The 56835-nt window shown below is 72.6% G+C and carries 52 protein-coding genes (1 of these 52 only partly in view); 34 read left to right on the top strand and 18 right to left on the bottom strand.

Translation table 11 applies throughout. The features are described 5' to 3' along the window. The 3 genes in view from Plo01_RS25200 to Plo01_RS25190 are tightly spaced (at most 49 nt apart) and all read left to right on the top strand, a layout consistent with a single transcriptional unit that may run on beyond the window. Window positions 1–104 carry the 3' end of an NAD(P)H-dependent glycerol-3-phosphate dehydrogenase gene (locus Plo01_RS25200; RefSeq protein WP_203893160.1) on the top strand. 904 nt of this gene lie to the left of the window's left edge, so the window shows 104 of its 1008 coding nt (coding positions 905–1008); its start codon lies beyond the left edge, outside the window; its stop codon occupies window positions 102–104. Beyond that, window positions 101–1318: a trans-sulfuration enzyme family protein gene (locus Plo01_RS25195; RefSeq protein WP_203893159.1), complete on the top strand. Its 1218-nt coding sequence runs from the start codon at window positions 101–103 to the stop codon at window positions 1316–1318. Before Plo01_RS25200 ends, Plo01_RS25195 begins: the two co-directional genes overlap by 4 nt. Window positions 1319–1367: 49 nt before the next feature. Next, window positions 1368–2477, top strand: coding sequence for a D-alanine--D-alanine ligase family protein (locus Plo01_RS25190; RefSeq protein ID WP_203893158.1), 1110 nt, complete (start codon window positions 1368–1370; stop codon window positions 2475–2477). A 55-nt stretch (window positions 2478–2532) separates the two neighbouring features. Here the strand turns inward: Plo01_RS25190 and Plo01_RS25185 are convergent, their stop codons facing one another. Next, window positions 2533–2979 (bottom strand): DUF3515 domain-containing protein, encoded by a 447-nt coding sequence (locus tag Plo01_RS25185; protein ID WP_203893157.1) that lies wholly within the window; start codon window positions 2977–2979, stop codon window positions 2533–2535. A gap of 15 nt (window positions 2980–2994) precedes the next feature. Further along, on the bottom strand, window positions 2995–3228 hold the full coding sequence (locus Plo01_RS25180) for an Lrp/AsnC family transcriptional regulator (RefSeq protein WP_203893156.1): 234 nt from the start codon (window positions 3226–3228) through the stop codon (window positions 2995–2997). Between the two features lie 51 nt (window positions 3229–3279). Between Plo01_RS25180 and Plo01_RS25175 the strand changes: the two genes are divergently transcribed. The 3 genes from Plo01_RS25175 to thiD all read left to right on the top strand — a co-directional run bounded on the left by Plo01_RS25175 (window position 3280) and on the right by thiD (window position 6434). Continuing rightward, complete coding sequence (locus Plo01_RS25175; protein ID WP_203893155.1) at window positions 3280–4236, top strand: thiamine-phosphate kinase; 957 nt, start codon at window positions 3280–3282, stop codon at window positions 4234–4236. A 98-nt stretch (window positions 4237–4334) separates the two neighbouring features. Further along, window positions 4335–5450 (top strand): hypothetical protein, encoded by a 1116-nt coding sequence (locus tag Plo01_RS25170; RefSeq protein WP_203893154.1) that lies wholly within the window; start codon window positions 4335–4337, stop codon window positions 5448–5450. Window positions 5451–5633: 183 nt separating this feature from the next. Then, complete coding sequence (gene thiD / locus Plo01_RS25165) at window positions 5634–6434, top strand: bifunctional hydroxymethylpyrimidine kinase/phosphomethylpyrimidine kinase (RefSeq protein ID WP_203893153.1); 801 nt, start codon at window positions 5634–5636, stop codon at window positions 6432–6434. A gap of 247 nt (window positions 6435–6681) precedes the next feature. On the opposite strand, the gene rpmB is transcribed toward thiD, so the two are convergent. Beyond that, a complete protein-coding gene (gene rpmB, locus Plo01_RS25160; RefSeq protein WP_068926498.1) occupies window positions 6682–6867 on the bottom strand; it encodes a 50S ribosomal protein L28 in 186 nt (61 codons plus the stop codon). 218 nt (window positions 6868–7085) lie between these two features. On the opposite strand from rpmB, the gene fakA reads away from it, so the two are divergent. From fakA to Plo01_RS25110, 10 genes are all read left to right on the top strand, one after another. Continuing rightward, window positions 7086–8651: a DAK2 domain-containing protein gene (gene fakA / locus Plo01_RS25155; protein WP_203893152.1), complete on the top strand. Its 1566-nt coding sequence runs from the start codon at window positions 7086–7088 to the stop codon at window positions 8649–8651. Between the two features lie 146 nt (window positions 8652–8797). Further along, window positions 8798–10975: an ATP-dependent DNA helicase RecG gene (gene recG / locus Plo01_RS25150; protein ID WP_203893151.1), complete on the top strand. Its 2178-nt coding sequence runs from the start codon at window positions 8798–8800 to the stop codon at window positions 10973–10975. Between the two features lie 323 nt (window positions 10976–11298). Further along, on the top strand, window positions 11299–11868 hold the full coding sequence (rsmD, locus tag Plo01_RS25145) for a 16S rRNA (guanine(966)-N(2))-methyltransferase RsmD (protein WP_203893150.1): 570 nt from the start codon (window positions 11299–11301) through the stop codon (window positions 11866–11868). 15 nt (window positions 11869–11883) lie between these two features. Continuing rightward, window positions 11884–12360: a pantetheine-phosphate adenylyltransferase gene (coaD, locus tag Plo01_RS25140; protein WP_203893149.1), complete on the top strand. Its 477-nt coding sequence runs from the start codon at window positions 11884–11886 to the stop codon at window positions 12358–12360. A 173-nt stretch (window positions 12361–12533) separates the two neighbouring features. Continuing rightward, on the top strand, window positions 12534–13085 hold the full coding sequence (locus tag Plo01_RS25135) for a YceD family protein (protein WP_203893148.1): 552 nt from the start codon (window positions 12534–12536) through the stop codon (window positions 13083–13085). Between the two features lies 1 nt (window position 13086). Continuing rightward, a complete protein-coding gene (gene rpmF, locus Plo01_RS25130) occupies window positions 13087–13266 on the top strand; it encodes a 50S ribosomal protein L32 (protein WP_068926486.1) in 180 nt (59 codons plus the stop codon). A gap of 255 nt (window positions 13267–13521) precedes the next feature. Continuing rightward, on the top strand, window positions 13522–14277 hold the full coding sequence (rnc, locus tag Plo01_RS25125) for a ribonuclease III (RefSeq protein WP_239317043.1): 756 nt from the start codon (window positions 13522–13524) through the stop codon (window positions 14275–14277). Between the two features lie 61 nt (window positions 14278–14338). Then, window positions 14339–15250 carry a bifunctional DNA-formamidopyrimidine glycosylase/DNA-(apurinic or apyrimidinic site) lyase gene (gene mutM, locus Plo01_RS25120; protein ID WP_203893147.1) on the top strand — a complete coding sequence of 304 codons (912 nt, stop codon included), beginning with the start codon at window positions 14339–14341 and terminating at the stop codon, window positions 15248–15250. After that, window positions 15247–15522 (top strand): acylphosphatase, encoded by a 276-nt coding sequence (locus tag Plo01_RS25115; protein WP_203893146.1) that lies wholly within the window; start codon window positions 15247–15249, stop codon window positions 15520–15522. Before mutM ends, Plo01_RS25115 begins: the two co-directional genes overlap by 4 nt. Window positions 15523–15709: 187 nt before the next feature. After that, the gene (locus tag Plo01_RS25110) at window positions 15710–15901 is read left to right on the top strand and encodes a hypothetical protein (RefSeq protein WP_203893145.1); all 192 of its coding nucleotides are present in this window, start codon (window positions 15710–15712) and stop codon (window positions 15899–15901) included. 230 nt (window positions 15902–16131) lie between these two features. Here the strand turns inward: Plo01_RS25110 and Plo01_RS25105 are convergent, their stop codons facing one another. Next, window positions 16132–16851 (bottom strand): hypothetical protein, encoded by a 720-nt coding sequence (locus Plo01_RS25105; protein ID WP_203893144.1) that lies wholly within the window; start codon window positions 16849–16851, stop codon window positions 16132–16134. Window positions 16852–17130: 279 nt separating this feature from the next. On the opposite strand from Plo01_RS25105, the gene smc reads away from it, so the two are divergent. After that, a complete protein-coding gene (gene smc / locus Plo01_RS25100) occupies window positions 17131–20817 on the top strand; it encodes a chromosome segregation protein SMC (protein WP_203893143.1) in 3687 nt (1228 codons plus the stop codon). Between the two features lie 68 nt (window positions 20818–20885). Beyond that, window positions 20886–22067 carry a signal recognition particle-docking protein FtsY gene (ftsY, locus tag Plo01_RS25095; protein ID WP_373871715.1) on the top strand — a complete coding sequence of 394 codons (1182 nt, stop codon included), beginning with the start codon at window positions 20886–20888 and terminating at the stop codon, window positions 22065–22067. 429 nt (window positions 22068–22496) lie between these two features. On the opposite strand, the gene Plo01_RS25090 is transcribed toward ftsY, so the two are convergent. The 5 genes from Plo01_RS25090 to Plo01_RS25070 all read right to left on the bottom strand — a co-directional run bounded on the left by Plo01_RS25090 (window position 22497) and on the right by Plo01_RS25070 (window position 27291). Then, window positions 22497–23750 (bottom strand): RNA polymerase sigma factor, encoded by a 1254-nt coding sequence (locus Plo01_RS25090; RefSeq protein WP_203893142.1) that lies wholly within the window; start codon window positions 23748–23750, stop codon window positions 22497–22499. Window positions 23751–23759: 9 nt separating this feature from the next. Next, complete coding sequence (locus tag Plo01_RS25085; protein ID WP_239317041.1) at window positions 23760–24173, bottom strand: YciI family protein; 414 nt, start codon at window positions 24171–24173, stop codon at window positions 23760–23762. Between the two features lie 198 nt (window positions 24174–24371). Further along, the gene (locus Plo01_RS25080) at window positions 24372–25154 is read right to left on the bottom strand and encodes an ABC transporter ATP-binding protein (protein WP_203893140.1); all 783 of its coding nucleotides are present in this window, start codon (window positions 25152–25154) and stop codon (window positions 24372–24374) included. Beyond that, complete coding sequence (locus Plo01_RS25075) at window positions 25151–26242, bottom strand: FecCD family ABC transporter permease (RefSeq protein WP_239317016.1); 1092 nt, start codon at window positions 26240–26242, stop codon at window positions 25151–25153. Before Plo01_RS25075 ends, Plo01_RS25080 begins: the two co-directional genes overlap by 4 nt. Continuing rightward, on the bottom strand, window positions 26239–27291 hold the full coding sequence (locus tag Plo01_RS25070) for a FecCD family ABC transporter permease (protein ID WP_239317013.1): 1053 nt from the start codon (window positions 27289–27291) through the stop codon (window positions 26239–26241). The genes Plo01_RS25075 and Plo01_RS25070 overlap by 4 nt, the downstream gene beginning before the upstream one ends. Before the next feature lie 96 nt (window positions 27292–27387). Between Plo01_RS25070 and Plo01_RS25065 the strand changes: the two genes are divergently transcribed. Then, on the top strand, window positions 27388–28410 hold the full coding sequence (locus Plo01_RS25065; protein ID WP_203893139.1) for an ABC transporter substrate-binding protein: 1023 nt from the start codon (window positions 27388–27390) through the stop codon (window positions 28408–28410). 59 nt (window positions 28411–28469) lie between these two features. Here the strand turns inward: Plo01_RS25065 and cds1 are convergent, their stop codons facing one another. Continuing rightward, complete coding sequence (cds1, locus tag Plo01_RS25060; protein WP_203893138.1) at window positions 28470–29546, bottom strand: L-cysteine desulfhydrase Cds1; 1077 nt, start codon at window positions 29544–29546, stop codon at window positions 28470–28472. Between the two features lie 265 nt (window positions 29547–29811). Between cds1 and Plo01_RS25055 the strand changes: the two genes are divergently transcribed. Further along, complete coding sequence (locus Plo01_RS25055) at window positions 29812–30408, top strand: sigma-70 family RNA polymerase sigma factor (protein ID WP_203893137.1); 597 nt, start codon at window positions 29812–29814, stop codon at window positions 30406–30408. Between the two features lie 170 nt (window positions 30409–30578). On the opposite strand, the gene Plo01_RS25050 is transcribed toward Plo01_RS25055, so the two are convergent. Continuing rightward, window positions 30579–31514, bottom strand: a complete 936-nt coding sequence (locus Plo01_RS25050) for an anti-sigma factor RsbA family regulatory protein (protein WP_203893136.1) — start codon at window positions 31512–31514, stop codon at window positions 30579–30581. A 142-nt stretch (window positions 31515–31656) separates the two neighbouring features. Then, window positions 31657–32493 carry an EamA family transporter gene (locus tag Plo01_RS25045; protein WP_203893135.1) on the bottom strand — a complete coding sequence of 279 codons (837 nt, stop codon included), beginning with the start codon at window positions 32491–32493 and terminating at the stop codon, window positions 31657–31659. 85 nt (window positions 32494–32578) lie between these two features. On the opposite strand from Plo01_RS25045, the gene Plo01_RS25040 reads away from it, so the two are divergent. The 3 genes from Plo01_RS25040 (at window position 32579) to Plo01_RS25030 (ending at window position 34961) form a co-directional block, all read left to right on the top strand. Continuing rightward, a complete protein-coding gene (locus Plo01_RS25040; protein ID WP_203893134.1) occupies window positions 32579–33154 on the top strand; it encodes a helix-turn-helix domain-containing protein in 576 nt (191 codons plus the stop codon). A gap of 325 nt (window positions 33155–33479) precedes the next feature. Next, entirely contained in the window at window positions 33480–34199 is a 720-nt protein-coding gene (locus Plo01_RS25035) for a polysaccharide deacetylase family protein (RefSeq protein WP_239317011.1), read from the top strand. A gap of 126 nt (window positions 34200–34325) precedes the next feature. Beyond that, entirely contained in the window at window positions 34326–34961 is a 636-nt protein-coding gene (locus Plo01_RS25030; RefSeq protein WP_203893132.1) for a DUF2461 domain-containing protein, read from the top strand. A gap of 95 nt (window positions 34962–35056) precedes the next feature. Here Plo01_RS25030 and Plo01_RS25025 read toward each other — a convergent pair whose 3' ends face one another. Next, window positions 35057–35779: a superoxide dismutase family protein gene (locus Plo01_RS25025; RefSeq protein WP_203893131.1), complete on the bottom strand. Its 723-nt coding sequence runs from the start codon at window positions 35777–35779 to the stop codon at window positions 35057–35059. Between the two features lie 230 nt (window positions 35780–36009). Next, window positions 36010–37863, bottom strand: coding sequence for a translational GTPase TypA (typA, locus tag Plo01_RS25020; protein WP_203893130.1), 1854 nt, complete (start codon window positions 37861–37863; stop codon window positions 36010–36012). A gap of 209 nt (window positions 37864–38072) precedes the next feature. Here typA and Plo01_RS25015 point away from each other — a divergent pair, with 209 nt between their 5' ends. Genes Plo01_RS25015 through Plo01_RS25005 form a run of 3 tightly spaced genes read left to right on the top strand, consistent with a single transcriptional unit; the run spans window position 38073 to window position 42119 of the window. Further along, on the top strand, window positions 38073–38879 hold the full coding sequence (locus Plo01_RS25015) for an alpha/beta hydrolase (RefSeq protein WP_203893129.1): 807 nt from the start codon (window positions 38073–38075) through the stop codon (window positions 38877–38879). Window positions 38880–38922: 43 nt separating this feature from the next. Continuing rightward, entirely contained in the window at window positions 38923–40962 is a 2040-nt protein-coding gene (pta, locus tag Plo01_RS25010) for a phosphate acetyltransferase (RefSeq protein WP_203893128.1), read from the top strand. Further along, window positions 40959–42119, top strand: coding sequence for an acetate/propionate family kinase (locus Plo01_RS25005; protein ID WP_203893127.1), 1161 nt, complete (start codon window positions 40959–40961; stop codon window positions 42117–42119). The genes pta and Plo01_RS25005 overlap by 4 nt, the downstream gene beginning before the upstream one ends. A gap of 302 nt (window positions 42120–42421) precedes the next feature. Here the strand turns inward: Plo01_RS25005 and Plo01_RS25000 are convergent, their stop codons facing one another. Next, window positions 42422–43855, bottom strand: a complete 1434-nt coding sequence (locus Plo01_RS25000; protein ID WP_203893126.1) for an aldehyde dehydrogenase — start codon at window positions 43853–43855, stop codon at window positions 42422–42424. Between the two features lie 317 nt (window positions 43856–44172). On the opposite strand from Plo01_RS25000, the gene Plo01_RS24995 reads away from it, so the two are divergent. The 3 genes from Plo01_RS24995 (at window position 44173) to Plo01_RS24985 (ending at window position 48018) form a co-directional block, all read left to right on the top strand. Next, window positions 44173–45084: a VldE C-terminal domain-containing protein gene (locus tag Plo01_RS24995; protein WP_203893125.1), complete on the top strand. Its 912-nt coding sequence runs from the start codon at window positions 44173–44175 to the stop codon at window positions 45082–45084. Between the two features lie 30 nt (window positions 45085–45114). After that, window positions 45115–46449 carry an MFS transporter gene (locus Plo01_RS24990; protein ID WP_203893124.1) on the top strand — a complete coding sequence of 445 codons (1335 nt, stop codon included), beginning with the start codon at window positions 45115–45117 and terminating at the stop codon, window positions 46447–46449. Window positions 46450–46521: 72 nt separating this feature from the next. Continuing rightward, window positions 46522–48018 carry a glycosyltransferase family 39 protein gene (locus Plo01_RS24985; RefSeq protein WP_203893123.1) on the top strand — a complete coding sequence of 499 codons (1497 nt, stop codon included), beginning with the start codon at window positions 46522–46524 and terminating at the stop codon, window positions 48016–48018. 40 nt (window positions 48019–48058) lie between these two features. Here Plo01_RS24985 and Plo01_RS24980 read toward each other — a convergent pair whose 3' ends face one another. Continuing rightward, complete coding sequence (locus tag Plo01_RS24980; RefSeq protein WP_203893122.1) at window positions 48059–49360, bottom strand: GH1 family beta-glucosidase; 1302 nt, start codon at window positions 49358–49360, stop codon at window positions 48059–48061. A 71-nt stretch (window positions 49361–49431) separates the two neighbouring features. Here Plo01_RS24980 and Plo01_RS24975 point away from each other — a divergent pair, with 71 nt between their 5' ends. Then, window positions 49432–50082: a TetR/AcrR family transcriptional regulator gene (locus tag Plo01_RS24975; RefSeq protein ID WP_203893121.1), complete on the top strand. Its 651-nt coding sequence runs from the start codon at window positions 49432–49434 to the stop codon at window positions 50080–50082. 13 nt (window positions 50083–50095) lie between these two features. Here Plo01_RS24975 and Plo01_RS24970 read toward each other — a convergent pair whose 3' ends face one another. Continuing rightward, entirely contained in the window at window positions 50096–51034 is a 939-nt protein-coding gene (locus tag Plo01_RS24970; RefSeq protein ID WP_203893120.1) for an aldo/keto reductase, read from the bottom strand. 153 nt (window positions 51035–51187) lie between these two features. On the opposite strand from Plo01_RS24970, the gene Plo01_RS24965 reads away from it, so the two are divergent. Next, window positions 51188–51550: a MerR family transcriptional regulator gene (locus Plo01_RS24965; RefSeq protein ID WP_239317009.1), complete on the top strand. Its 363-nt coding sequence runs from the start codon at window positions 51188–51190 to the stop codon at window positions 51548–51550. Between the two features lie 111 nt (window positions 51551–51661). Then, a complete protein-coding gene (locus Plo01_RS24960) occupies window positions 51662–53113 on the top strand; it encodes a peptidoglycan D,D-transpeptidase FtsI family protein (RefSeq protein WP_203893118.1) in 1452 nt (483 codons plus the stop codon). A 79-nt stretch (window positions 53114–53192) separates the two neighbouring features. Here the strand turns inward: Plo01_RS24960 and Plo01_RS24955 are convergent, their stop codons facing one another. Then, the gene (locus Plo01_RS24955) at window positions 53193–54644 is read right to left on the bottom strand and encodes a purine-cytosine permease family protein (RefSeq protein ID WP_203893117.1); all 1452 of its coding nucleotides are present in this window, start codon (window positions 54642–54644) and stop codon (window positions 53193–53195) included. 92 nt (window positions 54645–54736) lie between these two features. Between Plo01_RS24955 and Plo01_RS24950 the strand changes: the two genes are divergently transcribed. Together Plo01_RS24950 and Plo01_RS24945 are read left to right on the top strand one after the other, a co-directional pair. After that, on the top strand, window positions 54737–55441 hold the full coding sequence (locus Plo01_RS24950) for a TetR/AcrR family transcriptional regulator (protein ID WP_203893116.1): 705 nt from the start codon (window positions 54737–54739) through the stop codon (window positions 55439–55441). Between the two features lie 21 nt (window positions 55442–55462). After that, a partial coding sequence (locus Plo01_RS24945) for an amidohydrolase (protein ID WP_203893115.1) occupies window positions 55463–56835 on the top strand: 1373 nt, incomplete at its 3' end.

Raw genomic sequence — 56835 nt, 5'->3', positions numbered from 1 at the left:
TCACCGAGGTGGTGGTGGCCGTGGTCCACGACGGCATGCCGCCCGGCGAGGCCGCGGCGCTGCTGATGTCGCGGACCCCCAAGCCGGAACGGTACGGCGTGTGAACCGGCGCGCGCGCAGACGGCAGGGGGAGAACACCCGATCGGTGCGCCTGCCGCCCGTCACGGCGCCCCGGCCCGGCCCGCTCGGCCTGCCCGTGTGGCGCAGCTCGGCGTGGAGCTTCGCCGGCACCGCCGAGCAGGCGGAGGCGTTCGGGGAGAAGGGGCCGGGCGCGGTGGAGAACCCCACCGTCGCGGCGTTCGCGGCGGCCGTGGCCTCCCTGGAGGGCGCGGCCGCCCCCGAGGACGTCGCGGGACAGGCGTTCGCCTCCGGGATGGCCGCGGTCAGCACCGTGCTGATGACCTTCCTCGGCGCGGGGACGCACGTCGTCGCCCCGGCCCCGCTGTACGGCGGCACCTACTCGCTGATCACCAACGTGCTGTCCCGGTTCGGGGTGAGCGCGGACTTCGTCGACTACGCGGACCTGCACCGGGTGCAGGAGGCGGTCCGGCCCAGCACCAAGATCATATACGCGGAGACGCTGTCGAACCCGACGATGGTCGTCGCCGACATCCGGAGCCTCTACCGGATCGCCCGCGCGGCCGGCGCCCTGCTGGTGGTCGACTCGACCTTCGCCACCCCCGTCGTGTGCCGCCCGCTGGAGCACGGCGCGGACCTCGTGGTCCACGCCGCGACCACCTATCTCGGCGGGCACGACGACTGCGCCGGCGGGGTCGTCGTCGGCCGCCCGGGTCTGGTCGCCCGGCTCCGCGAGGTCGCCGCAGACGTCGGGGGCGAGCTCTCCCCGGACGACGCCTTCCTGCTCCGCCGGGGCCTGGAGACGCTCCCGCTGCGGGTGCGCCGCATGTGCGCCACCGCGATGGTGTTCGCCGCGGCGGTGGCCAAGCACCCCGCCGTGCGCCGGGTCCACTATCCGGGCCTGCCCGGACACTCCGGTCACGAGCTCGGCAGGCACCTGTTCGACTCCGGTCCCGAGGGCACCCGGTACGGCGCGTGCGTCACGGTCATCCCGCACGGCGGCTACGACGCGGGCGTACGGCTGGTCGACGCGCTCCGCCTGGTCTCCGTCGCCGCCACGGCGGGCGGCACCCGCACGAAGGCCACCCACGCGGCCTCCACCGGCCCCCGCCAGCTCGGCGACGGGTCGTCCGGCGTCGACGCCGCGGCGGTCCGCTTCTCCATCGGGCTGGAGGACGCCGAGGACCTCATCGCGGACGTGACCGCGGCGCTCGACTCACTTCCGGGATCACGGGTATAGCGGGCCTGACAACCGGATCGGCGTCGCGGAGAAGGTAGATTCGGTCATCATGAGCGAGCAGTCCACGTCCCGGCCCCGAGTCGCGATCGTCTTCGGCGGCCGTAACTCCGAGCACGCCGTCTCCATCCTCGGAGCCGGCAGCGTGCTCAACGTCATCGACCAGTCCAGATACGAGGTGATCCCCATCGGGATCGCCCAGGACGGGCGGTGGGTGCTCGCCTCCGGCGACCAGCGCTACGCGATCGAGGACGGCGAGCTGCCGGCCATCGACGTCCAGGGCTCCGAGCTGGCGCTGCCGTCCGGCGGCGGCTCCCTGGTGGCCTACGACTCCGCCCGGATCCCCGTCGAGCTCGGCGAGGTCGACGTGGTCTTCCCGGTGATGCACGGCCCGTTCGCCGAGGACGGCACCATCCAGGGCCTGCTGGAGATGGCCGGGGTCCGCTACGTCGGCTCCGGCGTGCTGGCCAGCGCGGTCGGCATGGACAAGGCCTACATGAAGCTGGTGCTGGCCGCCTCCGGCCTGCCCGTCGGCCCGTACGTCACGGTCCGCGACCGCGACTGGCGCACCGACCGCGACCGGGTGCTGAAGGAGATCCAGGAGCTCGGCTGGCCGGTCTTCGTCAAGCCCGCCCGGGCCGGCTCCAGCCAGGGCATCTCCAAGGCGCACGACCTGCGGGAGCTGGAGCGGGCGATCGAGTTCGCCCGCGAGCACGACCCCAAGGTGCTGGTCGAGGCCGCGATCGTCGGGCGCGAGATCGAGTGCGCGGTGCTGCAGTCCCTGGGCGACGAGCCCCCGCGGGCGAGCGTCCCCGGCGAGGTCCTGGTCCACGGCGACCACGAGTTCTTCGACTTCGAGGCCAAGTACATCGGCGACGACATGTCCCTGGCGGTGCCCGCCGACATCCCCGGCGACGTGGCCGAGGACCTGCGGGCGATGGCCGTGCGGGCGTTCGAGGCGCTGGGCTGCGAAGGCCTGTCCCGGGTGGACTTCTTCTACACCTCCGACGGGCGGCTGATCCTCAACGAGATCAACACCATGCCGGGCTTCACCGCGATGTCGGTGGCTCCGCAGCTGTGGGCCGCCAGCGGAATGCCCTACGCCGAGCTGGTGGACCGGCTGATCCAGCTGGCGCTGGAGCGCTCGCCCGGCCTGCGCTGAGTGCCGGGCGGGGTCGCCCGGTCTCCGCTGAGGGGGCGGGCGGGGCGCCCGGTCGTCAGCCGGTCTGGGGGAGGGCCGCCTTGATCGGGGCCGCCAGATCGACGAGGACGGTCTCCGGGGTGTGCGAACGGGAGATCGTCACCTCCACGTAGGCCTGGCGGCCGACGGAGGTGAACAGCGTCGGCAGGGAAGGGGCGCTGAACCACGCGACGTCGTTGATCACCGGCACCTCGTCGGTGGCGGCCATGTTCACCGGGCGCGGCACCCCGCAACGCAGTGCGATCTCGCCTTCACCCCACACCGCGACGTACGGCGACGCGGGAGCGGACTCCACCCGCTCCGCGCCGTCCAGCGTCTCCGGCAGCCCCTCGACGAGCGCCTCGCACGCGGCGGCGGACGCGGGATCCGGGACGGGGGGATCCACCCGGATCGCGCCGCCGCACCCCGTGAGAATCGACAGGGAGCAGGCGCAGGCCGCCCAGCGGGCGAACCGGTATGCCATTTTTCATCCAGTGGCTCAGATGTGGACGATGGGACACGTAAGCGTACGCGTGATCCCCTCCACCGCCTGAATCTGGGCCACCACGAGTTTGCCGAGCTCATCCACGTTACGGGCCTCGGCGCGCACGATCACGTCGTAGGGACCGGTCACGTCCTCGGCCTGCGTGACGCCGGCGATCGCCGAGATCTCTCTCGCCACGCTGGCGGCCTTGCCGACCTCGGTCTGGATAAGGATGTAGGCCTGCACCATCACGTCCTCCCGGGCGATTGGATCAGTGCCGAAGGGCCACCGTACCCTGAGATGAACGGGAGGTGCGTCATCACAGTCGGAGATCTCGGCGAATTCGGAATCGTTGCACGGATTGCCGGACGCCTGTCACAGGGTGAGACCGTCTTGCTCGGTCCCGGAGACGACGCCGCGGTGGTGAGTGCGTCCGACGGGCGGGTCGTCGTGACAACGGACTTACTACTTGAGGGTAGACATTTCCGGCGCGATTGGTCCAGCGGGTACGACATCGGCCGGAAGGCCGCCGCGCAGAACCTGGCCGACGTGGTGGCCATGGGAGCCGACCCCACCGGGATCGTGGTCGGCCTGGGCATGCCCGCCGACACCGGCGCCGGCTGGCTGGACGACCTCGCCGACGGCTTCCGCGACGAGTGCGACCTGGTCGGCGCGAGCGTCGTGGGCGGCGACACCACCCGCTGCGACCTGGTCGTGATCGGCGTCACCGCCCTCGGCGACCTGGGCGGGCGCGCGCCGGTCACCCGCTCCGGGGCCAGGCCGGGCGACGTCGTCGCGGTGGCGGGCCGGCTCGGCCACGCCGCCGCGGGTCTCGCGCTGCTCCAGGCCGGGCTGGACGACCCGGGCGGGCTGGTGGACGCCCACCGCCGCCCCCGGCCCCCCTACGCCTGCGGTCCCCGGGCCGCGATCCTGGGCGCGACCTCGATGCTGGACGTCAGCGACGGCCTCCTGCAGGATCTCGGCCACGTCGCGAAGGCCAGCGGAGCCGGTGTCCTGCTCGACCCCGCGGCCTTCACCGTGACCCCGGAGATGGAGAAGGCCGCCCGCCTGCTCGGCGCCGACCCGCTGGAATGGGCGCTCTCCGGAGGCGAGGACCACGCGCTCGCCGCCACCTTCCCCCGCGAGGTACGGCTGCCGGCCGAGTGGACCGTGGTGGGCCGGGTGACCGAGGGGGCCGGTGTCCAGGTCAGGGGGCGTACGCCCGAGCGGGGCGGATGGGATCACTTCCGTGAGTGATGTCTCTTATCTCCGGGGACATCAGTGAAATTTGTGACAAAGACGTGTTGATGGTGTTATGAAGATGGGCGGCCATCGTTCCCGGAGAAAGAGGTGACATGGGCCGCCACGGAGCACGTGGAGACGACACCCCCCACGGCGGGGGGAACGGAGGGCCGGAGTTCTCCGCCCCCGGGCCGGACTCCCGTGTCGAACCGGCCGGGCGACGGCTCCGCCCAGAGGAGTCGGCGACGATCGAGATGCGGGCCGATCTCCGGAGCCCCGCGGGTCCCGGCCGGAGGGCCGAGACCTGGCGGGAGGAGCTGGACGATCCCGGCCGGGAGCGCCGCTCCGGCGGATGGCTGAAGATGACGCTGCTGGCCGTCACCGCCGTGGCCGCGGTCGCCGGCGGCACCGTCGCCGGCGTCCAGGCGTGGAAGAGCTCGACGACGCCGGTCACCGACTGCACGCTCGGCGGCTGTCTGGCCGCGGGCCCGGGCGGGCCGCCGTCCGAGCCGGACGTCGCGGACACCGCCGGGCCCACCGGGGAACCCGATCCCGGCCGGGAGGCCGAGCCCGGCGAGGAACCCGCGCCGCGGCAGGCCGAGACCTCTCCCGCGCCGACGCCGGTGGTCGCCCGCCGGGACCGCGACGACGACCCGCAGGCGTCCCCCCGCACGCCGCGAGCGGCCGAGAGCGATCCCCCCGCCGACGACCCGCTTCCCACCGAGGAGTCCCGGCCCTCCGAGGAGCGGCCGCCCCCGCCGGAGGACGACGACCCCTTCTCCTCCGGCGACCGGCAGGACTCCGCTCCCGAGCAGACGTCCGGCCCGACTCCCCCGGGGCAGGAGTCCCCGCCCTCCGAGTCCCCGCGGGCGACCGGCTCCCCGGAGGCCCCGCAGTCGCCCGAGCCGTCCTCCCTGGCCGGCCGCGCGGCGGTCACCGTCTCCTTCAGCGCCGACCGGAGCGAGAGGCGGCGGTCCCGCACCTACGACGCGCGCGTCGTGGTCACCGCCGACAGGGACCTGCCCTCCGTACGGCTGAGCCTCCCGGTCGGCGGCGAGGTGATCTCGCTGCACGGGGCGCAGTGGCGGCAGGAGGGCGGCACGCTGGTCATAGAGTCCTCCAGGGACCTGCCGGCGGGCGCGAAGCTGGTGGTCTCCTTCACCGCGCGCGGCGAGGCGCGGGCCCCGCAGAGCTGCCAGAGCGCCTCGGGGGAGTGCACGGTCTCCTAGTCGGGGCCCCCGGCTCTTCGGCGACCACCCGGACGGTGCCGGTCAGGCAGGCGGACAGCCGCCTGCGCGGCCGGGCGGGTGAGCGGGCCCCCCGGGTGGCCGGGAGGGTGAGCGGGCTCAGGGCGGCCGGGCGGGTGAACCGGCCGGTTGGATGGCTCCCGCGCGGGCTGGTTGGATGGGGTCATGACCGTTTCGTCCCCTCCCCGCGTGCTGACCGTCGCCGGTTCCGACTCCGGCGGCGGCGCGGGCATCCAAGCTGACCTGAAGACCATGCTGGCCCTCGGCGTGCACGGCATGAGCGTGATCGCCGCGGTGACCGCGCAGAACTCGGTGGGTGTGCAGGGTTACTGGGAGCTCCCGCCGGAGGCGGTGCGCGCCCAGCTCGACTCGGTGCTGGGCGACATCGGCGCCCAGGCGATCAAAACGGGGATGCTGGCCTCGCCCGTGCTCGTGGAGACCGTCGCGGAGGTGCTGGCCGGGGCGGGCGCGCCGGTCGTGGTGGACCCGGTCGGGGTCTCCAAGCACGGCGACGCGCTGCTCGCCCCCGAGGCCGTGGAGACGGTGAAGTCGCGGCTGCTGCCCGTGGCCACCGTCGTCACCCCCAACCTGTGGGAGGTCGCCCAGCTCACCGGGGTCAAGGTCGAAAGCGAGGCGGACCTGCGCGCGGCCGCGGATGCGATCTTGGAGCTGGGGCCGTCCTGGGCGCTGATCAAGGGCGGTCACCTGCCCGGCCCCCCGGTCGACCTGCTGACCGACGGCACCCGGGAGTTCCGCTTCACCGCCGAGCGGCACGACAACCGCCACACCCACGGCACCGGCTGCACCCTGGCCTCGGCCATCGCCTCCCACCTGGCCCGCGGCGAGGACGTGCCGTCCGCCGTGGAGAAGGCCAAGGAGTACGTCACCGGCGCGATCGTCCGGGGTTTCCCCCTGGGCGCGGGCATCGGCCCGGTCGACCACGCCTGGCGCTGGCGCGATCGCTAGCCGCTCTCCGGCTCCGGAACGGCGGTCGTCGGCTCTCCGGGCGGGCGCCGTCCGAGCCCCCGGCCCCTCGCCGAGGGGAAACGGATCCCCACCGGGTGTGAGACGGATCCCCACCGGGTGTGAGACGGATTCCCGCCGGGGTGTGAGACAGCTCCTTGCCCGGGCGGGAAACAGATCATCGGCGGGGTGGGGAACGCCGACGGCCCGCCTGCCCCTCGTCGGGGCGGCGGGCCGTCGGGAAGTCTGGCTAGCGGGTGACCTTGCCGGCCTTGATGCAGGAGGTGCACACGTTCAGCCGCTTCGGCGTGCCGTTCACGACCGCGCGCACGGGCTGGATGTTCGGCTTCCAGTTGCGCCGGGTGCGGCGGTGCGAGTGGGAGATGTTGTTGCCGAAGATCGGCTTCTTAGCGCAGACGTCGCAGACGGAAGCCACGGTTCGCTCCTTTTATCAGTCGATAGACCCGATCCGCTTGGCGGTCATCGGGCATGCCGGGACAACCGGCTGGCCAAACGAGGATATCCGATGCCTGACCTTGCATGCCAACGCGAGCTGCCACGACCGGCCGAACGGGGATAATCTCCGAGGCAACCGTAGCGCATCCGGGGACTGACAGGCGGCGGGTCGCGCGCGACCACAGGCACGGAGGCAGGATGCTGGAGGTTCTCGATCCGCCGGCGGTACGGCGGTGGTCCCGGCTCGCGGCGGAGAACCTCGGCCGGGCGCGGGAGGAGATCGACGCGCTCAACGTCTTCCCGGTGCCCGACGGCGACACCGGGACGAATCTCCACCTGACCATGCTCTCGGCGGCGGAGGCGCTGGAGGGGCTGCCCGGCGACGCCGACGCGGCGACCACCTGGCGGACGCTCGCGCAGGGCGCCCTGCTCGGCGCGCGGGGCAACTCCGGGGTCATCGTCAGCCAGGCGCTCCGCGGGTTGGCCGAGGTGTTCGGGACCGCCGAGGGACGGGGCGCCGATCTGGGGCGCGGGCTGGCCCGGGCCGCCGAGCTGGCCCGGGCCGCGGTGGAGAGACCCGTCGAGGGCACGCTGCTGAGCGTGCTCGGCTCGGTCGCCGTCGCGGTGCGGGACCTGTCCGGGGATCTCGCCTCGGTGGTCAGGCGGGCGGCCGAGGAGGCCCGGGCGGCGCTCCGGCGGACCACCGGCCAGCTCGACGTGCTCGCCCGCAACGGAGTGGTGGACGCGGGCGGCGCGGGGCTGGCCCTGATCCTGGAGAGCCTCGCCGCGGTGGTGACCGACTCCTACACCGAACGGCTGGACATCCCGGCGCCCGCGCACCGGCTCACCCCGGAGCCGGAGGCGGGGCCCTCCTACGAGGTCATGTACCTGCTGGAGGCCGACACGGCGGCGGTGGGCGCGCTGCGCGGGGAGCTCGACGCGCTCGGCGACTCGCTGGTGGTCGTGGGGGGCGAGGGGCTCTGGAACGTCCACGTCCACGTGGACGACGCGGGCGCGGCGATCGAGGCGGGCATCCGGCACGGCAGGCCGTACCGGATCAAGGTGACCCACCTGGCCGCGGCCGGCCGGACGCACCGGGCCGCACGCGGGCGGGGCGTGGTGGCCGTGGCGGCGGGGGAGGCGCTGGGCGCGGTGTTCGAGCGGTCCGGCGCCGTGGTGGTGCGCCGGGACCCCGGGGCCAGCCCGTCGGCGGCCGCGGTGCTGGCCGCGATCCGCCAGGCGGGCAGCGAGGTCGTGGTCCTGCCCAACGACAGCGGGACGCGCGAGGTCGCGGCGGCCGCCGCGGAGATCGCCCGCGAGGAGGGGACCGTGGTGAGCGTGCTGCCCACCAGGGCCTCGGTGCAGGGCCTGGCGGCGCTGGCGGTGCACGATCCGCTCCGGCGCTTCGACGACGACGTGGTGGCGATGACCGAGGCCGCGGCGCACACCCGGTACGGGCACGTCTGGGTGGCCGACCGCGTGGTCATGACGAGCGCCGGGCTCGTCCGGCCGGGAGACGTGCTGGGTGTGATCGACGGGGACGCCGCGATCGTCGGCGCGGACCTGGTGGAGACCGCGCTCGAGGTCGTCGGCCGCATGGTGTCGGCCAGCAGCGAGCTGGTCACCCTGCTGGAGGGCAGCGGCGCCCCCGGCGGGCTGATGCGGGCCGTACAGGACCGGCTGGCCGGTGAGCGGCCCGACATCGAGGTGATCCGCTACGAGGGGGGTCAGGGCGGTTATCCGCTGCTGATCGGTGTCGAATGACCGGCGCCGCGGCGGGCCGTACGGCCGGCGCCGCCCCGGTGCCGGCCGGCGGGCGGCGGATCCGGCCGGTCACGGCGGGTGACGGGTCGACCCCCGGTGTGACGGAAAGCCACGGGAATGTCGGTGGGGAGAGGTAGAAATTTGCGGTGACGAGCTTCGACGAGCCACTGGCCAAGGCGCTGGACCCGAAGACGGCCCGGCTGCTGGAGAGCGTGCTCGGCCTGCGCACGGCCGGTGACCTGCTCCGGCACTATCCGCGGCGCTACGCCCAGCGGGGTGAGCTGACCGACCTCGACGACCTGCGGGTCGACGAGCACGTCACGGTGATCGGCGAGGTCACCAGGACGATGCGCAAGCCGATGCGCAACAAGGGCGGCACCTGGCTTGAGGCCGAGGTCGTCGACGGCCGGCGGAGCAAGATCTACCTGTCGTTCTTCGGCAAGGCGTCCCACATCGCCGAGACCCGGCTGCGCCCCGGGGCCCGGGGCATGTTCGCGGGCAAGGTCAGCGCCTTCGGCCAGGGCGAGCGGCGCAAGTGGCAGCTCTCCCACCCCGAGTTCGAGATGATCGACGAGACCGAGACGAGCGCGGGGGAGTTCGCCAACGCGCTGGTGCCGATCTATCCCGCGGGCAAGGACGTGACGCCCTGGGCGATCCGGCGGGCGCTGGGCGTGATCCTGGACACCATGGGGCAGCTGGACGACCCGCTCCCCGACGAGCTCCGCGCCCGGCTCTCGCTCCCCGGCCTGGCCGAGGCGCTGACCGCGATCCACCGGCCGCGCGACCACGGCGACGTGACCAGGGCGCGCAAGCGGCTCAAGTTCGACGAGGCGTTCCTGCTGCAGGCCGTGCTGATGCAGCGGCGGATGGCCGCCGAGTCCTGGCCCGCCACGCCCCGGCCCCGGCGCGACGACGGGCTGCTGGCCGACTTCGACGAGCGGCTGCCGTTCCAGCTCACCGAGGGGCAGCGGGAGGTCGGCGAGGAGATCGCGGCCGACCTGGCCCGGCCCCACCCGATGCACCGGCTGCTCCAGGGCGAGGTCGGCGCGGGCAAGACCGTGGTGGCGCTGCGGGCGATGCTCCAGGTGGTCGACGCCGGAGGCCAGGCCGTGCTGCTGGCGCCCACCGAGGTGCTCGCCCAGCAGCACCACCGGTCGATCTCCGCCATGCTCGGCGACCTGGCCGCCGGCGGCATGTTCGGCGGCACCGCGGTCGCCCTGCTGACCGGCTCGCTGGGCGCGGCGGCGCGCCGTACGGCGCTGCTCGACGCCGCCTCGGGCGCGGCCGGGATCGTGGTCGGCACCCACGCGGTGCTCCAGGAGAAGGTCCAGTTCGCCGATCTGGGGCTGGTCGTGGTCGACGAGCAGCACCGCTTCGGCGTGGAGCAGCGCGACGCGCTGCGCGAGAAGGCCGGGGGCGGGCGCCCGCACGTCCTGGTCATGACCGCCACGCCGATCCCGCGCACGGTGGCCATGACCGTCTTCGGCGACCTCACGGTCTCCACGCTCTCCCAGCTCCCCTCCGGCCGCGCCCCGATCACCACGCACGTGGTCCCGGTCTCCGAGAAGCCGCACTTCCTGGACCGCGCGTGGGTCCGCCTCCGGGAGGAGATCGAGCTGGGCAGGCAGGCCTACGTGGTGTGCCCGCGCATCGGCGATCTGGAGGGCGACGAGGGCGACCTGGTGAAGGTGAAGGACGACGACGACCGGAGGCCGCCGCTGGCGGTTCTGGACGTGGCGGAGATGCTCTCGCAGGGGCCGCTGCTCGGGCTGCGCACGGCGGTGCTCCACGGCAAGCTGCCGCCGGAGGAGAAAGACGCCGTGATGCGCTCCTTCGCCCGGGGCGAGGTGGACGTCCTGGTGGCGACCACGGTCATCGAGGTCGGCGTGGACGTCCCCAACTCCTCGGTCATGGTCATCATGGACGCCGACCGCTTCGGCGTCTCCCAGCTCCACCAGCTCCGCGGCCGGGTGGGCCGGGGCGGCCTGCCCGGGCTGTGCCTGCTGGTGAGCGAGTCCCCCGCGGGCACCCCGGCCCGCGAGCGGCTCGACGCGGTCGCGGAGACGCTGGACGGCTTCGAGCTCTCCCGGGTCGACCTGGAGCAGCGCCGGGAGGGCGACGTGCTGGGCGTGGCGCAGTCGGGCCGCAGGTCGTCGTTGAAGATGCTTCGCCTGCTGCGCGACGAGGACGTCATCCAGACCGCCCGGCAGGAGGCGGAGACGATGCTGACGGCCGACCCCGACCTGGTCGGCCACCCGGTCCTGCGGACGGAGATCGAGCGCCTGCTCGCCGACGACCGCGCCGAGTACCTGGAGAAGACCTGATCCCTCCGGGAGCATGGAGGCGGAAAGCCCAGTAGCGGGGACGGCCTCCCCCCGAATGCCGTCCCCGCCTGGGCCCACTCTCGGGTCAGGTGCCGAGAGCACCGACGTGCGGAAGGGCTCACGACCACGTCGGTCGGCCTCCCCCTGGGTCACTTGAAGGCCGCAGCACTCATCATGCAAGGTGTCGGGGCCCGGGGGAACGACCCTTGCGCTTTCCTCGCCACTCCTTGCCCACTCTTGACCGAGATCACCGTAACGAGCCCGCCTGACCTGCGGTTATGCGGTCGTCCCCGGTGCGGGACGCGACACGGGACAATGGGGAGGTGAGTCGAGTCATCGCGGGGATCGCAGGAGGAAGGCGGCTGGCCGTGCCACCGGGGAACCGGACGCGGCCCACCAGCGACCGGGCGAGGGAGGCGATCTTCTCCACGGTGGGGTCGCTGCTCGGCTCGCTGGACGGGGCCCGGGTGCTGGACCTCTACGCCGGGTCGGGCGCCGTCGGGCTGGAGGCCCTGTCCCGGGGCGCGGCCCACGCGCTGCTGGTGGAGTGCGACGCCAAGGCCGTCAGGACGATCAGGGCCAACGTCGCCGCCCTCGGCCTGCCGGGAGCCGAGCTCGCCGCGGACAAGGTGGAGCGGGTGCTCGCCCGGGGCGCCGCGGAGCCGTACGACTTCGTGTTCGCCGATCCTCCCTACGCGGTGACCGCCGAGGAGGTCGACGCCGTGCTGGGGCAGCTGCGCGACCACGGCTGGCTGGCGGAGGACGCGCTGATCGCGGTGGAGCGGGAGAGCCGCGGAAAAGACCTGGTCTGGCCCCCGGGGTTCGAAGAGGAGAGGGTCCGTCGTTACGGGGAAGCGGCCGTTTGGTACGGTCGCGCCGCCGGGAATCCGTAAACCTGGGGGTTCGCCTTGCGACGCGTTGTCTGCCCGGGGTCCTTCGACCCCGTCACCAACGGCCATCTGGACATCATCGGCCGGGCTTCCCGGCAGTACGACGAGGTTGTCGTAGCCGTCCTGATCAACATCGAGAAGAAAAGCCTGTTCACGGTGGAGGAGCGCATCGACATGCTCCAGGCCGTGACCAAGGAGTACGGCAACGTCCGCGTGGACAAGTTCCACGGCCTGCTCGTGGACTACTGCAAGCAGCAGGAGATCCCTGCGATCGTCAAGGGTCTGCGCGCGATCAGCGACTTCGACTACGAGCTGCAGATGGCGCAGCTCAACTACCGGATGTCCGGGGTCGAGACGCTGTTCATGGCGACCGGTCCGGAAGTGTCGTTCCTCTCCTCCAGCCGGATCAAGGAGATCGTCCGGTACGGCGGGAGCGTGGCCGGCCTGGTCCCCGACCTCGTCCTGGAACGCCTGGTCGACAGGCTCCACGGTTAGGTCCGTCTCCCGGATCCCGGGCCGTCGCGCGGCGGGCCGGAGATCCGGGAGGCGTCTCCGGGGCCGTCTCCCCGCCGCTCGGCGGAGAGGTCGCAGGATAACCTCCAGGCCCTGGTATTCTCTTATTTCGGCCTTGCACGACGGCGGTGTTCGCCATGCCTGATGAGAGCGGAATGACTCTGCACCTTGATCCCCGAGCCCCATGGGTGGTCTCCACCCATGACCTGGGCCGACGACCGGGATCGATGCGTGAGATGCGTCTCACTCTCCCGGCACCGGCGGACATCGGCGTCGACATGATCGGCGTCCCCAAAGACGCCGACGTGAAGCTGGACCTCCGGCTTGAGGCGGTCATGGAAGGCGTGCTCGTCACGGGCACGGCGCTCACCCCGCTGCGGGGGGAGTGCGCACGGTGCCTGGAACCGGTCACCTCGGAGACCGAGGTGTCGTTCCAGGAGCTGTTCTTCTACTCGGCTGAGGATGCGGCCGAGGACGACTCGCTTCTCGACGGTGAATTGCTCGATCTCGAGCCCGTTCTCCGTGACGCGGTGGTGCTCACACTGCCGCTGAGCCCGCTCTGCAGTGAAGACTGCGCCGGGCTCTGCACGGATTGCGGGATCAGGCTGGCTGACGCCGAGCCCGGTCACAAGCACGAGGTCATCGACGCCCGCTGGGCCAAGCTGCAGGGTTTGGTACCGGAACATAACAACGATCAGGAGAGCTGACGTGGCTGTCCCCAAGCGCAAGATGTCGCGGAGCAACACTCGCTCCCGCCGGTCGCAGTGGAAGGCCGCCGCGGTCTCGCTCGTGAGCTGCCCCCAGTGCCGCTCGCCGAAGCGTCCGCACATGGCGTGCCCCACCTGCGGCACCTACAACCGCCGTCAGGTGATCGAGCCCTCCGCCTGATCGCAGTCTGACTGACGGATGCCGGTCGGGGGCCTTCCGCCCCCGGCCGGCGTCACCGTCTCCACCCGATGCGATGGCGGTCCGTCCGCGGTCGTGGTGGACGCCGGGGTTCGCGGCTGCGCGTGCCCTCCCGGCGCCCACCACGTCTTCGGAGTATCGGGCGTTTCCTCTTCCTCTTCCTCGCCATCGCGGATTCCATCGATCGCTGTGCGAGGAGAAGATGTGGCAACGACCGTGAAGCCCGTGGCCGTCGAGATCGCGAGGGACGAGCTGGAGCGGCTGCTGGCCGTACAGCTGGACCTGGGGATCCTGGAGCGGGCGCTGACCCACCGCTCCTACGCCTACGAGAACGGCGGCCTGCCGACCAACGAGCGCCTGGAGTTCCTCGGCGACTCGGTGCTCGGCCTGGTGGTCACCGACACGCTCTACCGCAACCACCCCGACCTGCCCGAGGGCCAGCTGGCCAAGCTGCGGGCCGCGGTGGTCAACATGCGTGCCCTCGCCGACGTGGCCCGCAACCTGGGCCTGGGGCGCTTCCTGCGGCTCGGCCGGGGCGAGGAGGGCACCGGGGGGCGTGACAAGTCCTCGATCCTGGCCGACACCCTCGAGGCCCTGATCGGCTCGGTCTACGTCGACAAGGGCCTGGACGAGTCCTTCCGCGTCGTCCACCTGCTCTTCGACGCGCTCATCACCCGCTCGGCCTCGCTGGGCGCGGGGCTCGACTGGAAGACCTCCCTGCAGGAGCTGACCGCCTCCGAGTCGCTCGGCGTGCCGGAGTACCACGTCGAGGAGAGCGGCCCCGACCACGCCAAGTCCTTCACCGCCGTGGTCCGCCTCGGCGGCGAGGAGTACGGCTCGGGCTCCGGCCGTTCGAAGAAGGAAGCCGAGCAGCAGGCCGCCGAGGCGGCGTGGAACCGCATCAGGAACGCCCAGAACGAGCGGGCCGCCCAGGACGGGCACCGGACCGCGAACGGCCGTGAGACGGCTCAGGACGGGCGCGAGGCCGGCTGACCCTCCGGGGAGGAGAACCGGTCGCCCGCCCCGGAGAGGCGAGCCGGAGAGGAGAGGACGCATGCCTGAGCTGCCCGAGGTCGAGGTCGTCAGGCGGGGGCTGGAGCGCTGGGTGTCCGGGCGGACCGTCGCCCGCGCCGAGGTGCTGCACCCCCGGGCGATCCGGCGGCACGTCCCCGGCGCGGAGGAGTTCGCCTCCCGCCTCCGGGGCCGCGTGATCGGTCCCGCCGAGCGGCGGGGGAAATATCTCTGGCTCCCGCTGGACGGCGCCGAGGCGATCCTGGCGCACCTGGGGATGAGCGGCCAGCTGCTGGTGGTCGAGCCGGACTCCCCCCTGGAGAGGCACCTGCGGGTCCGGCTGAGCTTCACCGACGGCGGCCCCGAGCTGCGCTTCGTCGATCAGCGGACCTTCGGCCACGTGCTGGTCACCCCGCTGGCGCACGCCGTCGGCCGGCCGGTGCCCGAGCCGATCACCCATATCGCGGCCGATCCGTTCGAGGAGCACTTCGACGCCGAGGCGTTCGCCCGGCGGCTGCGGGCCCGGCAGACCGAGGTCAAGCGGGCGCTGCTGGACCAGTCGCTGATCAGCGGGGTGGGCAACATCTACGCCGACGAGGCGCTCTGGCGGGCCCGGCTGCACGGTGCGCGGTCCACGGCGGCGCTGACCCGGCCGAAGGTCGCCGAGCTGCTGGACGCCGCCCGGGAGGTGATGACCGCGGCCCTGGCGGAGGGCGGCACATCTTTCGACAGTCTCTACGTGAATGTCAATGGGGAGAGCGGTTACTTCGAGCGGTCGCTCTCCGTGTACGGCAGGCGCGACCGGCCCTGCTCGCGGTGCGGATCCCCGATCGTCCGGGAGTCGTTCATGAACCGCTCCTCCTACAGCTGCCCGGGCTGCCAGCCCCGGCCGCGAGCTCCGCGAGCTCCGCGGGCTCCGCGAGCCCTCCGGGCCCCAAGGGAGGCCGGTCCATGACGGACGTGCGGCTGACCGCCTGGGTCAGGGGGCGGGTCCAGGGGGTGGGTTTCCGCTGGTGGACGCGGGCGCGGGCGCTGGAGCTCGGCCTGGTCGGCTGGGCGCGGAACACCGCCGACGGCCGGGTGGAAGTGGTGGCCGAAGGCCCCAGGGAGGCCGCCGCCGGGCTCCTGGAGTCGCTGCGGGGTTGCGCGACTCCCGGCAAGGTCGATGGAGTTGTAGAGCGCTGGAGCGAAGCTAAAGGTGATTTGGTGGGGTTTGTCGAGCGCTAGCTCTTCCCTTAAACTGTCACATAAGGTATATTTAGTCGTCGAGAGTGCCCACTGGTGCATCCAAGCGGAGTGTTCAACTTGACCGTCTCCCTCACCGGTGCGACTCTTGATAAGAACTACGCGCACCCCTCCCGCGGCAAGAAGTGCGCGAACCAGTCTGGTCACTCAGCGTGGAGGACCCTTTACCATGGCGAAGGCTCTACTCGGCCACGTCGGCGGTCCCGACCCTCGGATGGTCTCGGAAATGCGCCGGCTTCAGCAGCGCATCCGTGATCTGGAGGCAGAGCTCACCCGGCTCCAGGCCCAGAACGACGAGCTCACGGGAAACAACCGTGAAGAGACGTTCCGCCTGCAGGATCGCGAGCCGGCTCTCACCTGAGCCCTGTTCCCTCGTCGGCCCCTCGCTCGCTGCGCGGCGCGGGGACAGGAGCGGGCTTCCATCGGAAAGCCGGTGTGGAAACACCTTGTCCAGGGACGCCTTCACCGGGCGTCCCTTGTCATTTCCCTACCCTGAGGCCGTGGGTTCGGCCATCGGCCTCCGGGTGAGGGGCCACCCCGTGGCCTCCCGGGCGAACCTCGGCCTCATCTCACTCCCGCGTCACAGCCGCCTCACGCGCCCATGTGACGCGCCAGGAAGTTCAGCTGGTCCGGCAGGACCCGGCGGTGGTAGGCCGGGTCGTGGCACCCTCCGGCGATCCCGCCCTCGGCCGTCGCGCCCAGCGCCCGCAGTCCTTTGAGCATCGTCTCCGTCTGGGGCGCCCAGCTGTCGCGGTCGCCGCAGTCCAGCCAGACCGGGATGTCCAGCAGCTCGCCCAGCGGGGCCTGCCCCGCGGTGACGGCCGGCGCCGACGCCCCGACCGCGGCGACCCTCTCCTTGCCCAGCCCGGCGGCTATCCTCAGCGCCCCCGCGCCTCCGGCGGCCCAGCCCAGCAGCCCGATCCTGCGGACGTCCAGGCCGCAGCCGTACAGGTAGGGCAGGAGCGCGCCGCCGAGATCGGCGGAGGGCCAGTCGTCGACGGAGGCGACCGCGAAGCGCGCGCCGCCGGCCGCCAGATAGCGGTCCACCGCGTAGAGGCCGAACGGGGTCAGCGCGTCGCCCCCGGTGTCCTGCAGCAGGATCACCACGGGGAGCCTGCCCCGCGCCCCGGGCGGGAGCCCGATGACCACCCGGCGGCCGTCCATCGTGCCGCTCTGGCGGCTGCCGGGGGTGCTCTCCGGGGGATCGGGCAGCGCGCCGCACTTGATCTGCCCGTAGGCGTCCCGCAGGCCGTCCGGTCCGAGCAGCAGGGAGAGCCCGCCGAGACCCGCCAGGGCCAGGCCTCCGCTCACCAGAAAACTTCTTCGAATAAGCTGATTTTTCCCACTTCGGGAGGGTTGTGGAACAAGCCCCTCGCCGCGTTCCGCATCCATGCAGGGCACCCTAGGCCGTGCGCGGGCGGGCGCGGGCGAAGAACGGTAGTCTTCCCCGACAAGGGCGTGCCGGTGACCCGATCCGGACGCCGGTCGCCGCCCCGAGCCGTGGCGCGCCGCGCCACCACGGGTCCGAGGGAGAGCACCGGCGCCGGTGCGGGCGGCTCGCACGACGGCCAGGGGACGAGGGGGTTCGCGATGTACTTGAAGACCCTCACCCTGCGCGGCTTCAAGTCCTTCGCCTCGGCGACCACCCTGCGCTTCGAACCGGGCATCACCGCCGTCGTCGGCCCCAACGGCTCCGGCAAGTCCAACGTGGTCGACGCCCTGGCCTGGGTCATGGGCGAGCACAGCGCCAAATCCCTGCGCGGCGGCAAGATGGAGGACGTCATCTTCGCCGGCACCTCCTCGCGGGCCCCGCTGGGCCGCGCCGAGGTCACGCTCACCATCGACAACTCCGACGGCGCCCTCCCGATCGACTACACCGAGGTCACGATCAGCCGCCTGATGTTCCGGGGCGGCCAGAGCGAATACGCCATCAACGGCGACACCTGCCGCCTGCTCGACATCCAGGAGCTGCTGTCCGACTCCGGCATCGGCCGCGAGATGCACGTCATCGTCGGCCAGGGCCAGCTCGACCAGGTGCTGCACGCCGGCCCGGAAGACCGCCGGTCGTTCATCGAGGAGGCCGCCGGGGTCCTGAAGCACCGCAAGCGCAAGGAGAAGGCGCTGCGGAAGCTGGACGCCATGCAGGCCAACCTGACCCGCGTCCAGGACCTCGTCACCGAGTTGCGCCGCCAGCTCAAGCCGCTGGGCCGGCAGGCCGAGATCGCCCGCAAGGCCGCCGTCATCCAGGCCGACCTCCGCGACGCCCGGCTGCGCCTTCTGGCCGACGACGTGCTCACGCTGCGGACCGCCCTGGAGCGTGAGGCCGCCGACGAGGCCGCCGTCCTGGCCCGCCGCAGGGCGGTCGAGGAGGAGCTGGAGCGGAGCCAGCACGGCGAGGCGGAGCTGGAGGCCGCCGAGGCCGAGGCCCAGCCGCGCCTGACCGCCGCGCAGGAGGCCTACTTCCGCCTGTCCTCGCTCCGCGAGCGGCTGCGCGGCCTGGCCGGGCTGGCCGCCGAGCGGCGCAGGAACGCCGCCGACGCCGCCGTGGAGCGGCGCGGGCGCGACCCCGAGGACTACGAGCGCGAGGCCGAGGAGGTCCGCGAGCAGGAACAGGTGCTGGAGGAACTGCTGGCCGGGGAGCGCGAGACGCTCGCCCACGCGGTGGCCCGGCGCAGCGAGGCCGAGAGCGCGCTCGCGGCCGAGGAGCGGAGGCTGTCCGCCGAGGCCAGGGCCGCCGCCGACCGCCGTGAGGGGCTCGCCCGGCTCCGGGGTCAGGCCGGCGCGGTGCGCAGCCGCGCGGAGGCCGCCGAGGAGGAGATCGGCCGGCTGGCCCGCTCCCTGGCCGCGGCCGAGCAGCGGGCCGGGCGCGCCGAGGCGGAGCACGCCGCCCAGGAGCTGGCGGAGCCGGACGGCGACCCCGTCCTGGCGGAGGAGCTGGAGATCGCCCTGGCGGCCGTGGACTCCGCCCGGCAGGCCGTGGAGGCGGCCAAGGCGGTGGTGGAGGAGGCCAAGGGCGCCGTCGCCGGCCCGAACGCCGCGCTGGGCGCGGCCCGGGCTGCCCTGTCCGCCGCGCGCGCGGCGGATCAGAAGGCGCAGCGCCAGGTCGCCGCCCTGGAGGCCCGGTTCGAGGCGCTGCAGCTGGGCCTGTCCAGGGGCGCGGACGGCGGGGCCGCGCTCCTGGCCGCCGACGGCGGGACCGTCACCGGCGTGCTCGGCCCGGTCGCGGCCATGATGTCCGTACGGCCCGGCGCCGAGGCCGCCGTCGCCGCCGTGCTCGGCGCCGCCGCCGAGGCGGTCGCGGTCGAGTCCCTGCAGAGCGCGGTGGACGCGGTGGAGTTCCTGCGGGCGCGCGAGGGCGGCCGGGCGGACCTGGTCATCTCCGCCGCGAGCCCGCCGCCCCCGCCCGGCCCCGTCCCGGTCCCCGGCGCCGAGTGGGCGGCCGACCTGGTGACCGTCCCGGCCGAGCTGCGGGCGGCCGCCGCGCGCCTGCTCGCCGGGGTTCTGGTCGTCGACGATCTCCAGGCCGCCAGGAAGGTCGTGGAGCAGTGGCCGGAGCTGCGGGCCGTCACCCGCTCCGGTGATCTCATCGCCGACCACGCCGCCGCGGGCGGCGGGAGCGCGGGCGGCTCGGCCATCCAGATGCGGGCCGCGCTCGACGAGGCCGTCGCCGATCTGGAGCAGGCCCGCCGCGCCGCCGAAGAGGCCGCGGTGGTCATGGGGGAGGCGGCGCGGGCCGAGGGCGAGGCCCAGCTCGCCGTGGAGGCCGCCCAGGCCGGGGTGGGCGAGGCCCAGACCGGCGTGCAGACCGCCCAGGGCGGGGTCAACGCGGCCCAGGCCGCGCTGGACGCGGTCCGGGCCCGCCAGCGCGACGCCGACCAGCGCATCGCCGCGGCCACGCGGCGGCTCGCCCAGCTCGGCGCGGCGGCCACGGCCGCCAGGGACGAATGCGCGCGGCTGGCCGAGGGCGTGCGGGCCGCCGAGGAGGCGCGCGGGCGGAGCCTGGCCGAGCTGGCGGAGCTGCAGGAGCGGCTCGCCGCCGCGGAGCGCGCCGGGGAGCTGGAGGCCGAGCCCACCACCGAGATCCGTGACGAGCTCGCCGAGGTCTGCGCGGCGGCCCGGCAGGACGAGATGGAGGCCCGCCTGGCCGTGCGCACGGCCGAGGAGCGGGTCAAGGGCATCGCGGGCCGGGCCGACGCCCTGACGCGCGCGGCGGAGCGCGAGCGCGAGGAGCGGGCCAGGGCCGCCCGGCTGCGCGAGCGCCGGCGCAGGCAGGCGCGGGTGGCCGAGGCGGTCCTGCGGGGCGCGGAGGCGGCCCAGCGCGCGCTGGAGACCTCGCTCGCCAGGGCCGCCGCCGAGCGCGACGAGGCCGAGCAGGAGCGCGGGCGCATCGACGCCGCGCTCAAGGCCATGCGCCTGAAGGTCCGCGAGCTCTCCGCGGAGCTGGACAAGCTGGTCAACCGGGCGCACGGCAGCGAGGTGGCCAGGACCGAGCAGCGGCTCCGCCTGGAGCAGCTCCAGGCCCGCGCCGTCGAGGAGTACGGCGTCGAGCCCGAGATCCTCATCGCCGAGTACGGCCCGGCCGAGCCCGTGCCGGCGCTGGACGGCGAGCCGGTGCCGTACGTCCGCGCCGAGCAGGAGAAGCGCGCCCGGGCGGCCGAGCGGCAGATGGCGCAGCTCGGCAAGGTCAACCCGCTCGCGCTGGAGGAGTTCGCGGCGCTGGAGGAGCGTCACGCGTTCCTGACCTCGCAGCTGGAGGACCTCAAGAAGACCCGCCGCGACCTGCTCCTCGTGGTCAAGGAGGTGGACGACCGGGTCGAGCAGGTGTTCGCCGCCGCCTACGAGGACGTCGCCAGGGAGTTCCAGACGATCTTCTCCAGGGTGTTCCCGGGCGGCGAGGGCCGGCTGGTGCTCACCGACCCCGAGAACATGCTGACCACCGGCGTCGAGGTCGAGGCCCGGCCGCCGGGCAAGAAGGTCAAGCGGCTCTCGCTGCTGTCGGGCGGCGAGCGCTCGCTGACCGCGGTGGCGTTCCTGGTGTCCATCTTCAAGGCGCGGCCCTCGCCGTTCTACGTGATGGACGAGGTCGAGGCCGCTCTGGACGACACCAACACCCAGCGGCTGCTGACCCTCTTCGAGGAGCTCCGGCAGACCTCGCAGATCATCATCATCACCCACCAGAAGCGCACGATGGAGATCGCCGACGCCCTGTACGGCGTGTCGATGCGGGGTGACGGCGTCAGCCAGGTCATCAGCCAGCGCCTGAGAGAAAGCGTCTGAGAGAACACGGGCCCGCCTGACCTGCAGAAGGTCGGACTATGGCCTGCTGTCTGGAAAACTAGGCGCTTGTGGAGAGCTATCTCGGCCTAATCGTGATCATCGCCGTCGCCGTCCTGCTCGCGGCGGGAGGCATGTTCCTGCTGGTCCGGCAGGGCAGGAAGGCGGTCCCGCCGCCGCCCCCGCCGCCCGAGGTCCGGCCGGTCCCCGAGGCGGAGCGGGAGGCGCCGCCGAGCGGGACCGTCCGCGAGGACGAGGCGGCGACGACCACCGTCCCGCCCCCCGCCCGGCCGATCGAGGTCCCGGTCGCCCCGGAGATCGAGGTCCCGCCGCCGTCCGCCGGCCGGATGGTGCGGCTGCGCGCCCGGCTGGCCCGCTCGCAGACCACCCTCGGCAAGGGCCTGCTGGAGCTGCTCTCCCGCGACCGCCTCGACGACGACGTCTGGGACGAGATCGAGGAGACGCTGATCGGCGCCGACGTCGGCGTGGCCCCGACCCAGGTGATGGTCGAGGAGCTGCGCACGCGCGTGAAGGTGCTGGGCAGCCGGTCCCCCGGTGAGGTGCGCGGCCTGCTGCGCGAGCAGCTGCTCAACCAGATCGGCACCGACACCGACCGCACCCTGCACGTCGCCAAGCACGGCGAGCGGCCGGCGGTGGTGCTCGTGGTCGGCGTCAACGGCACGGGCAAGACCACCACCACCGGCAAGCTGGCCCGCTCGCTGGTGGGCGACGGCAAGCACGTCGTGCTCGGCGCGGCCGACACCTTCCGCGCCGCCGCCGCGGACCAGCTCCAGACCTGGGGCGACCGGGTGGGCGCCGAGGTCGTGCGCGGCCCGGAGGGCGGCGACCCCGCCTCCGTGGCCTTCGACGCCGTGGCCAAGGGCATGGATGTCAAGGCCGACGTCGTGATCGTGGACACCGCGGGCCGCCTGCACACCAAGACCGGCCTGATGGACGAGCTCGGCAAGGTCAAGCGCGTCATCGAGAAGAAGGCCACGGTGGACGAGGTCCTGCTCGTCCTGGACGCCACCACCGGGCAGAACGGCATGCGCCAGGCGCAGGTGTTCGCCGAGGTCGTCAACATCACCGGCATCGCCCTGACCAAGCTCGACGGCACGGCCAAGGGCGGCATCGTGATCTCCGTCCAGCGTGAGCTGGGCGTCCCGGTCAAGCTCGTCGGCCTCGGCGAGGGCCCCGACGATCTGGCCCCCTTCGACCCGGAGGTCTTCGTCGACGCCCTGCTCGGCGACTGATCCTCCCTCGCGGGTTCCGCGCCCGGGAAGCGCCCCTCGTCGGGGGGCGCTTCTTTTTGTGTGCATGATCCGAAAATGCCTTTATCCAATATCTGCCATATCCGGAATATTCGTAAAAATTATGTTCCAATTGATTTCAGAGGTGGAGTTCCCCTCGGCCGTCTGATCGGAAAGGGTGGGCAGTGAAGAAGGTCATCGTTCACAAGCCCGGGACCGTGCAGCTCAAGGGGCAGGCCAGCCCTCGGCACACCGGCGGTTGATCGGCGAGGGACCGGTGTCGGGGAAACGGTGCCGGTCTCTTCCGCGGAAAATGGCCGGTGCCCACCGTGCCGGACGCCGGTCTCGTCTTTCCGTCACGCCTTGGTCAATCCCGCCGCACTTCTCCGGCTCCGCCCCTTCTCTTCACCGCCGCCACATTCTTCGCTTCCGTCACGCCTGTCCGCCTCCGTCCGCCAGCCGGGCGGCCCGGCCGTTCAGGTAACGCCGCTGCGGGAGGCCGGTCGCCCGCCGGGCCGCCGCCAGATAGCACTCGCGCGCCGCCGGGCGGTCGCCGGCCATCTCCAGCAGGTGCGCGCGGACCGCGTGGAGCCGGTGGTCCTCGGCGATCCGCCCGTCGGCCGCGAGCTCGTCGAGCACGCCGAGCCCCACACGCGGCCCGCGGGCCATGGCCACCGCCACGGCGTGGTTCAGCGCCACCACGGGGTTGTCGGAGATCCGCATCAGCAGCTCGTACAGCGCCGTGATCTGCGGCCAGTCGGTCGCCTCGGCGCTGGGCGCCTCGTCGTGGAGCGCGGCGATCGCCGCCTGGAGCTGGTACGGGCCCGCCGCGCCCCGGGCGAGCGCGCCGGTGACGAGCGCCACGCCCTCGGCGATGTGCTCGGCGTTCCACCGGCTCCGGTCCTGCTCGGCCATCGGGATCAGGGCGCCGTCCGGCCCGGTGCGCGCGGGCCGGCGCGCGTCGGTGAGCAGCATCAGCGCGAGCAGCCCCGCCACCTCGCCGTCGCCGGGCAGCAGCCGGTGGACGATCCGGGTCAGCCGGATGGCCTCGGCGGACAGCTCGGCGCGCTGGAGGTCCGGGCCCGACGTGCTGGCGTAGCCCTCGTTGAAGATCAGGTAGAGCACGTGGAGGACCGCGCCGAGCCGCTCGTCGCGGTCCGGGCCGGAGGGCAGGCCGAACGGGATGCCGCTGTCCTTGACGCTCTGCTTGGCCCGGCTGATGCGCCGGGTCATGGTCGCCTCCGGCACCAGGAAGGCGCGGGCGATCTCCGCGGTGGTCAGGCCGCCGACCGCCCGCAGGGTGAGCGCGATCTGCGAGGCGGGCGAGAGCGCGGGGTGGCAGCACATGAACAGCAGGATGAGCGTGTCGTCGGCCTCCGGCGCGGCCAGATCGGCGGCCGGCGCCGACCACCGGTCGGCCGGCGTCCACCGGGCGACGGCCTCCTCACGCTCCCGGCGGGCCTGCAGGCTGCGGAGCAGGTCGGTCAGCCGGCGCGAGGCGACCTTGATCAGCCAGGCCCGGGGGTCGTCCGGGACGCCCTCGCCGGGCCACTGCGTCGCGGCCGCGAGGAGCGCCTCCTGCACGGCGTCCTCGGCGGTGTCGAAGTTCCCGTACCGCCGGACCAGCGCCCCGAGGACCTGCGGCGCCAGCAGGCGCAGCAGGTCCTCGACGCGGTCATCCGCCACGGCGGCCGGTCACACCGTCAGCTCGTCGACGCCGTCGGCGATCGGGCGCACGTCCACGTACCATTCGCGGCCGAGATCCGCCCCCGCCGGGTGCGGGGTCTCGGCCAGGCGCGCGGCGATCTCGGTCGCCCGGTCGAAGCTCGCGCACTCGACGATCGTGTAGCCGGCGAGGACCTCCTGGGTCTCGGCGTACGGCCCGTCGGTGACGACGGGGACCCCGTCCCGCAGCCGGATCCTCCTGGCGTGCACGGGCGCGCTCAGGCCCTGGGCGTCGACGAACTCCCCGGACTCGACCAGCTCCTTGTTCCACGCCTCCATGAAGGCGTGCATGGCCGCCATGTCCTCGGGGGACCAGGTGACCGTGTCGGTGGGCCTGCCGGAAATCATGTCGTAGTCCCGCTGCGAGCCGTACATCAAGATCATGTACTTCACGGCTCTCCCCTTTCTCCGTCGGCGCCCTTCCGGCGCCGCTCACCGGGGACGTCGGAGCCGCGGGCCCGTACCGGACATCCCCCGGCGGACGGATTTCACATTCTCCGGCGGGGGCCGTACGGGATCAAGGGAACGCGCCCGCGGACACGGCGGAGGACGGGCGGGTCCGCGCCGCGAGCCGCGGAACCCTCAGTGGCGGACGCCGATGGGGACGACGAGGGGGGTGCCCGCCACCGGGTCCTCGATGACCTTGGCGTCGAGGTCGAAGACCTCCGACAGCAGGGACTCGGTGAGGACCTCGGCCGGGGTGCCGGCGGCGATGACCTCGCCGCCGCGCATGGCGACCAGGCGGTCGGCGTAGCGGGCGGCGAGGTTGAGGTCGTGCAGGACCATCACCACGGTCCGGCCCAGCTCGCCGTGGAGCCTGCGGACCAGTTCCAGGACCTCGACCTGGTGGGCCAGGTCGAGGAAGGTCGTCGGCTCGTCGAGCAGGAGCAGGTCGGTCCCCTGGGCGAGCGCCATCGAGATCCACGCGCGCTGGCGCTGGCCGCCGGAGAGCTCGTCCAGCGGGCGCTCGCCCAAGTCGAGCAGGCCGGTCATGGACAGCGCCTCGCTGACCGCCGACTCGTCGTCGGAGGACCACTGCCGGTACCAGGTCTGGTGCGGGTGCCGCCCCCGGGCCACCAGGTCGGCCACCGTCAGCCCCTCCGGGGCCGTCGGCGCCTGCGGGAGCACCCCCAGGACCTTGGCGACCTCCTTGGTGGGCATGCGGTCGATGCGCTTGCCGTCCAGCAGCACCTCCCCGCCCGAAGGCTTGAGCAGCCGCCCCAGGGCCCGCAGGAGCGTGGACTTCCCGCAGCCGTTCGGGCCGATGATCGTGGTCACCGTCCCGGCCTCGATCCCGAGATCGAGGCCGTCGACGATGATCCGATCGCCGTACCCGAGCTTGACGTCAACGGCCTGCAACCTCATGAACGCACCTCTCTGCGCGCGCGGACGAGAAGATAGATCAGATAGGGGGCGCCGAGGACCGCGGTGACCACGCCCACGGGAAGCTCGACGGGGCTGAAGACGGTCCGCGCGGCCAGGTCGGCGGCGCTGGTCAGGAACGCGCCGGCCAGGGCGGAGACCAGCAGCGGGGGCTGGGACACCCCGGCCAGGCGCAGCGCGATCTGCGGGGCGGCCAGGGCGACGAAGGCGATGGGCCCGGCCGAGGCGGTGGCCACGGCGGCGAGCAGGACGGCGGCGAGGATCATCAGGCCGCGGGCGAGGTTCGTCCGCACGCCCAGGCCGGTCACGGTGTCGTCGCCGAAGCGCAGCGCGCCGAGGGAGCGGGTGCCGAGCAGGGCCGGCGGGACGAGGACCGCCAGCGCCAGCGCGGTCGGGTGGACGTGCTCCCAGCCCCGGCCGTTGAGCGAGCCGCTGATCCAGACCATGGCCCGGCTGCTGTCGTTGACGTCGCCGAGGGTCAGCAGCCAGTACTTCACGTTGGTGAACACGGCCGTGACGCCGATGCCGACCAGGACCAGGCGGTAGCCGTCCAGCCCGCGGCGCCAGGCCAGGAGATAGACGGCCAGCGCCCCGGCCAGGCCGCCGCCCACGGCCAGCAGCGGGATGCCGACCTCGACCAGGGCGCCGCTCGGGCCGCCGTGCGCGCTCCCGGCGGCCACGATGGCCGCGACCACGAGCACGCTGGCGCCGCTGGTCACGCCGAGGATGTCGGGGCTGGCCAGCGGGTTGCGGGCGATGGCCTGGGTGATCGCGCCGGCCAGCGCGAGCGCCGCGCCGACCAGGGCGCCGGTCAGCGCGCGGGGCAGGCGCAGCTCCATCACCACGAAGTGGTTCGGCCCGTCGTCGGTGATCGCCTGGAGGACCTCGACGACCGTCATCGGGATGTCGCCGATGCGCATGCCGAGGGCCGTCATCAGTGCCACGGCCGCCAGCAGGAGCAGGGCGATGGCGGCCGGGCGCAGCCGGAGCAACCACGAGACGGGGCCGACGCGCAGCGGCCGCTCGTGCGGGAGCCGCACCGGGGCCGGGGGGTGGGACAGGGGAGTCACAGGCGGATCGGCTTCCTACGGCGGACCAGGGCGATGAAGAAGGGCGCGCCCAGCATGGCCAGCACGACGCCGACCTCCAGCTCGCCGGGGCGGGCGACGACGCGGCCGACCACGTCGGCCAGGAGCAGGGCGCAGGCGCCGAGCAGTCCGGAGTACGGCAGCAGCCAGCGGTGGTCCGGCCCGGAGAGCGGGCGGGCCAGGTGCGGGACCATCAGGCCGAGGAAGGAGAGCGCGCCGCAGGCCGCCACCGAGGCGCCGCTGAGCAGGGTGATCGCGGCGACGCCGACGGTCCGGGTCAGGGTGACGTTCTGGCCGAGGGCGCGGGCGACGTCCTCGCCGAGCGAGAGCGCGTTCAGCGCGGGGGCGTTGACCAGCGCCAGGACGAGGCCGGCGGCGATGAACGGCAGCACCTGCCAGGCGATCTCGGAGCCCCGCGCGGCGATGGAGCCCGACTGCCAGAACCGGAAGACGTCCATGGCCTGCTCGTCCATGAGGACCATGGTCGAGGTGAGGGCGTACAGGAACGCGCTGACCGCGGTGCCCGCGAGGGCGAGGGTGACCGGGGTGGGGCCGCCGCGGCCGCCGACCATGCCGAGGGCGAAGACGCCCACGCTGGCGATCAGCGCTCCGGCGAGGCCGAACCAGATGTAGCCGTACAGGCCGGTGACGCCGAGGACCAGGATGCTGAGCACCATCGCGAACGCCGCGCCCTGGGTGACGCCGAGCAGACCCGGGTCGGCCAGCGGGTTGCGGGTGTGGCCCTGCATGAGCGCGCCCGCGACGCCGAGCGCGATCCCCGCCATGATCCCGATCGCGGTCCTGGGAAGGCGCAGCGACTGGATGACGATGTCGTTCTCGGTCCCGGACGGATCGGTCAGCCCGTGCCAGACGTCGGCCGGGGAGATCGGCTTGGCGCCGACGGCGATGCTCAGCGCGACGGCCGCCGCGAGCGTCGCGAACAGGGCCGTGAGCACGAGGAGGCGGCGCCGGCGAACCGTGCGCACGCCGCCGGCCGACGGCGGCCGCGCCACGGTCATCGCTGTGCTCACTGAGTTCCTCTCGTTCGCCGGACCCCGTCCGAGTATGACAGGTTAGGTATGGCTAATCTTAATTAGGTTAGTCTTGCCTTACTGAGAGGATCCCTGATGAGAGCGTTGCGCGCCCTGACTGTGGGCGTGGCGGGAGCCGCACTGTCCCTCGGCCTCGTCGCCTGTGGGTCGAGCACCTCCGGCACCACGGCCGCCACCGACAGCGCGTCCCCGGCTCCGGCGGCGAGCGACGCAGGGGGGAACACGGCGGCCTACCCGCGCACGATCAAGCACGCGATGGGCGAGACGCAGATCCCCGCCCAGCCCAAGCGGGTCGTCGCCCTCGACCAGAGCTTCGTCGACGCGGTGCTCACGCTGGACACCGAGGTCGTCGGCTACACCGTCTACCGGGGGATCGACGAGAAGCTCCCCGAGTACCTGGCCCCGGTCATGGATCAGGCCCAGAACATCAAGGTGGTCGGCACGCTGGAGGCGCCGAGCCTGGAGCAGATCATCGCGCTCAAGCCCGACCTGATCGTCTCGGCCAAGATCCGTCACGAGGCGCTGTACGACAAGCTCACCCAGATCGCGCCCACCGTGTTCAGCGAGACCACCGGCGCCATCTGGAAGGACAACCTCCGCCTGGTGGGACAGGCCCTGGGCAAGGAGGAGCTCGCCGGCGAGCGGATCAAGGCCTACGAGGAGCGCGCCGCCAAGATCGGCGCGGCCGTCAAGGAGAAGCAGGGCGAGATGCCCACGGTCTCCGTCGCGCGCTTCACCAACGAGCCGACCGTCCGCCTGTACGTGGAGAACTCCTACTCCGGCCTGGTGCTCAAGGACGTCGGCTTCCCGCGCCCCGAGGGCCAGCCGAGCACCACTGAGACGATCATGGTGCCGATCAGCGAGGAGAACATCCCGCAGCTCGACGCCGACCACATCTTCGTCGTGTCCTACCCGGACCCGGAGATCGAGGCCGTCCAGAAGCGGTTCCAGTCCAACCCGCTCTGGGGCAAGCTCAAGGGCGAGCAGCACGTGGTCGACGACGTCACCTGGATGAGCGCCGTCGGCATCCAGGGCGCGCACGTCATGCTCGACGACCTGGCGAAGATGTTCGAGGTCGACCCGGCCAAGGCGTCCTGACCCTTCCTCTCCCCGCACGGGGTCCCGCGCGGGTTCCCGTGCGGGGAGAGGCGCAGGGGTCAGGGGCGGGTCAGGAAGGCGCGGAACTCCTCCAGGTGGGGGCCGATGTCGAGGCCGCGCTCGGCGAGCCAGGCGTCATCATCGTAGGTGCAGCGGTAGCGCTCGCCGCCGTCGCAGATCAGCGTCACCACGCTGCCGTGCTCGCCGGCCTCGCGCATCTCCCCGATGAGCTGTACGGCCGCCGCCACGTTCGTGCCCGTGGAGCCGCCGACGTGCCGGCCGGTGACCTCGCGGACCCAGCGCATCGCGGCGATGGAGCGGGCGTCGGGGACCTGGACCATGCGGTCGATGACGGTGGGCAGGAAGGACGGCTCCACCCGGGGACGGCCGATGCCCTCGATGCGGGAGCCGGGGGCGGTGACGGCGTCGTCGCCCGAGCACCAGGCGGGGTAGAAGGCGGAGCCCTCGGGGTCCACCACGGCCAGCCGGGTGGGGTGGCGGCGGTAGCGGATGTAGCGGCCGATGGTGGAGGAGGTGCCGCCGGTCCCGGCGCCCACCACGATCCAGGCCGGCTCGGGGTGGGGCTCCAGCGCCATCTGGCTGAAGATGCTCTCGGCGATGTTGTTGTTGCCGCGCCAGTCGGTCGCCCGCTCGGCGTAGGTGAACTGGTCCATGAAGTGCCCGCCGGTCTCCTCGGCGAGCCTGTGGGACTCGGAGTAGATCGCCGCGGGGTCGTCCACGAGGTGGCACTTGCCGCCGTAGAACTCGATCAGAGCGATCTTCTCGGGCGAGGTCGAGGCGGGCATCACCGCGATGAACGGCAGTCCGAGCAGCCGGGCGAAGTAGGCCTCGCTCACGGCGGTCGAGCCGCTGGAGGCCTCCACCACCGTGGTCGCGGGGCCGATCCAGCCGTTGGCCAGGCCGTACAGGAACAGGGAGCGTGCCAGGCGGTGCTTGAGTGAACCGGTGGGGTGGACTGACTCGTCTTTCAGATAGAGGTTTACGCCCCACCTCGCGGGCAGCGGAAAGACGTGGAGATGGGTGTCGCAACTGCGGTTGGCGTCGGCTTCGACCCGGCGGATGGCCTCGGCCGTCCAGTCCCGGGTCGCGGGGTCGTGTCGGTCCACGTAGTACATGACGCCCAAGCTATCCCCACCTGCGTATATGTGAGGATGAGCACATCTCCCGGCGAATCAAGTAAAGGGTGTTACCCTATTGAGACTTGGCCGACCGTAGGGCGTGTCACTTCCGCTCACGAAACGGTCACGAATAGGCCTCTCATCCGGGCGGAACTCTTAACGGCTCTCTTACGAAGCCGATGGGAGCATCAGCAAGACTGCCGGAAAGGGTGCACCACACCCGTGCTCGGCGTTACCGGGGGAAAGTAACAAGGGGGATGACATGATCACGATGACCGAGGAGCAGCGCCAGAGCTGGTTCGAACGCGACGTCGTACCGGTGACTGGGCAGCTCTACGCGTCCGCCATGCGTCTGACCCGTAATCCCGCCGACGCCGAGGACCTGGTCCAGGAGACGGTCACCAAGGCCTTCACCTCCTACCACCAGTTCCGCGAGGGCACGAACCTCAAGGCCTGGCTGCACCGCATCCTGACCAACAACTTCATCAACGAGTACCGCAAGAAGCAGCGCTCGCCCAAGCTCTCGGCCGCTGAGGACATCGAGGACTGGCAGCTGGCCGCCGCCGAGTCCCACACCTCCACCGGCTTGAAGTCCGCCGAGACGGAGGCGCTGGAGCAGCTGCCGGACAGCGTCGTGATGAACGCCCTGCGCTCGTTGCCGGAGGACTTCCGGGTGGCCGTCTACCTCGCCGACGTCGAGGGCTTCGCCTACAAGGAGATCGCCGAGCGGATGGGGACCCCCATCGGCACGGTCATGTCCCGTCTGCACCGCGGCCGCCGCCAGCTCCGCACGATGCTGGAGGACTACGCCCGCGAGGAGGGCGCCCTGCGCCTGCTGCCGGAGCAGCGCGCCGCCTGAGGGCCGCCTGAGGGCCGCCTGAGGGCCACCGTACGGCCGCCGTCGCGACATGGAAGGGCCCGGTCGTACGCGGGCTGTCGCCATGGCGACCTGGAAGGGCTCGGTCATACGCGGGTTCGTCGCCGCGGCGACATGGACAGGCATGGCGCGCCCGGCTCGTGTGCGCGGGCTCATTGCCGCAGCGACATGTACAGGCGGACGCGGAGAGTCTCGGGCGAGTTCCGGATCTCCACCCGGTCGCAGAGCTGGCGGCTGATCCACAGCCCGTAGCCGCGCTGGGACTCGGGCTCCGGCGGGCGGTATCCCGCGAGCGGGTCGTCGAGCCCGCCTCCGGGGTCGGTGATCTCGCACACGAGCTCGTCCCCCTCCGTCCAGAGGGTGACCCGCCCGTGCCCGGCGCCGTGCTCCACGCTGTTGGCCGCGATCTCCGAGACGCCCAGCACGAGTGAGGCGACCAGGTTGCGGTCCATGCCGGCCGCCCTGGCCTGCTCGGTGACCGCGCGCCGGAGCGCGCCCATCGTCTCGGGGGCGAAGGCGGTGACGGCCGCGGTGGCGGGCGGCTCGGGCAGGGGCGCCCCGTCGCCGGGCAGGACGAGCTGCTCGGGCGGCGTGTAGAGCCTGTTGGGCTCCACACCGTGGGCGTTCAGGAACGTGGGGTGGGTGCGCGACAGGTGGCCGGGGGCGGCCGTCCGGTCGTAGAGGCACCAGGCGGCGGTGGGGAGCCCCGCGAGCGCGATGTTGATCGCCGCCTCGTAGCGGATCCAGTCCAGGGTCCGCCGCTCGTCCCAGCCGGCCCAGGGCGGCTCGCTGATGATCGTCGTGGGTTTCCCCCGCCGCGCGTACTCGCAGCAGGCGGCGAGCGTGCGGACGGGGTTGACGTGCCACTCCTCGGTGATCCTGCGGTCGATCCGCCGGGCGTCCTCGCCCAGGGCGTCGTCCAGCAGGGCGAGCTTGCGCTCGCAGGTGGCCACCAGGACGCTGCGGCCGTCGCGCAGCCCGCCGAGGACCAGGGGCGGGACCAGGATGAGGAAATCCTCGTCGGAGCCGTACGCGACCGCTGTGTGCGCGAACGGCCCGGAGACGACGGATGCCCGACTGGGCTGCACGGGCATGACCGTAACAAGCGCTTGGGAAGAGCACAACGGGTCATCGCCGGATGACGGGACGGCCGTCGCGTTTCCCTCGTCCTCCCGCCGTCCCCCGCCTCGCCGTCGTCGCCTGTCCTCGCCTCGCCGCCGCCGCCGACTGTCAGGCCGAGGCGATCAGGGCGACCGCGGCGAGGGTGCAGCCGATCCCCACCGTCTGGACGGTGTTCAGCCGCTCGCCCAGCACGTAGCGGGCCAGCAGCAAGGTGCTCGCCGGGTAGAGCGAGGCCAGCACGCCGACGAGGGCGAGCATGCCGCGCTCCGTGGCGAGCAGGAACAGGACGTTGGCGGCCATGTCCAGGACCCCGGCCACGACGATGGTCCACAGTGCGCCCGTGCCGGGCCGCAGCGTGCGGCGGGTGGCCAGCGCCAGCAGGGCGATCAGCGCGACCGAGGCCAGCCGCGCGCCGAACAGCGGCCACATGCCGCCGCCGTCGGGGACCTGGTCGAGCAGGATGAAGAAGCCGCCGAAGCCCGCGCCCGCGGCGAGCGAGCTCAGCACCGGGCCGTAGCCCCTGCCGGCCGCGGCGGGCGAGGAGTCACGGCTCACCAGCACCACCGCGACCAGGGCGAGCGCGACGCCGCCCAGCGCGATCGGCTCCGGCCGCTCTCCGGCCGCCAGCCCGAACAGCACCGGCAGCGCCGCCGAGGTGGTGGCGGTGACGGGCGCCACCACCGACATCACTCCGGTGGCCAGCGCGCGGTAGAACAGCACCAGCGCCGCGCCGCCGGACACCCCGGCCGCCATGCCCCAGACGAGCCCGCCCGGCGAGAACGCCCCGGGCAGCGCCGGCAGCAGCGCGGTGACCAGGGCCAGGCCGGCCAGCTGGGAGAGGACCACCACCGCCATCACCCGGGACCGCCGGGTGGCCAGTCCGCCGAAGAAGTCCGCCGTGCCGTACACGAGCGCGCAGGCCGTCGCCAGGACAACCGCAGTCATCGTTCACCTCAGTTCAGTGGATTGCACTATTAGTACAACACGTATGGTGCACTCTAGTGCAAATTAGTTTCACTACACTGCACTCATGGATCCTGAGACGATCACCGGCGCGATCGCCAACAACGTGCGGGCCCAGCGGGCGCACCGGCAGATGACGCTCGACGAGCTCGCCGCGCGCTCGGGGGTGAGCCGCGGCATGCTGGTCCAGGTCGAGCAGGGGCGGACCAACCCCAGCATCAACACGCTCACCCGCATCGCCGACGCCCTCGGCGTGACCGTCGCCCGGATGGTGGAGGTCTCCGACACGCCCGTGGTCCGGGTGGTGAACGCCGCCGACATGGTCACCTTCCCGCACGGGGACGGGAGCGCGGCGCGGCTGCTGGTCGGGACCGACGCGCCCGCGATCCTGGAGCTGTGGGACTGGAGGCTGGCCCCCGGCGAGCACCACGACGGCGACGCCCACCCGCCGGGGACCCGGGAGATGCTCACGATCCTCGAAGGGGAGTTGACCCTCACGGTGTACGGCAGAAGCCACGTGGTCGGCACGGACGGGGCCGTGGTGTTCAGCGCGGACCGCCCGCACCGGTACGCCAACGAGGGTGAGCGCCCGCTCCGCTTCGTGATGGTCGTGACGGAGCCGCGGGAGACGCCGGACCACTGACCCGGGAGGGCGCGCCGGCGGGGCCGGCCGGGCGTGTGGTCCGGGAGGGTGCGTCGGCGGAGGTGCGTCGGCGGGGGTGCCGAGGCGGATGGGGTGCCGGGCCGGGCATGAGTGGGGGCCGGGCCGGGACGACCCGCCGACATGATCTGTGGTGCGGCGAATTGCGGTCTGATGTCCGATTATGGGGGAAGGGAGTGAGAGAAGTTCCGTGAGGGGCGTGGCCGGCGGCCGCCGGTGCCACCGTCCCGCTCGACGGGGATTCGGGGGAGACATGCGCGTGTGGACTGTGCCGTTGGCGATGATGCTCGGATTCGGGGGAGCGGCCGTGCCTCCGGTCGACCCTCCGATCGACCCGGCGAGGCTGGTCAGGGAACTCACCGCGATCCAGCCGGAGTGGCCCGAACCCGAGCGTCCCGTCCCCCCTCCGGCGCGCGACGTGGACTGCGCCAAGGCCAAGTGCGTCGCGCTGACCTTCGACGACGGGCCGGGCGAGCACACCGGCGACCTTCTCGACACCCTCGCCGAGCACCGGGCCAGAGCGACCTTCTTCGTGGTCGGCGGGGTGGTGGCCCGGGGCGGCGGGGGCGACCTGCGCCGGATGGTGGCCGAGGGGCACGAGCTGGGCAACCACTCCTGGAGCCACGCGCAGCTCACCGCCCTGTCGAGGTCCGGCATCGCAGCCGAGCTGGACCGCACCCAGAAGATCGTGAAACGGGAGACGGGGGTGCGGATGGTCTTCATGCGGCCGCCGTACGGCGCCACCGACGGGCGGGTCGCCGAGGCGAGCCGCAGCCGGGGGTTGTCGCAGATCCTGTGGAACGTCGACACCATGGACTGGCGCGACCGGAACAGCGGGGTCGTGACCCGCCGCGTGGCGGCGGCCGCCCCGGGGTCCATCGTGCTCCTGCACGACATCCACCGCTCGACGGTCGATGCGGTGCCCGAGGTGCTGAAGGATCTCGCCGCCGAGGGCTACACGTTCGTGACGCTGTCGGAGCTGTACGGCAGGGAGCTGACCCCGGGGAAGCGGTACATGAAGCGCTGAGCGGCCGCAGGGCTCGGCGCCGAGGGGCCGAAGGGCAGGAGGGCTGAGCGGCCGGAGGGCTCGGCGTCGAGGGGCCGGAGGGTGCGGAGCGGGAAACTGTCAGTGCCGGATGCCACGATGGGCGGCATGAGCTTCAGCGGTTTCCCTGACGAGGCGTTCGTGTTCTACGAGGGCCTGGAGGCTGACAACTCCAAGACCTACTGGACCCGCCACCGGCAGGTCTACGAGGACATGGTGAAGGCGCCCATGGCGGCGCTGGGTCAGGAGCTGGAGGGCGAGTTCGGCGCGGTGCACCTGTTCCGGCCCAACCGCGACGTGCGCTTCGCCAAGGACAAGTCGCCCTACAAGACCCACCAGGGGGCCTACGCCGCCACCGCCGAGGCCGTCGGTTACTACGTCCAGCTCGACGCCGCCGGGCTCCACGTGGGGGCCGGCCTCTACGCCGCGGAGGGCGCGCGGCTCGCCCGCTACCGGGAGGCGGTCGACGAGGAGGTCAGCGGAGCCCCGCTGGAGAAGGTCGTGGACGCGCTCCGCGCGGCGGGTTACGCGGTCGAGGGCGACCGGCTCAAGACCCGCCCGCGCGGAGTGCCCGAAGACCATCCCCGCCTCGACCTGCTCCGTCACCGCTCGCTGCACGCGGGCCGCCGCTTCGAGCCCGAGCCCTGGGTGCACACCCCCGAGGTCGTCTCCCGCGTCCGGGCGGTCTGGCGCGACCTGACCCCGCTCGTGGAGTGGCTCACCGCCCATCTCCCGGCCGACTGACCGGAGGGCCGGCCCCGGCTCGGTTCTCCCGGCCGACTGGTCGAAGGGGTGATCCCGGCTCGGCTTCCCGGGCTCTCCCGGGGGTGGCGGGCCGCTCACTTCATGATGATCACGCCGCAGGCGATGCGGGCGCCGGAGTCGCCGCCCTTCAGCGTCTCCATGTCGGGACCGGCCGTCATCGTCGTCTCCGACTCGGGGTCGTCGGTGTCGGCCGGGTGGTTGTAGCGGTCGGGGATGTTGGCCTGGTTGTCGGCCTTCTCGTGGATGACGACGGCGCTGCCGTCGGCGTCGGCGAGCTGTTTCAGCTGGAATCGGTCGGTGATGAAGGAGGCGCTGCCGGTGCCGTTCCCGCCGACCAGGAGGTCGGGCAGGTCGCCGGAGTGGCCGGGGTGGGGCTCCGAGCCGAGGGAGAAGTGCTCGCCCGCGCTGGAGAACGGGCTCCCGGTGCCCGGATCGACGGAGCCGGGATCGCAGACGCCCTTGGTGTGGATGTGGAGACCGTGATACCCGGTGGGCAGCCCGCTGACCGTGATGCTGATCTGGGGCTTGCCGTCCTGGTCCTCCTTGGCGGTGAGGGAGCCGACGATCGTGCCCTTCGCGTCCTTGATCTCGGCGGTGATCGAGATGGCGACCGGCGGTCCCACGGTGCCGGTGCCGGTGGGGCTCGCGGTCGTCCCGTCCGGCGTGGCGGGGCCGGGAGTCGCCGGAGTCGCGGTGCCGGACGGGTCCGGTGACGCTTCGGCCGACAGCCCGACGCCGGCGGCGATCGCTCCCGCTCCCACAGTGGCGGCCAGGGCCAGTTGTGTCCTGCGAAGCATGGAAGGTTCCCCCGTAGGTCGTGGCCGTCCTCCGCTTCCTGTGCGGAGGGGCCCTCCCGGTTCTCCTACCGCAGGAGAAAGGGGCTGAAGCTCCCTATTGTCTCTATATGCCGCAAAACAGACATGTGACGCGCTGTGTACGGCGAGGGCGCCGGACCCGCAGGGGATCCGGCGCCCTCGCCGTACGGGAGTGAGGCCGCTCGCCGGCACTCCGCGCGTGTTCGGCCGTGTCAGTTGCCGCGCTTGGCGCGGGCGGTGGTGCGGGCGCGGGTGGAGGCGTCGAGGACGACCTTGCGGATGCGCACGGACTCGGGGGTGATCTCCACGCACTCGTCCTCGCGGATGAACTCCAGCGCCTGCTCCAGGGAGAGCATGCGCGGCGGGATGACCTTCTCGGTCTCGTCCGCCGTGGAGGAGCGCATGTTGGTGAGCTTCTTCTCCTTGGTGATGTTCACGTCCATGTCGTCGGAGCGCGAGTTCTCACCGATGATCATGCCCTCGTAGACCTCGGTGCCGGGCGAGACGAACAGCACGCCGCGCTCCTGGAGGTTCAGCATGGCGAAGGCCGTCACCGGGCCGGAACGGTCGGCGACCAGGGAGCCGTTGTTGCGGGTGCGCAGCTCGCCGAACCACGGCTCGTAGGCCTCGAAGACGTGGTGGACCAGGCCGGTGCCGCGGGTCTCGGTCAGGAACTCGGTGCGGAAGCCGATCAGGCCGCGGGCCGGGACCACGAACTCCATCCGGATCCAGCCGGTGCCGTGGTTGGTCATGTGCTCCATGCGGCCCTTGCGGACGGCCAGCAGCTGGGTGACGGCCCCGAGGTACTCCTCCGGGCAGTCGACGGTCAGCCGCTCGACCGGCTCGTGCAGCTTGCCGTCGATCGTCTTGGTGACGACCTGCGGCTTGCCGACGGTCAGCTCGTAGCCCTCGCGGCGCATCTGCTCGACCAGGATGGCCAGCGCCAGCTCGCCGCGGCCCTGGACCTCCCAGGCGTCCGGGCGCTCGGTCGGCAGCACGCGCAGCGACACGTTGCCGACGAGCTCCTTGTCCAGGCGGTCCTTGACCATGCGGGCGGTGACCTTGGCGCCCTTGACCTTGCCGACGAGCGGGGAGGTGTTGGTGCCGATGACCATCGAGATGGCCGGCTCGTCGACGGTGATCAGCGGGAGCGGGCGCGGGTCCTCGGGGTCGGCCAGCGTCTCACCGATCATGATCTCCGGGATGCCGGCGATCGCGATGATGTCGCCGGGGCCGGCCTGCTCGGCGGGCTTGCGCTCCAGCGCCTCGGTCATCAGCAGCTCGCTGATCTTCACGCGCTCGATGGTGCCGTCGGTCTTGCACCAGGCGACCTGCTGGCCCTTCTTGATGACGCCCTGGTGCACGCGCAGCAGCGCGATCCGGCCCAGGTAGGACGAGGAGTCCAGGTTGGTGACGTGGGCCTGCAGCGGGGCGGACGGGTCGTAGGTCGGGGCGGGGATCGTCTCCTTGATGACCTGGAAGAGCGGCTCCAGGTCCTCGGAGTCGGGCAGGCCGCCGTCCTCGGGGCGGTTCAGCGAGGCGCGCCCGGCCTTGGCCGAGGCGTAGACGATCGGGAAGTCGATCTGCTCCTCGGTGGCGTCGAGGTCCATGAAGAGCTCGTAGACCTCGTCCACGACCTCCTTGATCCGGGCGTCGGGACGGTCGACCTTGTTGATGCAGAGGATGACCGGCATCTTGGCGGCGAACGCCTTGCGCAGCACGAAGCGGGTCTGCGGCAGCGGGCCCTCGGAGGCGTCGACCAGCAGCACCACGCCGTCCACCATGGACAGGCCGCGCTCGACCTCGCCGCCGAAGTCGGCGTGGCCGGGGGTGTCGATGATGTTGAGGGTCATGTCGCCGTGCTTGACGGCGGTGTTCTTCGCGAGAATGGTGATGCCCTTCTCGCGCTCCAGGTCGTTGGAGTCCATGACGCGGTCATCGACGTCCTGGTTGGCCCGGAAGGCACCGGACTGCCAGAGCATGGCATCCACGAGAGTGGTCTTGCCGTGGTCGACGTGCGCGATGATCGCGATGTTCCGCAGGTCGTCGCGGCTGTTCAAAGGCATGATGGAGTCTCACTCTGTGATCGTGGAGGCTGGCCGCGGACCGTGCGGCCCTACCATTTTAGTTGATCCGCGCAATCGCTCACGCGCTCTCATGGGGAAGTGCCCTAATTCATCCCCTGTCTACCTTTTTGTAAGCAGGTTGTCGGCGGCCGGGGCGGCGTCATGAATCCCGACATGTCATGAGATTGATCACTCTCTATGCTCGGGGCATGTCTTTCGCGCCGTCGTTCCCCGTGATGCTCAAGACCCAGGACAACGTGCGGATCGACGCCGCGCACACCCCCTCGCGCGGAGCCGCCGACCTCGGAATCGTGCTGGCCCACGGGTTCACCGGCTCGCTCAGGGAGCGCCCCACCCGGCGCATCGCCCACGTGCTCAGCGGGTTCGGCGGGGTCGTCTCCATCGACTTCCGGGGACACGGCCGCTCGGGCGGGGAGTCGACCGTGGGAGACCTGGAGATCCTCGATCTGGACGCGGCCGTACGGCACGCTCGCGTGATCGGCTACACCAGGGTCGTGACCGTCGGCTTCTCGATGGGCGGGGCGGTCGCCCTGCGTCACGCCGGTGTGCTCCACGGAGCGGCGAGCCGGAGCCGAGCGGGCGAGGCGCAGAGCGAGCGCGACCATGAGCGCGGCGTGGACGCGGTGGTCTCGGTGAGCGCCCCCGCGCGCTGGTACTACCGGGGCACCCGGCCGATGCGGCAGGTGCACTGGGCGATCGAGCGGCCGGTGGGGCGGCTGGCGGCGCGGCTGGGCAAGGGCACCCGGATCGGGAAGGGCACGTGGGACCCGGTGCCGCTGGCGCCGTACGAGGCCGCCGAGAAGATCGCGCCGACGCCCCTGCTGATCGTGCACGGCGACGCCGACACGTTCTTCCCGCTCGACCACGCCCACCAGATCCACGACGCGGCCGGGGAGCCCAAGGAGCTCTGGATCGAGCCGGGGTACGGCCACGCGGAGTCGGCGGCCACCCCGGACCTGATCCGCCGGATCGGACGCTGGATCGGCATGGTTTAGTCCTGTCGTGCACGGCAACTGGTCGAGGCGGGGGTAATCGCATATGCGGAGCATCTACGTGGCCGGTCTCGGTCCCGGGGACGGCAGGCAGATCGTCGAGCTCGGCGTGATGGAGCTGCTGACCCGCCGGGTGGGCAGGACCGGGGTGTTCCGGCCGATCGCCCGGGGGGCGCACGCCTCGGAGCTCCTGCAGGACCGGTACCGCCCGGCCGCCGCGGCGATCGGGGTGACCGCGGAGGACGCCGCGGAGATCTACGCCCGGCAGGGGGCGGAGGAGCTCATCGCCCGGCTGGTCTCCCGCTTCCACACGCTGGAGCGCGAATGCGACGCGCTGCTGGTGCTGGGCAGTTCCTTCGCCACCGACGACCTCCCCCGCGAGCTGGCCTTCAACGCCCGCCTCGCCGCCGAGTTCGGCGCCCCGGTGATCGTGGTCGTGGGCGCGCACGCCGACGCGGCCGACGAGATCGCCCGGGAGATGCGCACCGGCTACCAGGTCTTCTCCGACCTGGGCTGCACGGTCCTGGCGGTGATCGCCAACCGGGTGCCGCCCGGGATGACCGTCGAGCCCGACCTGCCGGTGCCGTGCTACATGATCCCCGAGCACCCCTCGTTGTCGGCGCCGACCGTCGAGCAGGTGGCGCGGGCCGTGCAGGCCAAGCAGCTCCAGGGCGACGAGGAGGGCCTGACCCGCGACGTGACCGGGTTCGTCTTCGGCGGCGCCACGATCCCGGTGTTCCTGGAGCACCTGGTGGACGGGGCGTTGGTGATCACTCCGGGGGACCGGGCCGACCTGCTGCTGGTCTCGCTGGCCGCGGAGGCCGCGGGGACGGCGCGTCCTTCCGGGGTGGTGCTCACGCTGGGGGAGGAGCCGACGGAGGCCGTACGGGCCCTGACCGCGCGGCTGGCCCCGGGCATGCCGGTGCTGGCGGCCTCCGACGACAGCTTCACCGTGGCCACCACGCTGGCCGGGCTGGAGGGGCGGCTCGCCGCGGAGAACCCGCGCAAGATCGAGACGGCGCTGGGCCACTTCGACGCGCACGTCGACACCGCCGGGCTCGCCGACCGCATCGAGCTGACCCGCTCCGAGCGGGTCACCCCGATGATGTTCGAGCACACGCTGCTGGAGCGGGCGCGCGCCGACCGCAGGCACATCGTGCTGCCCGAGGGCGAGGAGGACCGCATCCTGCGCGCCGCCGACATCCTCCTCCGGCGCGGCATCGTGGACCTCACCCTGCTGGGCCGCGAGGAGGTGGTCCGCAAGCGGGTCGCCGAGCTGGGCCTGGACCTGGCCGGGGCGCCCGTCGTCGACCCGCTGACCTCGCCGCTGCGCGACTCCTTCGCCGAGGAGTACGCCCGGCTCCGCGCCCACAAGGGCATCAGCATGGAGCGGGCCAGGGACGTGGTCACCGACGTCAACTTCTTCGGCACGATGATGCTGCACACCGGCCGGGTGGACGGCATGGTCTCGGGCGCCGCGCACACCACGGCCGCCACGATCCTGCCCGCGTTCCAGATCATCAAGACGGTCCCGGAGACCTCGATCGTCTCCTCGGTGTTCTTCATGTGCCTGGCCGACAAGGTGCTCGTCTACGGGGACTGCGCGATCAACCCCGACCCGGACGCCGCGCAGCTGGCCGACATCGCCATCTCCTCGGCCCGTACGGCCGAGCGCTTCGGCGTCGAGCCGCGGGTCGCGATGCTCTCCTACTCGACCGGGACCTCGGGGCAGGGCGCCGACGTGGACAAGGTCCGCGAGGCCACCGCCAGGGTCGCCGAGCGGGCCCCGGAGCTGCTCGTCGAGGGACCCATCCAGTACGACGCGGCGGTCGACCCGAGGGTCGCGGCGGCCAAGCTCCCCGGCTCGCAGGTCGCCGGCCGGGCGACCGTGCTGATCTTCCCGGACCTCAACACCGGCAACAACACCTACAAGGCCGTGCAGCGCTCGGCCGGGGCGGTGGCGGTCGGCCCGGTCCTGCAGGGTCTGCGCAAGCCCGTCAACGACCTGTCGCGGGGCGCGCTGGTCACCGACATCGTCAGCACCGTCGCCATCACCGCCATCCAGGCCCAGGAGACCGCCCGATGACGCACATTCTGGTCCTGAACTCCGGGTCCTCCTCGGTGAAGTACCGGCTCCTGTCCGCCGACGACTGGTCCGCGTCCGGGACGGCGACCCGCCTGGCCTCGGGGACGATCGAGCGGATCGGCGAGGAGGGCTCCCCGGTGGCCGACCACGCCGCGGCGCTGGAGGTCGTCGCCGGGGAGCTCGCCTCCACGGGGTTCGGGATCGACTCCCCGGAGTTGACCGCGATCGGGCACCGGGTGGTGCACGGCGGCACGGCCTTCACCGAGCCCACCCTCATCACCGACGAGGTGGTCGCGGGGGTCCGGGACCTGATCCCGCTGGCGCCCCTGCACAACCCGGCCAACCTGGCCGGCATGGAGGTGGCCCGGCGGGTCCGCCCCGACCTGCCGCAGGTCGCGGTCTTCGACACCGCCTTCCACGCCACGATGCCCGCCGAGGCCGCGACCTACGCGATCGACAGGGAGACGGCCGGGCGGCTCGGCATCCGGCGTTACGGCTTCCACGGCACCTCCCACGCCTACGTCTCGCGCGAGGCGGCGGCGCTGGCGGGCCGGCCGGACGCCAACGTGATCGTGCTGCACCTGGGCAACGGCGCCAGCGCCTCGGCGGTGGCGGCCGGGCGGTGCGTGGACACCTCGATGGGCATGACCCCGCTGGAGGGGCTCGTCATGGGCACCCGGAGCGGGGACATCGACCCGGGCGTCCTCCTCCACCTGCGACGGGCGGCGGGCATGTCCCTCGACGAGATCGACACGCTGCTCAACCGCCGCAGCGGCATGCTCGGCCTCTGCGGCGACAACGACATGCGCGAGGTGGAACGGCGGGTGGCGGCCGGGGACCCGGACGCCGGGCTGGCCCTGGCGGTCTACTGCCACCGGTTGCGCAAGTACGTCGGCGCCTACTGCGCGGTGCTCGGCAGGGTGGACGTGATCGCGTTCACCGGCGGGGTGGGGGAGAACTCGTCCCTGGTCAGGGAGCGCGCGATGAGCGGGCTCGACGGGCTCGGGATCGTGCTGGACCCGGCGCGCAACGCCGACGGCAAGGGCGTGATCTCGGCCGGGGACTCGCGGGTGAAGATCGCGGTGGTGCCCACGGACGAGGAGCTGGAGATCGCCCGGCAAACTTTCGCGGTGGTTTCGCGAACCAACCGCGGATGAATGCCGTCTACCTACAGCGGATGGAAGAAATCCGCTGGGAGAAGTCCAGGGGACACGAACCACCATGGTCAGGTGGTCGTGGGACATACTTCATGTAGTTGGGCGGTAGCCCAGCGTCGCGGGGGCGCGCTGGGTGACCATCCCCGAGGGGCGCGCGGCGCGGCTGGATGAGCCGTGCCACGCGCCCCTCGCTCGTGCGGCCGGGCGCGGGCCGCGCGGGAAGTCCGACGCCGCCGTGTGCGGGCCGCGCGGGAGATCCGGCCGCGACCGGGTGCGGGCCGCGCGAGCGGTCCGGTCCGCCCTCAGCCCATGCGGGCGATGGACTTGTACTCCAGGTAGGCGGAGAGCCCCTCGGGGCCCAGCTCGCGGCCGAGGCCGCTGCTCTTGAAGCCGCCGAACGGGGAGCTGGTCTCGATCATGAAGAGGTTGACGCCGTAGGTTCCGGTGCGGACCTGGCGGGCCACGTCCAGGCCGTGCTCGACGTCGGCGGTCCACACCGTGCCGGCCAGGCCGTAGTCGCTGTCGTTGGCGATGCGGACCGCGTCGGCCTCGTCCTCGTAGGGGATCACGGCCAGGACCGGGCCGAAGATCTCCTCGCGGGCGATGCGCATCTCGTTGGTCGCACCGGCGAAGACGGTGGGGGCGACGTACCAGCCGCGGTCGTAGGGGCGCTCCAGGCCGCCGACGACGGGCTTGGCGCCCTCGTCGATGCCGATCTTGATGTATCCCTCGACCCGCTCCTGCTGGCGCTTGGCGACCAGCGGGCCGATGCCGGTGGCCGGGTCGGCGGGGTCGCCGACGGGCATGCCCTGGACCATCGCCGCGACCGCGTCGACGACCTCGTCGTAGCGGTTGCGGGAGGCCAGGATCCGGGTCTGGGCGACGCACGCCTGGCCGTTGTTCATCAGCGAGGCGATCGACAGGAAGCCCATCGCGGAGGGCAGGTCGCAGTCGTCCAGGATGATCGCGGCGGACTTGCCGCCGAGCTCCAGGGTGCAGCGCTTGAGCTGCTCGCCGCAGATGCTCGCGATGCGCCGGCCGGCCGCGGTGGAGCCGGTGAAGGCGACCTTGTCCACGCCGGGGTGGGAGATGAGGTGCTCGCCGGCCTCGCGCCCGGCGGCGACGATGTTGACGACGCCGTCGGGGATCCCGGCCTCCTTGACCATCTCGGCCAGGAGGTAGGAGTCGAGCGGGGTCTCCGGCGCGGGCTTGATCACGATCGTGCAGCCCGCGACGAGGGCGGGGGCCAGCTTGATCATGATGACGAACTGCGGGACGTTCCACGGGACCACGGCGGCGACGACGCCGACCGGCTCGCGCCGTACGATCACCGGGCCGAACGTGCCGGGCCGCTCCTCCTCCACCGGGAAGGTCTTGCCGAGCTCGGCGTAGTACTGGAGCATGCCGAGGGGCTGCGGGGCCTGGGCCATCTGGGAGAAGGTGATGGGCGACCCCATCTCCTCGGTGATGATCTCGGCCATCTCGCCCTGGCGGGCCGCGTAGATCTCGGCGAGCCTGCTGACGACGGCGGCGCGCTCGGCCATGGTCATCCGGGGCCACGGGCCCTGGTCGAACGCCTGGCGGGCGGCGGCCACCGCACGGTCCATGTCGGCCGGGGTGCCGTCGGGGACGCGGCCGACGACCTCTTCGGTGTGGGGGGAGACGACGTCGATGGTCCCGGTGCCCGCGGGGGCCACCCAGTCGCCCCCGATGAACAGCTTGTCGTGCTGGCGCATGATGTGTTGCCTCCTGGTGGGCGGGCCGGAGTCGTGGGGTCGCTGCGTTGTAGTTGAACGAGTGCTTGCTTGGATAGTGTCGTTCGCCGCGGCATCCTCCACAAGACCCGTCGCTGTTGAAACCGAACCATGTTCTAACCGCGGTGACAAGGGGAAGGTCGCGGCCACGGGCCGCCCACGCCTGTTTGTTTAAACCACCGCAAACTGGTAGATAGTTCGTCAACGGTGCATGGGTTCTGTCGTTCTGGTGGCGAGGCTGAAGATCGTCTCCTATAGTTTCGCTCCGTCCATGAGGGGGCTCTGGAGGTGAGCGAGGCGTGAGACCGAGCCGCCCGGCGACGCTGGGTGTCCTGCTCGCCGCTCTGCTGCTGACCCCCGTGATGGCAGGGGCCAGCACCGTGCGGGCGGTCAAGCTCGACCCCGAGACGGACCTGCGCAAACTCACCCAGCAGGCCAACCAGCTCAACAAGGACTACCGGGGCCAGGTCCAGAGTCTCGAGGACGCCCGGGTCAAGGCCAGGAAGGCCACCGACACGGCCAAGAGGCTGAAGTCCGCCCTGGCCGGCGCCCAGACCGACGTCCGCCGTTTCGCGCAGAACAACTACATGTACGGGGCCCTGGACGGAGGCGGCCTGCTCGCCTTCCAGGGCGACGCCTCCCTCGCCCTCAACCAGGCCGCCACCCTGTCCCACCTCACCACCACGCGCACCACCCAGCTCTTCCGCGTCAAGGAGCTGATCAAAGAGGCGTCCAAGGCGGAGAAGGCCGCCGAGGCCGAGATCGTCGAACTGCGCAAGGACATCGAGAGGCTCAAGAAGAACCGCGTCAAGATCGAGACGCTCCTGGCCAAGTACGGCTTCCAGACGCCGAGCGGCAACGGCGGCCTGACCGCCCGCACGGTCACCATGCGCAACCTGGTGCTGCAGACCTTCCCCATGCCCTACGGCTACGGCTGCCTGCGCCCCGGCGACCCCGGCGACCACGGCAGCGGCCGGGCCTGCGACTTCATGTTGAGCACCGGCGGCCGCGTCCCCACCGCCGAGGCCAAGGCCCGCGGCGACCGCCTGGCCCAGTGGGCCATCACCAACGGCCAGCGCCTCGGGGTGATGTACGTCATCTGGCAGCAGAAGTACTACGACGTCCGCACGGGCGCGGGCTGGCGGATGATGTCCGACCGCGGCGGCAACACCGCCAACCACATCGACCACGTGCACATCTCCATGTTCTGAGGTGCTCACCGCACCGCAGAAAGACGTCCCGTGACCGACATCGTCCCGTTGCGCAAGAACATCCGCTTCCAGCTGCTGTGGCTCGGCAGCGCGGTCTCCCAGCTGGGCTCGGAGCTCACCCGGCTCGCCATGCCGCTGCTGGTACTGGCGCTCACCGGCTCGCCGGGGCTGGCCGGCGTCGTCGCCGGGGTCCGCACCGTCGCCTTCCTGCTGACCCAGATGCCCGCCGGCGTCTGGGTGGACCGCTGGGACCGCCGCCGTACCCTGCTCGCCGCTCAGGGGCTCCAGGCCGCCGTCTCGGCGCTGCTGGCCGCGCTGGTCCTCGCCGGCCGGGCGCAGGCCTGGCACTTCGTCGCGCTGGCGGCCTTCGACGGGCTGTGCGCCGCGTTCACCGGCCCCGCCAGGGACACGGCGATCCGCGGGATCGTCCCCGTCGGCCAGCTGCACACCGCGTACGCACAAGAAGAGGCCCGCACCCACGCCGCCGGGCTGATCGGCCCGCCGCTCGGTGGCCTGCTGTACGGCCTGGGGCGGGCGGTGCCCTTCGTCGTCGACGCCCTCACCTTCCTCGCCGCCACGCTCTGCTACGCCCTGGCGAAAGTGCCGCGCCGCCCGGCGGACCAGTCGTCCCCTCCCGCGCGGGAGGAGAGCGGGGAGCGGCAGCCGGCCCGGCGCGGCATGGTCCGGGAAGCGCGTGAGGCCGTCGCCTGGTTGTGGCGCCGGCGCGGCCTGCGGGAGGTCACCGCGGCCGTGATGGTCCTCAACCTGCTGGGCGGAGCGTTCCTCATCCCGCTGATCGTGCTCGTCGGCGAACGCGGCGGTGACGCGCTCACCACCGGCACGGTCCTGGCCGGTCTCGGCGTCGGCGGGCTGGCCGGCGCGCTGCTGTCGGGCCGCGTCAGCCGGCTCCTGCCGCCCGGGAGGCTGCTGCTCGCCGTCACGTCGGTCTTCGGAGCCGCGCTGGCGGCCACGGCGCTGCCGTGGGGGGCGTGGTGGCCGATGATCCCGCTGGCGTTCATCACCTTGACGACGCCCTCGCTCAACGTGGTGCTGAACGTGGTGATCGCACGGATGGTGCCCGAGGGGATGCTCGGCCGGATGGGCGCCGTCCTGAACATGGGCGGGACGGGGCTCAAGCCCCTCGGGCCGGCTCTCGGCGGGGCGCTGGCGGCGGCGCTGGGCGGCGCCGCGGCGCTCGTGGTGCTGGGCGGGCTGCTCGGCCTGACCGCCGCCCTGGCCGCGCTCAGCCGGGAGCTGCGCGGTTTCACCGGGGAGGCCCCGTCGGCGGGATCCGCCGGGGAAGCCTCCGTGGGCGGGGAGAACGCCGCACCGGCCGGGGGCGGGCCGCCGCGCACGCCCGCCTAGGCGGGCCCGGGCGCGACCCATTGGAGACGCCTCTCCCCGCTGATAGTTTTCTCGACTGTGGTGCGATCACCGGTGAGCCGGACAGCGGACGACAGCCGCCTCGGGGAGATCCCCGCGTTCGCCCGGCGGCATGTCACCGTCGTCTCCCTGGTCCTGTTCACCCTGCTGGTGAGCTTCAGCCCCGGGTACGGCTACCACCGTGACGAGCTCTACTTCCGGATGCTCGGCGAACATCCGGCCTGGGGCTACGTCGACCAGCCCCCGCTGACGCCGCTGCTGGCCCGGGCGAGCACCGCCCTGTTCGGCGACCTGCTGGTGGCCGTCCGGGCGCCCGCCGCGCTGAGCGCGGCGATCCTGGTCGTGCTGGTGGCGTTGACCGCCAGGGAGCTGGGCGGCGGCCGTACGGCGCAGCTGCTGGCCGCGGCGGGCGTCGGCACCGGCGTCTTCACCCTGATCGCCGGGCACAGCCTGCTCACCCTCAGCGCGGACCTGCCGCTGTGGACGGCGGCGGTCCTGTTCATCCTGCGGGCGCTGCTGCGGGGGGACGGGCGGTGGTGGCTCGCCGCCGGGACGGTGATCGGGCTGGCGACCTACAACAGGCATCTCATCGCCCTTCTGGTCATCGGCCTGGCCGCGGGCCTGCTCGGGGCCGGTCCCCGCGAGACGCTGCGGAGCCCGTGGTTGTGGGCCGGGGCCCTGCTCGCGGTGGCGCTGGCCACGCCGAACCTGCTCTACCAGGTCGCGAACGGCTGGCCGCAGCTGGAGATGGCCGCCGCGCTCAGCGAGGACAAGGGGGCGGAGTTCCGGATCCTGTACCTCCCCATGCAGCTCGTGCTGTTCGGGCCGGTGGCGGCGGTCCTCGGCGCGGTGGGCTGGCTGCGGCTCCGGCGCAACCGGCGGGTGCGCTCGCTGGCCGTCGCCTACCCGGTCGCGGCGGCGCTGACGCTGCTCAGCGGGGGCCGGTTCGACTACACGGCGGGCCTGATCGTGCTGCTGGCGGCGGCGGGCTGCGTGAGCGCGGAGGAATGGGCGGGGCGGCGCGCGGGACGGCTCCGGACGGTCGTGATCGCGCTGTCCGCGAACGGCGTCCTGTCCGCGGTGATCGCCCTGCCGCTGATCCCGGTGACGGCGCTGAGCGCCACGCCCGTGCCGTACGTCAACGAGGTCGCCCGCGAGTCCGTCGGCTGGGAGGAGTTCGCCTCCCGGGTCGCGGCGGTCGTGCGCGGGCTGCCCGCGGAGGAGCGCGCCCGGACCGTGCTGCTGGCGGGCAGCTACGGCGAGGCGGGGATGCTGCACCTCGCCGCAGGGAGGTACGGGCTCCCGGCGGTCTACAGCGGGCACAACCACCTCCACCTCTACGGGCCGCCGCCCGAGTCGGCCACGGTCGCCGTCGCGGTCAAGATGCCGAGGCGGTTGCTGGAGACCCGGTTCGCCGAGTGCGCCGAGGCGGGCCGGACCGACAACGGCGTCGGCGTGGAGAACGAGTTCCAGGACCTGCCGATCTTCGTCTGCCGGGGCCTGCGGGAGCCGTGGCGTACGGCCTGGCCCCGCTTCCAGCACTACAGCTGACCGGACCCCGCTCGAACCCCGCCGGGGTTCCGGCGGGCTCTCAGCGGCGGGCGATGCGCTCCTTGAACCAGTGGTAGGAGGCCTTGGGCGTGCGCCTCTGGGTGGCGAAGTCGACGTGGACCAGGCCGAAGCGCTGGTGGTAGCCCTCGGCCCACTCGAAGTTGTCCAGCAGGGACCAGACGTAGTAGCCGCGGACGTCCACGCCCTCGGCCGCGGCCTGCTCGACGGCCCTGATGTGGCCGTCGAGGTAGGCGATCCTGGCCTGGTCGTCGACGGTCCCGCCGGGGCCGGGCTCGTCGGGCTGGGAGCAGCCGTTCTCGGTGACGTAGACCGGGGGCAGCGCGTCGCCGTAGCGCGCCTTGAGACCGGTCAGCAGCTCCCGCAGGCCGTCGGGGACGACGGGCCAGCCGAAGGCGGTGACGGGGTATCCGGTGATCCCGGCGTCGGTGAACGGCAGGCCGTCCCCGCCGGGCGCGGCGATCCGGGTGGGGTTGTAGTAGTTGATCCCGAGCCCGTCGAGCGGGGCGGAGATCAGGTCGAGGTCGCCGTCGCGGACGCAGTCGAGGGCGGGGCCGTACGCCGACAGGTCGGGGTAGCGCCCGAGCAGGACCGGGTCGTTGAACAGGCGGTTGTGCAGGATGTCGTAGGCCTCGGCGGCGGCCAGGTCGGCCGGGTCGTCGGAGGCGGGCCAGACCGGGGTGCAGTTGTTGGTGATCAGCACCTGCCCGGCCCCGTTCGCCCGGAGGGCCGCCGTGGCCAGGCCGTGCCCGAGGAGCTGGTGGTGGGCGGCCGGGAGCGCGCCGGTGAGCAGGGCCAGGCCGGGGGCGTGCGCGCCCATGGCGTAGCCGAAGGCCATGTGGACGAACGGCTCGTTCAGAGTGATCCACATCGGGACGCGGTCGGCGAGCCGCTCGGCCACGAGGGCGGCGTAGTCGGCGAAGCGGGAGGCGGTGTCGCGGGCCAGCCAGCCGCCCTCGTCCTGGAGGGCCTGGGGCAGATCCCAGTGGAACAGCGTCGCGGCCGGGACGATGCCCTTCTCGCGGAGCCCGTCGACCAGCCGGTCGTAGAAGTCCAGGCCGGCCGGGTTGGCCGGGCCCTTGCCGTCGGGCTGGATCCGGGGCCAGGCGATGGAGAAACGGTAGGAGTCGACCCCGAGGTCCGCCATCAGCGCGATGTCCTCGGGCCAGCGGTGGTAGTGGTCGCAGGCGACGTCGCCGGTGTGGCCATCGCGGACGCGGCCGGGCTCGTGCGCGAAGGTGTCCCAGACGGAGGGGCCGCGGCCGTCCTCGGTGACGCCGCCCTCGATCTGGTAGGAGGCGGTAGCCGTACCCCAGAGGAACATCCTGACCTCCCAATGGTATGAGTACTGCTCATGTTAGCCGCTCGACGTCGTATTTAGGGGATGATGAAGGGATGACGAACGTCCCCGGGGGAACGCTGCGGCGCCGCCCAGCCCAGCGCCGCAGCGCGGAACGGGTGGAGCGGATGCTGGACGAGTGCGCGAAGCTGCTGGACGAGGTCGGCTACGACGCGCTGACCACCAAGGAGGTCGCGCGCCGCGCGGAGGTGCCGATCGGGACCTTCTACCAGTTCTTTCCCGACAAGCACGGCCTGGTGCGCGCGCTGGCCCTGCGCAACCTGGAGGCGTTCCTCGACCGGATCACCGCCCGGCTCGAGGACGCCGGGCCCTCCGACTGGACCGCCATGGCGGACCTGGCGATCGACGAGTTCGTCGCCATGAAGCGGTCCGTCGCCGGCTTCGGCGTCGTCGACTTCGGCGAGGTGCTGGCCACGCCGGGCGGCCCCGCCCTCCAGGGGACCGAGCGCATGCTCGACGCCGCGCTGGAGAACAACGTCGTCGTGGCCGACCGGCTCCGGGCGGTCATCGTGGACCTGTTCGGCGACCCGGCGGCGCCGGGGCTGGACCGGGCGCTGGTCGTCGCGGTCGAGGCCGCCGACGCCGTGCTCAAGCTCGCCTTCCGGGCCCTGCCGGAAGGCGATCCCGAGCTGATCTCCGAGTGCAAGCGCCTGGTCCGGCGCTATCTCTCGGACTACCTGTCATAGTCCCCGCGGGCTCTCAGTGGACGGCGTCCAGCCGGGCGCGGAGCTCGTCGTCGAGCTTCAGGTCGACGGCCCCGAGGGCCTCCTCCAGCTGGGCGGAGGAGCTCACGCCCACGATCGGGATGACGGCCGGGGAGCCGCCGATCAGCCAGGCGAGGACCGCCTGGTTCGGGGTGACGCCCAGCTCGGCCGCGACCTCGCGCAGCACCGCCAGGCGGCGGGTGGTCCCGGGGTGGTCGAACGCCTCCTCCAGGGGACGGTCCTCGCGGGTGTAGCCGCCGCTCAGCAGGGTGCTGTAGGCCCAGAGCGACACCTCCGGCTCCTGCCGCAGGTAGTCGAGGGTGTCGTCGTTCACCAGCGTGTGCCCGGACGACTGCAGCGGGGCGTCCGGGCGGGGGCGGACGTAGGAGTGGCGGAGCTGCAGGTGGGTGTAGGGCGTCCAGCCGTTCGCGCGGGAGACGTTCCTGGCCCGTTCGAGCCGCCAGGCGGGCGTGTTGCTGGCGCCGATCTCGCCCACCGAACCCGCCCCGACCAGCTCGTCGAACGCGCCGAGGGTCTCCTCCAGCGGGACCGACCGGTCCTCCACGTGCGCCCAGTACACGTCGATGCGGTCGGTCCCCAGCCGCCGCAGGCTGCCCTCCGCCGCGGCCTTGATCACCTCCGCGGACAGTCCTTCCGCGGAGGCGAGGGTACGGTCGCCGGGGACGGTCGGGCGGGCTCCGCACTTGGTGCTCAGCACGACCCGGTCGCGGTTGCCCCGGGAGGCCAGCCAGCGGCCGATGGTCAGCTCGCTCTCGTCGCCGGTCGCCCCGTCCTTCCAGAAGGGGTAGTTGTTCGAGGTGTCCAGGATCGCGCCGCCGGCCTCGGCGAACCGGTCCAGGATCGCGAAAGTCGTCCGCTCGTCGACGGAGGTGCCGAAGGGGATGGTGCCCAGTGCGAAGGGGATGCGTGTCATGCGGCACAGCCTGGGAGCTGGAGTGAACTCCATGTCAAGCGGGGCCGGATCCGCGCGGGGATCCACTCGTCGATCCGCTCCCGGCGTCGATCCGGCGGTCGCGGAGCGGCCCGGCTTGACCTGGAGCCGACTCCAGGTGCCATGCTGCCGGACATGAGTGTGTTCACGCCGGGACAGGTGGTAGAGGAGACGGGGTTCAGTCTGGACACCCTGCGGTACTACGAGCGCATCGGGCTGCTGGAGCCCGTCGGCCGTAACGCCGCGGGGCAGCGCCGCTTCACCCAGGACGACATCGGATGGCTCGGCATGGTCAGATGCCTGCGGGACACCGGCATGCCGATCGCCGAGATGCTCCGCTTCGCGGAGCTGGTCCGGGCGGGCGAGCATACGATCCCCGACCGGATCGCGCTGCTGGAGGCGCACGACCGCCGGGTGGAGGCCCAGGTGGCCAACCTGAGGGAGAAGCAGACCGCGATCCGCAACAAGATCGGTTATTACCGCGCCGTGAGCTGCTGATCGCCGCCCGCGGTGCCGGACCCGCGGGTGTACGGGGCCTTTGCCCAGGTGTGAGGGGCGCTTTCCGGTGCCGCTGTTAGACCGGATAGCCGGACCTCAGAGAGGGGGCCCATGGCCGCTCCGCGCGCCCGCCGGATCAACGTCCCGCTGCGTCACCTCGCCGTGCTCTGCGGGGTCCTGCTGTTCGTCCTGCTCGGCACCGTGACGCGCATCCAGGTGCTCGACGCCGGGAGGCTGAAGGAGAACCCGCACAACCAGCGGCCGCTGTTCGCGCGGTTCGACCGGCCGCGGGGGGAGATCCTGCTCCGCGACGGCACGGTCGTGGCGACCGGCGGCGCGGGCGAGGGGGAGTTCCGGCACCGCCGGGTCTACCCCGGCGGGGCGGTGTACGCGCCGGTGACCGGGCACCTGTCGCGGTACGGCGCCACCGGCCTCGAACGGGCCCGGGACGCCGTGCTCTCCGGAACCGACTCCCGGGTCATGGTGCGCTCGATCATGGCCGCGACCGGGGCGGGGGCCACGGTCGGGCTCACGATCGACGGGAAGGCGCAACGCGCCGCCTACGAGGCGCTGCGCGCCACCGGACGGCCCGGGGCCGCGGTCGCGATCGACCCGGCCACCGGCGCGATCCTGGCCATGGCCTCCTTCCCCTCCTACGACCCCAACCTGTACACGTCCTTCGACGTGGAGACCCTGGCCCGGGCCGACGCGCGCCTGCAGGCCGATCCCGCCAGGCCGCTGCTCAACCGGGCGATCCAGCAGAACTATCCGCCCGGGTCCGTCTTCAAGGTCATCACTGGGGCCGCCGCGCTCGCCTCGGGCGGCTACGGACCGGCCGAGACCGTCAGCGCGCCCGCCGCCTTCCTCCTGCCGGGCACCTCCGTGCGCCTGCGCAACGTCCGGGGGTCGTCCTGCGGCGACGGCGAGCCGCCGCTGGCCTACGCGTTCAAGACCTCCTGCAACACCCCGTTCGCGATGATCGGGGTCGAGCTCGGCCAGGAGGCCCTGCGCGAGCAGGCCGAGGCGTTCGGCTTCAACGACGGCGGCCTCACCGTCCCGATGCCCGTGGCCGAGAGCGTCTATCCCGCGGGGATGGACCCGGCGCAGACCGCGATGTCGGCGCTCGGCCAGTTCGACGACCGGGTCACCCCGCTGATGCTCGCGATGATCTCTTCGGCGGTCGCCAACGGCGGCTCGCTCATGCGTCCCCACCTGGTCCGGGAGATCCGGCTCGACGACGGCACGGTGATCGACGAGACCGAGCCCTCCCAGTACCGCCGCGCGCTCGACGCCGGCGACGCCCTCCGGCTGGCCGCCATGATGGTCGCGGTCACCCAGCCGGGCGGCACCGGTACGGCGGCGGCCATCCCGGGCATCGAGGTGGCGGCCAAGACCGGCACCGCGGAGAACGCGGAAGGGGAGGCGGATCACGCCGTGTTCACCGGCTTCGCGCCGGCCGGCTCCCCCCGGGTGGCGGTGGGGGTCGTCGTGGAGGGCGGCGGGTCCGGCGGCCGGGTCGCGGCGCCCGTGGCGAAGGCGATCACTCAGGCCGTCCTGCGGTAACCGCCCGCGCGGGCCGCTCCGTGTGGACCCCCGTGCGGGCCGTCCTGCGGTGGCCGCCCGCGGGCCGTCCGGAGGCCGCTCACGCCCGCATCCCGGCGCCGGGCCCGGAAAGGGGGCGGCGCATCATGACGGCGTAGATCGCCGAGGCGACGGCGACGCCGACGGGCAGGCTGAGGTCCACGCCGCCGAGGGCGTGGGCGACCGGGCCGGTGTAGAGGGTGTTCACGCAGAGGGCCGCCGCGGCGGCGCCCGCCGTGAGGGCGGCGGCTCCCGCCCGGTTGACGCCCGCGGTGTACCAGAAGGGGCTGTCCGGGGTCTCGTCCGTCAGCCCGGGACCGTCGTAGCGGTTGCGGCGCAGCAGGATGTCGGTGGCGTAGACGGCCATGCTGGGGCCGAGCAGGACGACGGTGAGCTGCAGGACGCTGCTCACGGTGTCCAGGAAGTCGGACACGAGGAGCGCGTACAGGGTCAGGGCGACGGCGAGGACCCCGTCGACGACGACGCTGAGGGAACGGCGGATGCGCACGCCGACGGCCTGGAGGGCGAGGCCGGAGCTGTAGGCGGTCATGGCGTTGATGGAGACCGTCCCCAGAACCAGCGCGAGCAGGAAGACGGGGGTGAACCAGGCGGGCAGGATCGCCTCCAGCGCGGTCTGCGGGTCGGTCATGTCGACCGCGGTCGCGGCGAACGCGCCCAGCGAGGTGACGACGACGCTGGGCAGGAAGCCGCCGAGCGCGTTCCAGAACACGATCGCCTTCGGGGACGTCGTGCGGGGCAGGTAGCGGGAGAAGTCGGCGCTGTTGGTGTAGGAGAGCGGGCCCGCGGCGATGAGGGTGACGCCGGCCGCGATGACCGCCCACAGGTCGCCGCCGGTCAGGGGCTCCGCGGGGGCGTGGCCGAAGTCCGCGTGCCCGAGGACGCCGGCGGCCACGACGGCGAACGCCGCGGTGAGGGCCAGGGTGATCAGGGGGTAGAGCTTCACGATCGTGGCGTGGCCGTAGACGCTGATGGCCAGGGTGAGGGCGGCGATGACCACCACGATGACGATCTTCACCCCGGCGTTCGGCGGGATGCCGGCCTTCTCGGCGAGGGAGAAGGCGGCGAGCGCGGCCGCCGCCATGTTGAGGGCGAGGTAGCAGATGCAGATCGCCCAGCCGGTGATCGCGATGTTCACCCGGTTGCCGCGGACGCCGTACATCGCCCGCATGATCACCTCGCTCGGGGTTCCCGACGCCGGTCCCGAGACGGCCAGCAGGCCGACCGCCGCCCAGAACAGGTTGCCGGCCACGATCACCGCCAGTGCCTGCCAGAGGCTCAGGCCCATGAGGATCAGCGCGCCGCCGACCACCAGGCTCAGGTAGTTGACGTTCGCCGCGGCCCAGACGGCGAACAGCTCCCGCGGGCGGCCGTGGCGCTCCGCGTCGGGGATGTGGTCGATGCCGTGGACCTCGATGCGGCCCGCCCGGTCCGAGGACGGCGTGTCGCGGGGATCGTGGGCGCCCGGGTGCGGGTCGGGGATCGTGGACGTCATGAGGCCCTCCGGGTGCCGGTCGTGCCGCCGTCGCTTATTGGTCGCACGCTCAACAGTTGCTTATTGGTCGCACACTCAATAGCATCGGGAGGGTGTCGTCAAGTGTTCAGCGCAAGCGAATCCGGAAATCACCGGCCGACCGGCGCGCGGAGATCGTCGACGCGGCGGCCGCCGTCGCGCTGGCCGAAGGGCTGGAGTGCGTCACCCTGCGGCGGATCGCCGAGCAGCTCGACGTCCGCCCGGGGCTGATCAGCCACTACTTCCCCTCGGCGGAGGACCTGGTGGCCGAGGCGTTCGGCAGCGCCGCGAACGCCGAGCTCGAGACCCTCCTCCCGGCGGACCGGTCCGGCGAGACTCCCACGCGGCACCTCGCGCGGTTCTTCGCGCATGCGACGGGAGAGGCGTACGACGCCATCAGCCGGCTCTGGATCAACGCCCGGCATCTCAGCCGCTACCGGCCCGTCCTGCGCGACCGCGTCACCGCGCAGGAGGAGGCGTGGCGCGGACGCCTCGAGGGCCTCATCCGCGAGGGCGTCGAAGGGGGCGAGTTCCGTACGGACGACCCCCACGTGACCACCATCCAGATCCTGGTCGTGATCGACGGCCTCGGCGCGCACGCCAACACCGACAGCGGCAACCGTCCCGAGACGGTGACGCGCATGGCCGTGACCACGGCGGAACGCGAGCTCGGCCTGGCGCGCGGAACCCTCTCCCGGCACGGCGGACCCGGCGGCACGGGCCGGACCGGCGCGCCGCCGGCATCCGGCGGCGCCGCCCCGCCGGCCACCTCCAACTGATCAGTCCCGCAAGGAGCCGTCGTGCACCCCCGTCTCGTCCTGCTCTCCGCCCGCCTGCTGGACCCCGCGACCGGCCGGCCGCTGCCGGACACCGCGCTGGCCGTCTCCGGAGGGCGGATCGCCGCCCTGGGCGACGACCGCCGGATACGCTCGCTCGCGGGCCCCTCGACGACGGTCATCGACCTGAAGGGGGCCGTGGTGATCCCCGGCCTGGTCGACGGGCACCTCCACCCGGTGTCCGGCGCCGAGCTGACCCAGGGCCTGGACCTGTCGGGCTGCGCCGACCTGGACGCCGTACGCGAGGCCCTGGCCCGCGAGGTCCGGACGCTCGCGCCCGGGGCGTGGCTGCACGCGTGGGGCCTGGACCCGAACGTCTTCGGCGACCGGCCCGTCGAGACCGCCGCCCTCGCCCCCGTCCTCGACGGGGTCCCCGCCCTCCTCCAGCTCTTCGACGCCCACTCCATGCTCGCCAGCGCCCGCGCCCTCGAACTGGCCGGCGTCGACGGGCCGCGCGCCTTCGCGCAGGCCGCCGAGGTCGTCTGCGACGACGCCGGCCGGCCGACCGGCCTGCTCCTGGAGGACGCCGCCTGCGAGCTCGTCGAGCGCGCGGCTCCCCGGCCCACCCGCGCCGAGCGCCGGGCCCGCCTGGCCGCCGCCCTGCGGACCATGGCCGCCGCCGGGCTCACCGGCGGGCACGTCATGGACGCCAACGGCGAGAGCCTCGCCCTCTACGCCGAGCTCGACGAGGCCGGCGAGCTGCCCCTGCGGCTGCGGGTCGCGCCCTGGTGCCAGCCCGGCGTCGACGCCGACGGCCTGCGCGCCCTCATCGAGCAGCAGGGCACCGGCGGCGGGCTCTGGCGGGTCGAGGGCGTCAAGCTCTTCATGGACGGCACCATCGACAACGGCACCGCCTGGCTGGAGCGCCCCGACTGCCACGGCGAGTCCACGCACGCCTTCTGGCCCGAGCCCGGCGCCTACACGCACGTCGTCGGCGAGCTCCACCGGGCCGGAGTGCCCACCGCCACCCACGCCATCGGCGACGCGGCCGTACGGCACGTCCTCGACTCCGTCGAGAAGGCCCTGACGGCAACGGGGTCCTCCGGGAAGAGCACGGGGGAGCGCGCGGTCCGGCACCGGATCGAGCACATCGAGACCGTCCCCGACGCCACCCTGCGCCGCTTCGCCGAGCTCGGCGTCGTCGCGTCCATGCAGCCCACCCACTGCTGCGACTTCACCCGGGCCGACCACACCGACAACTGGTCGCGCCGGCTCGGCGAGGAGCGCGCCTCCCGCGCCTGGCGCTGCCGCGACCTGTGGGACTCCGGGGCCACCGTCGTCCTCGGCTCCGACTGGCCCATCGCCCCCCACCCCCCGCTCGGCGTCATGGCGGGGGG

The sequence above is a fragment of the Planobispora longispora genome, assembly GCF_016863135.1.
GTDB classification, from domain to species: Bacteria; Actinomycetota; Actinomycetes; order Streptosporangiales; family Streptosporangiaceae; genus Planobispora; species Planobispora longispora.
Note: the sequence above shows the minus strand (reverse complement) of the source record. Positions and strands in the feature narration are given on the sequence as shown.

Coding starts and splice junctions, on each gene's coding strand:
- Plo01_RS25190 (WP_203893158.1), top strand. CDS start 1,368: ATGAGCGAGCAGTCCACGTCCCGGCCCCGAGTCGCGATCGTCTTCGGC.
- Plo01_RS25185 (WP_203893157.1), bottom strand. CDS start 2,979: ATGGCATACCGGTTCGCCCGCTGGGCGGCCTGCGCCTGCTCCCTGTCG.
- Plo01_RS25180 (WP_203893156.1), bottom strand. CDS start 3,228: ATGGTGCAGGCCTACATCCTTATCCAGACCGAGGTCGGCAAGGCCGCC.
- Plo01_RS25175 (WP_203893155.1), top strand. CDS start 3,280: ATGAACGGGAGGTGCGTCATCACAGTCGGAGATCTCGGCGAATTCGGA.
- Plo01_RS25170 (WP_203893154.1), top strand. CDS start 4,335: ATGGGCCGCCACGGAGCACGTGGAGACGACACCCCCCACGGCGGGGGG.
- thiD (WP_203893153.1), top strand. CDS start 5,634: ATGACCGTTTCGTCCCCTCCCCGCGTGCTGACCGTCGCCGGTTCCGAC.
- fakA (WP_203893152.1), top strand. CDS start 7,086: ATGCTGGAGGTTCTCGATCCGCCGGCGGTACGGCGGTGGTCCCGGCTC.
- Plo01_RS25135 (WP_203893148.1), top strand. CDS start 12,534: ATGACTCTGCACCTTGATCCCCGAGCCCCATGGGTGGTCTCCACCCAT.
- mutM (WP_203893147.1), top strand. CDS start 14,339: ATGCCTGAGCTGCCCGAGGTCGAGGTCGTCAGGCGGGGGCTGGAGCGC.
- Plo01_RS25115 (WP_203893146.1), top strand. CDS start 15,247: ATGACGGACGTGCGGCTGACCGCCTGGGTCAGGGGGCGGGTCCAGGGG.
- Plo01_RS25110 (WP_203893145.1), top strand. CDS start 15,710: ATGGCGAAGGCTCTACTCGGCCACGTCGGCGGTCCCGACCCTCGGATG.
- smc (WP_203893143.1), top strand. CDS start 17,131: ATGTACTTGAAGACCCTCACCCTGCGCGGCTTCAAGTCCTTCGCCTCG.
- Plo01_RS25085 (WP_239317041.1), bottom strand. CDS start 24,173: ATGATCTTGATGTACGGCTCGCAGCGGGACTACGACATGATTTCCGGC.
- Plo01_RS25080 (WP_203893140.1), bottom strand. CDS start 25,154: ATGAGGTTGCAGGCCGTTGACGTCAAGCTCGGGTACGGCGATCGGATC.
- Plo01_RS25065 (WP_203893139.1), top strand. CDS start 27,388: ATGAGAGCGTTGCGCGCCCTGACTGTGGGCGTGGCGGGAGCCGCACTG.
- cds1 (WP_203893138.1), bottom strand. CDS start 29,546: ATGTACTACGTGGACCGACACGACCCCGCGACCCGGGACTGGACGGCC.
- Plo01_RS25055 (WP_203893137.1), top strand. CDS start 29,812: ATGATCACGATGACCGAGGAGCAGCGCCAGAGCTGGTTCGAACGCGAC.
- Plo01_RS25045 (WP_203893135.1), bottom strand. CDS start 32,493: ATGACTGCGGTTGTCCTGGCGACGGCCTGCGCGCTCGTGTACGGCACG.
- Plo01_RS25040 (WP_203893134.1), top strand. CDS start 32,579: ATGGATCCTGAGACGATCACCGGCGCGATCGCCAACAACGTGCGGGCC.
- Plo01_RS25030 (WP_203893132.1), top strand. CDS start 34,326: ATGAGCTTCAGCGGTTTCCCTGACGAGGCGTTCGTGTTCTACGAGGGC.
- Plo01_RS25025 (WP_203893131.1), bottom strand. CDS start 35,779: ATGCTTCGCAGGACACAACTGGCCCTGGCCGCCACTGTGGGAGCGGGA.
- typA (WP_203893130.1), bottom strand. CDS start 37,863: ATGCCTTTGAACAGCCGCGACGACCTGCGGAACATCGCGATCATCGCG.
- Plo01_RS25015 (WP_203893129.1), top strand. CDS start 38,073: ATGTCTTTCGCGCCGTCGTTCCCCGTGATGCTCAAGACCCAGGACAAC.
- pta (WP_203893128.1), top strand. CDS start 38,923: ATGCGGAGCATCTACGTGGCCGGTCTCGGTCCCGGGGACGGCAGGCAG.
- Plo01_RS25005 (WP_203893127.1), top strand. CDS start 40,959: ATGACGCACATTCTGGTCCTGAACTCCGGGTCCTCCTCGGTGAAGTAC.
- Plo01_RS25000 (WP_203893126.1), bottom strand. CDS start 43,855: ATGCGCCAGCACGACAAGCTGTTCATCGGGGGCGACTGGGTGGCCCCC.
- Plo01_RS24980 (WP_203893122.1), bottom strand. CDS start 49,360: ATGTTCCTCTGGGGTACGGCTACCGCCTCCTACCAGATCGAGGGCGGC.
- Plo01_RS24975 (WP_203893121.1), top strand. CDS start 49,432: ATGACGAACGTCCCCGGGGGAACGCTGCGGCGCCGCCCAGCCCAGCGC.
- Plo01_RS24970 (WP_203893120.1), bottom strand. CDS start 51,034: ATGACACGCATCCCCTTCGCACTGGGCACCATCCCCTTCGGCACCTCC.
- Plo01_RS24965 (WP_239317009.1), top strand. CDS start 51,188: ATGAGTGTGTTCACGCCGGGACAGGTGGTAGAGGAGACGGGGTTCAGT.
- Plo01_RS24960 (WP_203893118.1), top strand. CDS start 51,662: ATGGCCGCTCCGCGCGCCCGCCGGATCAACGTCCCGCTGCGTCACCTC.
- Plo01_RS24955 (WP_203893117.1), bottom strand. CDS start 54,644: ATGACGTCCACGATCCCCGACCCGCACCCGGGCGCCCACGATCCCCGC.